Origin of the sequence: Lysinibacillus odysseyi 34hs-1 = NBRC 100172 (assembly GCF_001591965.1) — a bacterium.
Lineage (GTDB): Bacteria > Bacillota > Bacilli > Bacillales_A > Planococcaceae > Lysinibacillus_B > Lysinibacillus_B odysseyi.
Genome location: NZ_BCVX01000005.1, coordinates 1 through 57,671, shown reverse-complemented (window position 1 = coordinate 57,671; position 57,671 = coordinate 1). Strand labels below are relative to the sequence as shown.

Below are 57,671 nucleotides of genomic sequence, written 5' to 3'. Positions count from 1 at the left end.
GCAGAAATACGGCCGCATTATTAATCTGTCCTCTACATCAGCACTTGGCAACCGCGGCCAGGCAAACTATGCAACAGCAAAGGCGGGCCTGCAAGGATTTACGAAGACACTCGCTATCGAGCTTGGTAAATACGGCATTACGGTAAACGCCGTGGCACCGGGATTCATCGAAACAGATATGACAAAGGCGACAGCAGAGAGAATGGGCATAACATTCGAACAAATGAAAGATGCAATGGTCAGCACGATTCCAGTCGGACGCAGCGGAAAGCCTGAGGATATCGCCAACGCTGTTCTATTCTTCGCGGATGAGCAGTCATCATTTGTCAGCGGTCAAGTACTGTATGTGGCGGGCGGACCGAAAAACTAATCGTAAAGGAGTGCTGTTCATGTTTAAAGAGCTGATTGGCAAACGTTCTGCTCCGTCGAAAAATGTGATAGAAAGAGGTGCGGTGAAGAAGTTTGCAGAAGCAATCAATGACCCTGCCCCGATTTATATTGATGAAAAGGCAGGAAAAGCATCACGGTATGGGCGTAATATTGCCCCGCCGACGTTTCCGATTACCCTTGAGTACGGAGCGATTGAGGAGCTGGTGCTGCCCACAAAAGGGCTCATACACGGGGAGCAGAAGTTCCATTATAAGCGGCCTCTTTTTGTAGGAGAAGAAGTATACGGTGTGACGGAAATCAAAAATTACTATGAGCGGACAGGCTCTTTCGGGAAGATGGGCTTTCTTGTTATTGAACGCCAAGGAACAGATGCACAAGGAGAGCTGATCTTTACAGAAGAGCAAATCATTATCATTAATGAAGCTGCAAGAAAGGGGATGCCGGTATGACAGCAATGACAGAGATAAAAGTCGGAGAGTCATTAGAACAGATGCAGATGCCCCCGGTCACACGGCTGGATTTAATCAAATATGCTGGAGCATCGGGGGATTTCAATCCGATTCATACAATTGACGAGGAAGCGACAAATGCCGGACTGCCGGGCATTATCGCACATGGCATGTGGACGATGGGCAACCTGGCAAAGCTGTTCACCCCTTATGTGGAGGATGGGTTTATCGAGGATTATGCAATTCGTTTCCGAAACATGGTATTTATCGATGATGTCCTGACATTACAGGCAGTCCTTTACAAGGAAGAAGAAAACAAAAGGGAATTCAAGGTAGCAGTTGTTAACCAGAAGGGCCAGGAAGTGGTAAACGGGACTGTTGTATTCCGTATGTACGAGGTGGGAATGGCCGGGTAAGCAGCATACAAAAATGATCTGAAGGGGGCTGAAGGAATGAAGACTATTCCAGATGTAGACGTATATGTTCGCTTTTGTGAAACAGATGCAGGGGGACATGTCAGTAATACGAGCTATTTCTGCTATTTAGAAGAAGCGCGTACGAAATTCTTCACAGACATTCATTTCGGCTTTGAGCAGGCAAACGAGGAACGCAGCTTCATTTTAGCGAGAACGGAATGTGATTTCATCGCTCAGGCATATGCAGCGCAAACATTAACAGTTAAAAGCTGGATAGAACATATCGGAACGAAAAGCTTCACTCTTCTTCATGAAATCTATGAAAAGAAGACGGATACTTTACTTGCAAGAGGACGGGCGGTTGTTGTGTGCTTCAATTTCATCGAGCAGCGGTCGGTTGGCATTTTCCCGGAGCTGCGCCGCACACTGCGAGAATATATTGACACAGGCTCTGCGCAGGAAGTATAACATTTTTTTCAGCGGGCGAAAAAGCTTTATTGTAAGGGTTTGCTTACAGTAAAGCTTTTTTACGTGTAGTGCTATAATAATAAAAAAGGACGTTGTACATAGAAAGCGTAGTCTGTTGGAGGTGCATGATGGAAAATAAAGCGAGAGTCATCCTGCATATTGATATGAATAGTTTTTATGCTTCTGTGGAACAGGTGCATGACCCGTCGCTTAAAGGGAAACCGCTCGCCATCGCTGGTAACCCGAAGGAAAGACGCGGCATTATTGTCACGTGCAGCTATGAGGCGAGAGCATACGGCATCTATACGACAATGCTCATCCCGGAGGCAAAAAAGCTATGTCCCGAGCTTATCATTATTCCGCCGAACTTCGACCGCTACCGGGCAGCATCTCATGCATTTTTTTCCTTGCTGAAGGAATATAGTGAGATTCTTGAACCCGTGTCGATTGATGAGGGATATCTTGACATTACAGAGCTCTCGAAAACTCGCCATGCGATGGAAGTTGTGAAGGAAATCCAGGAACGGATCTACAACGAGCTGTCACTGCCATGCTCGATCGGTGTTGCCCCGAACAAGTTTCTTGCCAAAACAGCGAGCGATATGAAAAAGCCGATGGGTATTACCGTACTGAGAAAACGGGACGTACCGGAGCTGCTTTGGCCGCTTGATGTCATTACGATGCATGGTGTCGGAAAAAAGACGGCAGAAAAGCTGAACAGTATCGGGATTTTTACCATCGAACAGCTGGCAAAGGCGGAGAGCCATTTGTTGAAAACGACTTTCGGCATTAACGGGGAAAGGATGAAGCAGAAGGCAAATGGTAACGACCAGCGCTTGGTAGACCCGGAATCCATTTACGATACGAAAAGCGTCGGCAATTCAACGACACTGCCTTATGATGTGACCGAACCTAAGGAGATAGAGGATGTTCTCTATACCCTTTCAGAAAAAGTTAGTAACCGCCTGAAGGGAAAAGGGCTGGTCGGGACAACAATTAGCACGCAGATCAGATACAACGACTGGAAAAACCAAACGAACAGCCGGACAATCAATAACGGCACAGATGAAACAGGGAAAATTTTTGATATTGCCAGAGACCTCGTAATGGAACATTGGAAGGAAAAGCCCGTACGTCTGCTTGGGGTAACAGTCGGCAATGTTATCGACAAGACAGACCGCACCGAGCAGCTGTCCATCTTTAGTTTCGAACAGCATCTGAAGGACGAGCCGATCGTCAATGTCATGAGCCAGCTGGAACGTAAATTCGGTGAAGGCATTATCCAGCGCGGGGTAAAAGGAAAAAGACCGGGGAAATACCAGGCCAACACAAGCTTCAGCAAGGACTTTCTGGATGATTTTAAATAAGGGAAAAGCAGCCTTCCATCCGGTCAAACGATGGGAGGCTGCTGGTTATCTGCTGTTTTTAAGAAGGGAATAAACATACGTATCATACGCAATGTCATTTTGGACCATATAGTCCCGTAGTACACCTTCTCTTTCGAATCCCAGCTTTTTCAAAAGCAGATTGGAGGCATCATTTTCCGTAAAGACGACGGCACCGATGCGGGAAAGGCTAAGCTCATGAAAACCATATTGAAGAATGCCTTTTACAGCTTCTGATATATACCCTTTCCGCCAGTGGTCAGGATGGATTTCATAGCCGATTTCTGCCCGCTTATGTTTAGGGGAAAGAGCATGGAACCCGACAGTGCCGATGAGCCCTTCCGTTCCTTTCCTTTCGATTCCCCAGCGGATTCCCTTGTTTTCTTTGTAGTTTGAAGAGAAGAGTTGAATCAATGCTTCCGCCTCTGCCATATCTGTAAATGCTTCCTGGCCATAATGCTTTAGTAATTCCTCATTTGAAAAGCAGCTAAAGATGGCCTCTTTATCATGCTGTGTGATTTCCCGTAAAATCAGTCTTTCCGTTTCAAGTATAGGAAACATCCGCTTTCCTCCTCTTTATTTTCAATAATTCCAAAATACCATATTATAAGCGTTATTTGTTGGAAGATTTATAATATAGTAGAAAAATAAATAATATACACTGATTTATAACGTTATTTATTGTATTCTTTTTGTTGCTTCTCACGTAACGTGAGATTCTATAATGGACATATCAACGAAAAAGAAGGGGATCAACTATGTATGCAATCGGTGCATTTTTAAAAAAGACAGGTGTTACAATCAGGACGCTCCGCTACTATGACGAGAAGAACCTGCTGAAGGCTTCCTACGTATCGGAAAGCGGGCGCAGGTATTATAAGGATGAAGATATCATTACGCTGCAGAAAATTATGACATTAAAATTCCTTGGTTACTCGCTGGAGGACATCGAGACATTCATCGATGAGAATGATTGGAATCTTCACACATCGCTTTTGTACCAGAAAGAACAGCTGGAGAGAAAGAAAGAGCAGATTGAACAGACCATCCGTACACTCGATTATGCAGTTAAGCTATCAGAAGATGGGGAAGCGGTCGAGTCCGATGTCTTTCTCGCGCTCATTCAAAACCTGCGGATGGAAAATGAACAGAAGGACTGGCTGAAGAATGTGCTGCCCGAGGATATCGTCGAAGAGCTGTATGACTATAATCCGGAGGAAATAGCAGAGGTTAACCGCAAGTTTATAAAGATTACGAGGCAGCTGAAGCAGGCGTTTCAGAACAAGGCAACGGATAAAGAGCTGGAAGGCATCTTACTGCAGTTCATCGATATGGTCCCGCCAGGTTTGATGGAGAAGGTGGTGGAAGCAACACGAGGGACTGATATCCAGCTCGATGAAGTCCTTTTTCCATCGCCATTCACTCCGGAGGAAGATGCCTGGATTGACGAAGTCGTTAAACGGCTGAATCTGATGTCAACTGAAGTAGAAGGGAGCAGAGAAAATGGAGAAGCCTAAATTTCAGCCAGGGAAATTATTCCGCTTAATAAAGGAGGCGCATCCTCCGAAAGGAAGAATTGGTTTTGCCTTTTTCATCGGTATATTAGAAACTGTTGCGGGACTGCTTGTACCGCTCGTGACGATGCAGATGATTAACGGCTTTTCAGAGGGGGGCCTTTCCTACAAACTAATAGCAGTTGCCGCACTGGCGCTTTTTGGGCAGGCAGTGCTCTCTGGATTCGCCTTCTATCTCATGACATCTATTGGAGAGGGAATTGTTGCTTCAATCCGCACCCGTATTTGGGGGCATGTACTGAAACTGCGAATGCCGTATTTTGATGAACATGAATCCGGGGAGACGATGAGCCGGATCACACAGGATACAAATGTCGTGAAGGAATTGATCACCCAGCATCTAATTAGCTTTGTGACAGGTCTATTATCGATTATCGGCTCTGTCGTCATCCTATTCGTTATTGACTGGAAGATGACATTGCTTATGCTGATTGCTGTACCGCTGACAGTCTTAACAATGCTGCCGTTAGGAAGCAAAATGCATGCAGTGGCACTGGCAAACCAGGATGAGCTGGCACGTTTTACAGGCAGTATGGGTCGTGTGCTGGGGAATATCCGGATGGTAAAGGCATATCAGGCTGAGAACATGGAAATAGAAAAAGGCAAAGGCCAGATTCGGCAGCTGTATCGCTACGGGTTGAAGGAAGCAAAAATTATGGCGATTCTTTCACCGATTATGACCTTCGTCATGATGATTGTACTGATTTTACTATTCGGCTATGGCGGTGCACAGGTGGCAACAGGCGGAATTTCTGCCGGAGCACTTGTGGCGATCATGATTTACCTTATCCAGATTATCGTACCGTTTACACAGATGGCAACGTTTTTCACTGCCTTCCAAAAGGCACTTGGTGCGACTGAACGCCTGCATGAGCTGCTCGCTTTACCTATTGAAAAAAGCGGGAAACAACCGCTTGCATCTACAGAGCAGGATATCGTGTTTGAAGGCGTCCGCTTCCAATACGGTGAAAAGCCGGTGTTACAGGATTTATCCGTCCTGCTGCCGAAGGGAAGAACGACTGCCTTGGTTGGGGCAAGCGGCGGCGGGAAGACGACATTGTTTTCCGTACTGGAACGGTTTTATGATATAACAGAAGGCACAGTCCGTTTCGGCGGGCAGCCGATTGATGAAATAGAGCTTACCGAGTGGCGTTCTTTATTCGGCTACGTTTCCCAGGAAAGTCCGATTATGAACGGCACAGTCAGGGACAATATAGCGTATGGCAAAGAGCATTGTACAGATGAGGAAGTAATCGAGGCGCTGAAGCAGGCAAATGCGTGGTCATTCGTCGAGCGTTTCGAGCAAAAGCTTGATGAACAGGTTGGGGAAGGTGGCATGAAGCTGTCAGGCGGCCAAAGACAGCGTCTGGCGATAGCACGTGCCATTCTGCGAAATCCGAAAATCCTCCTTCTTGATGAAGCAACATCAAACCTCGACAATGAATCCGAACATGCGGTTCAGGAGGCACTGACACGGCTGATGAAAGATCGAACGACTATCCTGATCGCCCATCGTCTGTCGACAATCAAGCACGCCGACCAAATCCTCGTATTGGAAAACGGCCGGATCACAGGCAGCGGTACCCATGAAGAACTGATGGCTGACCACGCGTATTATCAAAAGCTGCAGCAGCTTTCAGAAGGGCATCATGGGGAGAATGACTCTATGATGCAAACATAATAAAAATAGATATTGGAGAAGGCAGCATTAATCGGGAATACGTGCTGCCTTCTTTTTTAATTTTACTAAAAAGCTCAGATGCCGGATAACGATGGCATTCTCTTTTTTTCATATTTTCCTGGTATCACTCTGCCTCCATTATGGCTGAGCTTCTCCATAGGTCTTATTGGACATTATAAGAAATAGGATATACAGCATTAGGGCAAGTCCTGTGACAGGCAGGTGGAAGTACCAGATTCCCCCAAATAGCAGCAATTTCGTTATTGGATAGCTTATTACTAAAGTGAGTATGCCCCCTACTATATAAATTAGGGATAGTGGTGATTGGAAGAACTTAAGAAACATTTTATAAAGCAAGAAGCCGCCAATCGCACTGATAAAAACCGCTAAAATAAACATATAGAAAATAGTTATATACATGGTGAAAACCCGCTCCTTTTATTTGGTATAATAGATCTTATAAGAGTATTTTTAACTATTTGGTACCCCTTCTTTGTTTGCGAGTTATGGTTCCAAAGGAAAAGGAGATTCTAGATGATTCAATTCAAAAATGATTTTCTTACAGTGTTCGAAAGCTCCTTATATAAAACTACCACAGCCGTTGTCGAAACGAGCGATGCGATTATTATGACGGATCCTAACTGGCTGCCTGTAGAAATCGAGACAATTAAACGATACATAGATCAACATTTAGGAAATAGACAGCTTTATATTATTTATACACATAGCGATTTTGACCATATTATCGGCGCGGGAGCCTTTCCGGACGCAGCTGTCATCGCTTCTGAGAAGCTTGCTGATCAACCACATAAAAAGGAAATCATGCAGAAGATTAAAAGCTTTGATGAACGATATTATATAACCCGGAATTATACACCCGAGTATCCTTCAGTGGATGTTGCTGTTTCACATGATGGACAGACATTGGAGCTGGAATCAATAACGTTAACATTTTATTTAGCACCCGGTCATACAGCTGACGGCATTTTCACTGTAATTGAGCCACACGGCATATTTCTTTCCGGAGACTATTTGTCAGATGTAGAGTTTCCATTCATTTTCAGCGGCTATGACGACTATGTAGAAACGGTAAAGAAAACAAAATATATTTGGCAGAACCATTCCATCAAAATTCATATTCCTGGGCACGGTACTGCTACAGATAATCAGCACGAAATAGAAAAGAGAATCAATGAATCAGACTATTATCTAACGGAGCTTCCTCGTGACGAAGGAGCTTTAGAAAAGTATTTAAGTGAGACTTACTGGCATTATGAAAGCATGAAAAGCATCCACGCAGACAATAAGAAGATGGCTCAGGCAGCAATGAAATAAAGGAGTTTCAAAAATGGACGGGGAGAAGGGGAGAAAGAAATGCTTGTGAAATCAAATGAAGAACTGCTGACTATGCTGGATAGTTTATTGCGGGAGCCGCAGGATTTTTGGAATGAGTTCTATCAAAATCAGTCAAAGCCAGTTCCTTTTTTCGTCAACAAGCCTGACGAAAATATAGTCAGCTACTTTAAAAATAAACAAATCCAGGCAGGTAACGTGCTGGAGCTGGGCTGCGGAGCGGGAAGAAATGCTATTTATCTTGCCAAACAGGGCTGTTCGGTTGTCGGCGTGGACCTGTCGGAAAAGGCATTGGAATGGGCAAAGCAGCGTACGCAAGGAACAAATCTATCTATTGAATGGATTTGTGCCAATATTTTTGAATTGGATTTACCGGAAAACAGCTTTGATTTTATATATGATTCAGGGTGTTTCCATCATATTGCCCCTCATCGCCGAAGTACCTATCTGAAATTGATCCAAAAATTAGTGAAGCCTAATGGCTATTTTGCCTTATGCTCATTTGAAAGAGGGGGTCCATATGGCGGCTCAGCGATATCGGATGAAGAAGTATATAAAAAACGAAGTTTAGACGGCGGCCTGGGCTATACAAAAGAAACCTTACAGGACATTTTTCAGGCGTGGAAGGCAATTGAGGTACGGAATATGAAGGCGATGTCCGCGGAAGATGACTATTTTGGCCTGGATGGTTTTTTAGTCGGATTGTTTCAAAAGACAGAAAATAATTTGGTATAATCAGTAAGATAGCATGAACTCACAAAAGGAGCGTAAGTATTGAAAAAACCTCTTATTCTTTCAATTGTTCGTTAGGGGACGAATGCCAAAGTCAGTGATCGTAAGTGAGCACCTACTCGTGGAAGGTGGAGCAGTCCGTCTTACAGTGGTTGATACAGTAGACAAAATCAATCGAGGTTCGGAACAGGGGATGAAAGAGGCCTCTGTGAAGCAGGAACGAGAAGTAATCGCCTTGTAGAGCGGGGCGGTGAATCGGTCAATCCTTAGGAAAGCCTGATACTGCGGATGCAGAAAAACAAAACGGAACCCTTTCTCCATAGATGAAACTACATCTTGGAGGAAGAACAATTGAGCAGAACAACAGAAAATACAGCATTTCAATGTGAAAACTGCGGCGCAGCCGTAACACCTTTAAATAATGGGAGCTTCCGCAACCACTGTCCGGAATGTCTCTATTCAAAGCATCTCGATATTTCCCCGGGTGACCGGGCAAACAGCTGCCATGGGTTGATGAAGCCGGTGGCAATCGATTATTCATCTAAAAAAGGATATCAACTGATTCACGAATGCACGATCTGTCATCAAATCAGCCGCAATAAGGTAGCTGTGGACTGTATGCAGGAAGACCAGTTTATCCGATTTATGCAAACGAATTAGTAAGTCTATCATGCTATTATGCAGGCCTGCCGTAAACACTTGGCAAGCCTGTATTTTGTTATTCAATGATTAACAGCAATCCTATCTGGAAAACTGTGTGATATTCCTGTTCAATCGCAAAAGTAGAACCCCTGCCTGAATTTCAGGCTTCATTCAAGCTCATAATAGAGCTCTTCCTGCTGGGTATCATCGAACCATTTCATCCCTTTAGCTGTCATCCCGATTTTAGAAAGAACCTTGCTTGAGGACGGATTATTAGGATCGACAGATGCCTTGATTTTCTTAATATCCGACTTGCGGTCTTTCAAATCCTTTACACATGCGGATGCTGCCTCTGTTGCATACCCCTTGCCCCAATAGTTTGGATGTAAATGATAGATTAGTTCAGCCTCATTTTCATTATCAGATGGATTAAACCCGCATACACCGATAATACGCGAGTTTTCTTTCAGTAAAACAGTATAGACCGAGTATCCTTTTTCCTCATATAACCGCTGGTAGGATTCAATTGAACGGCTGATTTTCTCCGTTGTACTCGGCCCTCCTGAATATTGCATCACCTGCGTATCACCCCAAATAAGAGTGATGTCCTCTAAATCCTCTGCTTGCATAGTACGAAGGGTAAGCTGCTTCGTTTCAAAGAAATATGGCATAAAAGAACCTCCCTTCCTACATAATTTTTATCTCAACGCTACATTTTAAGTACCGTAACTACCTCACGTAACCTTTATATACGAGAGAAGAGAAAGCCGGGTTTCAAAAAAGTGGAACTTTTAGAAACTTATAATATTAATTATGTAAAAATATTGAATATTTTATATAGTTTATACTAAATGATGTAAATTTACAGTATGCTAGAAAGAGAGAAGAAAGGAGAGAGAAAAATGAAGAAAAAATGGTTACCATTCGTTTTTTCTGCTGCACTTTTAGCAATGCCGATGTCTGCCTTTGCAAATGAATCGGCGCCAGCTGTAGTGGAAACGAAACAATCACGTGTGACAGTCGCCGCCTTTTTAGAGCAGGCTGTTACAGAGCTTACGTATCAGCATGGCTCGGATTATATGAGAGAGGAAGTTCTGGAAAAGTGGCTGGGCGGCTACAATTTTGAGGATGAAACTGCACCGGTTTCACAAGGAGAAGCCGCGCTGATTCTTATAAAAGCACTTGGTCTTGAGCAAGGGGAACAAACACCGGCTGATTATAAAAAATCAGCAGCTCAACTTGGATTCTTTGAGGGCGTGTCAAGCATAGCACCAATCACAGAAACGGAAATGCAGAAGCTTTTCGCGAATGTGGAAAAGTATCAAAATAAAGCTATTGATGATAAAGGGGTACCTGAAATCTCGGTTGAAGATTTCATGAAAAATCCAGGAGATGTTGGTTATCAGTTATCACCGGACGGCAACTATATTTCCTATGCTTCCGCATGGGAAAATCGATTGAATGTCTTTGTGAAAGCTATGGGGAATGAGAGTGCGCCAACACGTGTAACAAGCACGAAAGACAGAGATATTGCAGGATTCTTCTGGAAGGATGACAGCATCCTTTACTTGAAGGATAACGGAGGAGACGAGAACTACCATATCTATTCTTCTTCTTTTAATGGTGCGGAAGAAAAGGATCTGACACCGTATGAGGGAGTAGCGGTGCTTCCGCTCGATAACCTGAAAAATGTGAAGGATGAAATTCTTGTTACGATGAACAAGGAAGATGCCACGGTTTTCGATGTGTATAAGTTAAACATTAAAACAGGAGAAACACATCTTGTTGCGAAAAACCCAGGCTCTATCCAAAGCTGGATTTCCGACAGTAACGGTGAAATTCGAATGGCTGTTGAATCAGACGGCTATGAAGGAAATGTGCTATATCGCGAAACGGAAAAAGATGAGTTCAAGCCGTTTATTACAATCGAAGCGGGTGATACGGTATCACCGATTGCCTTCTCCCAGGACAATCAGTTTATTTATGCTTTGTCTGACAAGGGACGGGATAAAATTCAACTAGTAAAATACGATTTAGACGGTAAAGAAGAAGTTATTTTATCGAATCCAAACGTTGATATTTCCAACGCTTTGTACAGTTCTTCAAAAGATAAACTTTTGTACAGCGCGTATATTACGGATAAAGTACATTATGAGTTTTTTGACGATGAGTTTGAAGCAGTCTTTAACAAGATGAAGGACAAGCTCGGTGTGGATGAAAGCGAATTAGGCATTAATGATTATAATAAGGAAATGACAAAGTTCATCGTGAGTGTAGGAAGCGATACAGTGTTCGGTAAATACTACTATTATGATTCCGAAACAGATACGGTGACACAATTGGCAGAGTTAAGCCCATGGCTGGACGAGGCCAATATGGCGCAAATGCATTCTATTTCTTATAAGAGTAGAGATGGCTTGACGATTCATGGCTATTTGACACTTCCAAAAAATAAAAAAGCAGAAAACCTGCCGATGGTCGTCATCCCGCATGGCGGTCCATGGGCACGTGATGTGTGGGGCTTCAATCCAGAAGTACAGCTATTGGCAAACCGCGGCTATGCGGTTTTACAAATGAACTTCAGATCCTCCACGGGCTATGGAAAAGAGTTTGTGGATGCGGGGAACAAACAATGGGGTCTGAAAATTCAGGATGATATTACGGACGGCGTGCAATGGGCAATCGACCAGGGCATTGCAAATCCTGAAAAAATCGGGATTTACGGTGCATCGTTCGGCGGCTATGCAACACTTGCCGGTATTACATTTACACCTGATTTATATGCAGCAGCGGTGGATTATGTAGGTGTATCCAATATCTTTACGTTGCTGGACACAGTTCCGCCTTACTGGGAAACAATGCTGAATATGTTCCATGTAAGAGTTGGCCATCCGGAAAAGGACAAGGAGCTGCTGAAATCTGTATCGCCGGTATTCCATGCTGATAAAATCAAAACACCTTTATTTGTTGCTCAAGGTGCAAATGACCCGCGTGTTAATAAACAAGAATCAGACCAGATTGTTGAAGCACTGAAAAAACGTGGGGTTGACGTAGAATATATGGTAAAAGAAAATGAAGGACATGGCTTTATGAATGAGGAAAATAAAATTGAGTTTTATAATGCCATGACGGAGTTTCTTGATAAACACTTAAAATAATAAGCTACGGAAAAAGCGGTCGAGGAAACTTGACCGCTTTTTTGCGTGTAAGCTGCGCCTTATATGTTGGGTAAATGCGCCTAAGTAGGATACAGTTGTTTACTTTTCTACACTGCTCGAGATAAATTTTTATGAATTGACTGCCGTTTGTCCGATAGATAAATGACGAAAGAAGGAGCTTTCTCAAAACACTATAAGTATATAAAACTGAAAATTCAGTTTTGTGTTGTGTGCAATTATCGAATAAATTACAATGAAAGATAACGTTGATCAGGAGGGGTATTGTGAAAGTTTTTGATTTGCATTCCGACTTATTTACAGACATTGCTTGGAGAAAAAGACGCGGTGAAAAGAATATTTTTGATAGAATTCATTACCCGATGCTGAAAAAAGGAGGAGTCACAGCGGTACTATGTGTATTTTGGGTGGAGCCGGCATTCCGCAACCTGCCATATGAGAGGTTCAAAGAATTATATACCTATGTAATAGAAGATTTACATGAATCAAAACATGCTTATATTCATGATCCCTTATTTCCACAAGATAATCTACCCAGCCATGAGCAGATTCATATCTATTTAGGACTTGAAGGTCTTGCTTTCATGGAGGGATGGGAAGGGGAGACGACGCTGTCAAAAATAGAAAATGCCTTCCAATCACTCACTGAAAGTAAAATAACTCACGCGATATTTGCATGGAATGAACGGAACTTTTTGGCGACGGGAACAGGAATCAGCCGTCCGCAAAAGAATGAAGGGCTCACTGATTACGGCAGAGTGGCTGTTCAGCAAGCAAATCATCAAAACTGGCTGCTTGATGTTTCCCATCTTGATGAAGCAAGCTTCTGGGACATGTATAATGTCAGTGTTCATCCTGTCATGGCCTCTCATAGCAACGCCAAGTCGCTGTGTGACCATGAACGGAATTTAAATGATCAGCAAATAAAAGCCATTGCCCAAAGAGGGGGAATTATCGGTTTGAATGCGTATGGGGGATTTGTCAGCCGGGAGAAACCGGACATTGACCGATTCATTGACCATGCTGTCTACATAGCTGATCTCGTCGGGACAGAGCATCTGGCGTTTGGATTTGATTTTTTAGATTACCTGGAACCACATAAAATAGGAACAGGAACAACGGTATATACGGAAGGTTTAGAAGATGTATCAAAAGTACCTTCTCTCCTTGAGAAAATGAGTAAAAGGGGTTTTACCGCGGCAGAATTAGAGGCAATCAGCTTCCATAATGCCGAACGTTTTATAAAAATTCATGCAGGCAATAGGGGGAATAATAGTGAGCCAGACACTTATCCAGGCAGATGACACAATCACATTATGGGGGATACTGATTGTATGGGCATCGGTTAGTATCTATTTAGAGCAGCGATACAGCTGGGCCTCCAAAATATCGGGCGCCATTATCGCTCTTATTGGAGCTATCTTTCTATCAAACACAGGCATCATTCCGACAGAGTCGCCGGTTTACGATTCCGTATGGGGAGTCATTGTCCCTCTAGCCATTCCGCTCCTTCTTTTCCATGTGAATATCAAAAAAATATGGAAAGAGAGCGGCAAGCTGCTTCTCATCTTTTTGTTAAGCTCTGTCGGCACAGTAGCTGGGACCATCATCAGCTTCTTTTTACTAAAAGACCATATTCCGTATCTTGATAAAATCGGGGCGATGATGAGTGCGTCTTACATCGGTGGAGGCGTAAATTTTGCGGCAATGGCGGCTAAATTTGAAGCGCCAGGGGAATTGGTTTCTGCTACAGTGGTAGCCGATAATTTAATGATGGCCATTTATTTTATCATCCTGATGATCATCCCGACCCTTGCTTTTTTCAGGAAACGATACAGTATCCCGCATGTACTGGAAGTAGAAAGCGGCAGTAATAACGAGAGCGGAAAAACCTTGGCAGAAAGCTTTTGGAAGAGGAAGGACATTTCCCTGAAGGACATCGCCCTTTCTGTTGGTACCGCCTTTTTGCTCGTTATTATTTCATTTAAAATAGCGGGATTCTTCGATACCCTTGTTCCTTCTGGAGAAGATGCTTCTATTTTGTTTAATTTGCTGAATGGTCTTGTCGGAGATAAATATCTTGTGCTTACAACGATGACCTTTATAGTTCTCGGACTGTTCCCGCGATATTTTGATAATATTAACGGCAGCCAGGAAATAGGTACATACTTAATTTATATCTTCTTTGTAGTAATCGGGATTCCAGCATCTATTCCTCTTATCATTAAAAATGCGCCCTTGCTGCTGTTGTTTGTATTCATTATCGTACTTATCAATATGATTGTTTCGTTACTAGCCGGAAAGCTGCTGAAGGCAAATCTTGAAGACATCCTTCTAGCCAGCAATGCTAATATCGGTGGTCCGACAACAGCCGCTGCGCTCGCTATTGCGAAAGGCTGGAAAGATCTGATCGGTCCTATATTGGTGGTGGGAACAATCGGATATATCATTGGAAATTACGTCGGCACATTATTAGGATTCTGGTTTTCGACTATGGTATAAGTAAACCCTCATGGATATCCGCAGAGGAGGATATTCTTCTACTGCTGCACGATAACAGGAGAGATTTAAGCGGTTTTTTCTTACTCTATTATGGGATGTCTGTAGAAAAATGCTCTTGCGCGAGTTATAATAGGTCAAAGGGGAGTGGGAATATGAATCAACCAAAAATGAATCCAGCTGTTCTGCGGCTGCTTGTTATTTTTCCAAATGTATTAAGCTATATTTTGCTGTTTGGTGTCATTGTCTACGTTTTAACAAATTATAGTGCGCTGCAGGCGGCAGGGGCATTGACGTTTTGGATTGGGCTGCCGATTTTATTGGCGCCGATGGCAATGTATACTACCTATTCAATCGTAAAGCGTATTAAGGCAGGGGTACTTTAATAGCGGTATAAATAGGAATAGACCTATAAAAGCAGAGACGCCCGGGAAACTGAAGCTTTCCAGGCGGCTCTGCTTTTATTGATAAATATATTCGTAAAAGAGGTAAGCGAGATAATCTTCTGTTACCTCTTTATACGCTGCGTAGAAGTGATTTGTCTGATCGCTTTTCGATACTCCCGCTATTTCATCTGCATACTTCTCGCGTTCAATCTCCCATTTTGCATGATTTTCCCGGAGGACAGCAATTTCCTTTGCATCTAATGTGTCCTCAATTTCAGCGAGCATTCCCATCATAGAATGGTCCAGTAGCTCTTTTGTTTTTTGATTGCGCTCGTCATCTGTAAGAGAAGCATCAAAATCGATATCAATGACCTGCTCGATCGGCTTGATAATATACGTATTGTATATCTTTCGCTGATGATCTGATAGTTTCCCCTCATCAATTTCTGTGAGTCGATATGCAAATAGGTGGCCGTATTTTACCCGCACCTCTTCCGTAGCCGCTGCATCTGTCTCTGACTCCTCATCCATCGCGCCCCTTACGACTCCCATCAGGAAATAGCCTGTTTTTTTGCTGATGACGAATTGTATACGCGGATCCTCTTGATCGTGGAAGATATAGGCGTCCTCGATTCTTGTGGAAACAGCATCGAATGGACCTTCCTTGAGGAATACCGCTTCATATCCGTGTTCTGCTAAAAAGGTTTCCGCCTCCTCCTTTGAAAGGGAGAGAGCTTTGTCCTCCTTTTGATAGTCACTCATGATAAACCGGTCATGTTGTTTAATAAAACGTACTGTTTGCTTCACAGCAGGCCCTTCCTCCGTACTTGCAGGAATAATATGCTCGATTTCAAAGGAGTCAGGTTTATTTTCCGTTACATGCACGCCGAATGTATGAACTGGCAGTTGAGGAAATTCGGGTTCCTGTGTTTTTTGAAAAGCCTTGTTAAACATTTCATCTGTCATGAAAGTTACGAGGCGTTCACGTTTTTCCTCTATTGGCGCCTCGGCTCCGATATCTTCGTATGCCATCCAAACTTCCTTTATGACATCCATTGCAATTTCTTCTGCTTTGTCAATGGAAATTGTGCCTTCACCAGCAGATGTTTTCTTCTTCGTTTCCTCCGCTCCACAAGCCGAAAGGGCGAGCAGGCAGAAGAAGAGCAGCCACTTTTTCATTATCAAACCTCCAATCGTTTGTTAGCTTAACTTAAAACACGCTTGCTATAAAGAAATGAATCAATTGTTAAATTGATGAGGCGGCGGGATACTTCGTTTGGTCCCATACATGGGTGAAGCCCATTTCAAAATCGGTTTTCATGAAGAAACGCGTTGGCTCTCCGTCATCATTAAAAGTAGGGTCAACATGACGCCATATATCGTCGATTTTCACTAAATTCCATGCATGCAAGACATCGTCATCTCCTGTTCCAGCAATATCACCGACTACATATAGTGATTCAATGCCGACTGCTTCCAGCATCATATGGAGTGCCATTGCATAAGCTTGGCATACACCTTCTCCATTTATAAAAAAACCATAAGGTGAGTGGTCTGTGAGAACGGTTTCTCCCTCCTTATATATCATATGGTCAAGGATGTATTGATGAATCCTTTCCAGTTTATCGATGTCGTTTTTTTCCTCCAGCTGAAGGGATTGAAGAATTTCCTCTATCTTAGGCTGAATAGCCGCCATTTCAATAGCATTCACCGTAAATAAATTTTCAAAAGACAGGTAAGTGGCATCCTTTATATTTTCATAGGTGAAGTCTGTCAATAGCAGAGTACCGGCAATCATACTGTTCTCATGGATAATATCGTAAAGAATGGTATCAATTTGCTCGATGGGCGCTTCTACTTCCGGTATCTTGATAAGAAACCGTTTATCAAAATCATGGAGCTGCTTAGTAAGAAGCGCCTTTAATTCTTTGATTGTATAGACTTCAAACATTTCACCGTATACTTTTCGAATGTAGTTTTCATCTTTCATTCGTTCGGAAAACGTACCCTTGTCCATTGAATAGTCAGGGATTCCCTCCGCAAAAGAGACATATTCAATCACATAGGAAGCCTTTTTTTCAACAGCCGGAGTGTTTTCTATCTGATTGGAATTCACCTGCTGATCCATTGATTCTTTGCTGCAGGCTGCTAATGTGAATAGAATCATAACTGCGAATATCATATATTTCAAAAAGATTCCCCCTTGGTAGGGATTTTATCAAAAAAAGAGAGAATATCCAAATTATTGGATATTCTCCCTTGTAGAAGGAATATGCAATTTTACCAGCCGCGTTTATACGTAGGGTTCGGTAGATCAACTTCTGTGCCGAGCTCCTTGGCCGCATGGTAAGGGAAATACGGATCGCGAAGCAGCTCGCGTCCAAGGAAAATAAGATCTGCCTGCTCCTTCTGAAGTACCTCTTCTGCCTCAGATGCTGTTGTAATAAGACCGACAGCACCTGTAGGAATACCGGCAGTGCGGACTGTTTCAGAGAACGGTACTTGGTAGAGTGGTTTTACATCGATATGTGCTGGGACAACGCCGCCTGAGGAAACGTCAATAAGATCTACATCCTGTGACTTCATCCATGCTGCATATTGAATATAGTCTTCCGGTGTGTTGCCGCCTTCTGTATATTCATGTGCGGAAATACGGACGAATAGGGGGCCATCCCAAATAGCACGGATCCCGTCAATGATTTCACGAAGAATACGATATCTGTTTTCAGGACTGCCGCCATATTCATCTTCGCGGTTGTTTGTCAGCGGCGATAAAAATTCATTAATCAGGTAACCGTGTGCTGCATGAATTTCCAGTACATCAAAACCGACATTGATTGCACGCTGCGCACTAGCTACAAATGCTTCTACGATTTCTTTGATCTGTTCCTTTGTCAGTTCAAGCGGCATTTCATACTGCTCGTTGAACCGGATAGAAGAAGGAGCATAAATCGGCCCTTCCACTGTTGCTTTACGTCCTGCATGACCAAGCTGAATTCCTGCTTTACTGTCATAAGCGTGGATTTGGTCGACAATTTGCTTTAAGCCTTCCAGCTGTTCATCACGCCAAATGCCCAAATCATTTTCGGAAATACGTCCCTCCGGCAGCACGGCTGTCGCTTCCAGAATGACAAGGCCAACCTGCCCCATAGCGCGGGAAGCGTAGTGGACAACATGAAACGGCTGGGCAAATCCAAATTCATTTGCACTGTACATGCACATCGGTGACATGACAATACGGTTTTTCAGTTCAATATTGCGTAGTTTGTATGGTTCGAATAGTTTTACCATAAAGAACCCCTCCTTAAATCAATTCCGCTCCGGCGTAAGGGCTTCCGGATGTGGCTTTACGCTTGATCCTATCACATAGGTAAGCCATTGCTGGACATTACAGCGAGTCTAGACTGGGATTCCCTTTTCAAATTGCATGCCCTGGCGAAGGCTTATATTTCTTTTACCAGGCCATTTTTACACCCGTCAAAAAGTAACTTCACCCTCCAGTCACCCATTACAAATAGAACCAGTAAATTTTTGCTGAAGGAAATCAAACCCCTTTTGCCAGTTCGCGGGAGCGCTGTTCTGCACTTTTAATACAGGCACTGATCGTTTCATTAAAATGGTGAGCCTCCAAGGCACGTATGCCGGCTTCTGTTGTACCGCCTGGACTTGTTACTTTGCGGCGAAGAGCATTCGGCTCCTCATCAATGGACTGCAGCATTGAAGCAGAGCCTGCCAATGTCTGAATCATTAACTGCCGTACTACTTCTTTAGGCAGACCGATTTCTGTACCGACTTTTTCAAATGCTTCAATTAAATAATAAATATAAGCAGGTCCACTACCGGACAGGGCAGTGACGGCATGCAGTTTATCCTCTTCTACTTCCACAACAAGACCAATAGCAGACAGCATCTGTAAATATAATTTCTTTTGCTGCGCAGACACACGCGTATTGAAGGCAATCCCGCTTGCGCTCATGCCAATTGTAGCAGAAGTGTTCGGCATGACGCGCGCAATTGGCCTTGCATAGAGGCCCTTTTCAATTGTTTTAATAGAAATACCGGCAAGAACCGATAAAATGGCTGTATGGTCACCGATATACGGTGCAATACTTTGCATGGCAGCAACAGCATCCTTCGGTTTTACGGCCAAAATGAGCAGGTCTGCATCCTCTATGTCAGCCAGCTTCTCCAGCACCTGTACCCCATATGTGTCTTTTAAATACATTAGACGAGTATAGTCGGAACGGTTGGTTACATAAATCTTGTTTGCCTGTACGCATTCTTTTTTGACCCATCCGCCAATCATTGCCTCCGCCATCGATCCGGCTCCAATAAATACGATTTTCTTCATGAAAATGCCTCCTTTATCTATAGGCTCTGCTTATATAGATGGCTAACTGGAAGATCATTTATTCCCGGTAGCCTAAGAAATCTTGACAATAAAAAAGCGCTCCCGTCCTTATAATAAGGACGAAAACGCCTGTTTCCGCGGTACCACCTTTGTTCACATTCCGTGCAACTTTACCCCTTATAACGCCGGGTTCGCGGTCATGTTGTCATGACAGCTCGGAAGTAGGTTCAATTATTGAAGCGGGTGATGTCACTTTCAGCAAACGCGACACTCTCTTTTGCACCATTCGATAATTTACTTGGCTTCGTCAAAGCTTTTATTTTGAATTATGAGAAAATTATATAAATGTAATGACGAAGTGTCAACCTAAAGCGTGACGAATAACAGAAAAAGAGGTAAAATGTGTGAATAGCCATTCATTTTTTAACATAATAAAGGGGATGTTGTAATGCAGCTACATAAAATAATCTTGCCAACACCATATGCGGTAGGGGATGTGAATGCGTTTTTATTGAAAGGAGATGCATTGACATTGTTTGATGCCGGCCCGAAAACGCAGGAAGCCTATGAAGCACTACAGTGGGGAATCCGTTCGGCAGGATATGATATGAAGGACGTGGAGCAGGTTGTCCTGACGCACCACCATCCCGATCATGCAGGCTGGGTGGATGCATTTCCTGAGGCTGAAATATTGGGCCACCAGTATGTAGATCATTGGATGCGCCAGGAACCTGATTTTCTGGAATATAGAAATAACTTCTATGTAGGGGAGCTTATAAAGCAGGGCGTACCACAAGGGTATATTGATCGTACCGTAGAAGTACGCGGAGAGCTTGAGCTGTTCGGCACACGTCCATTGACAGGTTTTCTTGCCGAAGGAGATGAAGTACCGGGCCATCCGGGGCTGTTTGTTTATGAAACACCCGGCCATGCACAAAGCCATCTTATTTTCCTTGAGGATGCTACACGTGAATGTATCGGCGGGGATTTATTATTGGAACGTGTTTCTTCCAATCCGCTCGTTGAACCGCCTGTTTCCCTTAACGGAGAACGGCCTCGTTCACTTTTACAATATAATACTTCCTTGAAGAAACTGCGGGATCTACATGTTTCAAAGCTTTATACAGGTCATGGCGGTGAAGTATTGAATGCAAGTGTGCTCGTAGAAGAGCGATTAGCTAAACAGCATGCCCGTGCGCAGAAAGTACGGGAAATGATTACAGAGCCAAAGACTGTATTTGAAGTGACAAAGGAGCTATTTGCGAAAATTTATCAAGCGCAGCTTGGACTGACGCTTTCCGAGACATTAGGACAGCTTGATTATTTAGTAGATGAGGGACTTGCTGTTGTGTCGGAAGATAACGGAGTAAATATTTATGAGAAGGTATAGGAAAAGATTATGGAAATAGTAAGCGGGGAAGCCCTGCGCCATGATCTGAGGTTGGTAGAAAGCTTTTATACACTGGCAGAAGATACATTCGGCCTGCAGTTTAAGGAATGGGCGGATGCGGGATTTTGGACATCCTCTTACCGCTGTTTTGCAGCTGTAGATAAGGGAAAAGTTGCGGCGAATGTCTCGGGCAGCTCGGTTACGCTAGTCATTGACGGAAAAGATATACATGCGGTCCAAATTGGGACGGTGAGGACACATCCTGACTACCGAGGGCGCGGGTTGTCCAGGAAGCTGATGCTTTCTCTGCTGGATTATTATAATAATGTGGATTTATTTTATTTATTTGCAAATGAGACTGTACTCGATTTTTATCCGAAGTTTGGTTTTGAAGAACGGTCCCAGGCATCCTATACGCTTGATGCGAGTCATTTGCCGATCAATACAATAACTCTGCGAAAGCTATCTATGGATAACCTTTCTGATCAGGCACTTCTATATCGCCTGGCAAAAAACAGAGCACCGATCAGTGACAGGCTGGCTGTCACGAAAAGCGAGCATTTAGTGATGTTCCATGCGCTTTATCAATTTGCTGATTATATTTATTATCATGATATGCTTGATGCAGCATTCCTGTATAAAATTGATGCCGGTGTTTTGACAATGATAGATATTATCTCACCGCAAAAACTGAATTTACTGGAGGCCATCAGCTGCTGTATGGACCGCTCAATCAAAGAGGTACAGCTATGCTTTACTCCGGATGAGCTTGGGGTGCCATGTAAAAAAACTATTGTAAAAGATGACGGAGCGCTGTTCGTATGGAGCCAATCGGGCATCGATTATCCCGATAATGTGTTGTATCCTTTTACATCGATTGCGTAGTGATGCATCTCTTCTAAACGGTTTAGGGTGATGGGCTAACGCCTTGCATTTCGTGAAGCGTGAGGGGAGCAGAAGGGAAAGTCTAATAATTTAGGTCATAACAATGCACATTGCTAAGAGAAGATAGTAGCAATGTGCATTTTTTATTGAAAGTTAAGAAAGCAACTTACTATGTGACTAAAAAGTCGTGATTTCCTCGATCTTTTCATCTGCCGGGGACTCCAGCGTAAGTGTCCAGCCGAATGGATCTTCCAGTGTACCTGTTTGAATCCCTGTTAATGTATCATAAAGCTTTTGTGTAAGAGGCCCGACCTCACCGTTATTAACAATGATTTTTTGTTCTTCCCATAAAAATTCGCCGATCGGGGAAATGACGGCAGCTGTTCCAGTACCGAATGCTTCTTGTAGTTTGCCTGCTTTATGAGCCTCTACAAGCTCATCTATGGAGATACGCCGCTCTTCTGTTGGAATTCCTTCCATGCCTAGCACTTGCAAAATAGAATCACGCGTTATACCGGGTAAAATACTGCCGTTTAAGGCCGGCGTAACAACTGTATTATCTATGACGAAGAAGATGTTCATGCTTCCAACTTCTTCAATATACTTCTGTTCTTTCCCATCCAGCCATAACGTTTGGGAATAGCCTGAAGCTGCAGCCTCCTGCTGGGCCTTTAAAGAGCTTGCATAGTTCCCGCCTGTTTTTGCTTCCCCTGTACCGCCTTTAACAGCCCGTACATATTCTTTTTCTACTAAAATCTTTACCGGATTTATTCCTTCTTTGTAATAGGAACCTACCGGCGACATGATAATGATAAATTGGTAATTTTTCGATGGAGCAACGCCTAAATATTGCTCTGTCGCGATAATAAATGGACGGATATATAAAGAAGTTCCTGGTGCTTCGGGAACCCATTCACGATCTAGGGAGACAAGCTGTTTTAGCCCTTCTAGCGCAAGCTCTTCATCGATAGGTGGAATACTCATACGGGCACTAGATTTATTGAGCCGGCTTAGATTTTTCTCCGGTCTGAAAAGTACTACATCTTTTGCTGGTGTTTTATATGCTTTCAGCCCTTCAAAGACTGTCTGACCGTAGTGGAATACCATCGATGACGGCTCCAGCGTAATCGGTTGATACGGGATGATGCGAGGATCATGCCAGCCCTGGCCTTCTGTGTAGTCCAAAACAAACATATGGTCTGTAAAAACACGGCCAAATTCCAATGTATCCGGCTCCGGCTTTTCTTTGCGTACTAGTGTCAGCTGCTGGCGTATTTCAAATTTCGTCATAATTCTCCCCCTTAAAATTAATGTACTAGTATAGTATACAATAAACTCACTATTCGCAATTGTTTAACTTTTAATCTATTAGATAAAAAGTTATTTATAAGCTGTATTTTCAGTATTCTTTCATCATATTTTTTATTTTTGAAGAAAGGATTGTCAAAAAACAACATAGCACGATAACGCTTAAAATGCCATCAACGGATCTAACACGTTATGAAAGCATAATCTACTTTTTGAGGCATATTAATAAGCTATTTTTAAAAATATAACTGAATAATGTCATACTATAAAATCAAATATATCTTATTATGTATCATTTTTCTATTGACAGAGAGATAAATGATGCATTATATTGTGTGTAATCGGTTACACAACCATCTTATTTTTTTCTTCCGTGTGTAATCGGTTACACATGGATGGAGGATGGTCTATTGGCAACGATAAAGGATGTAGCGAAACACGCTGGCGTCTCTGTAGCAACCGTGTCACGCTATTTAAATAAAAAAGGCTATGTGAGTGAAGAAGCGAAAAATAAGATTGAAGTATCAATCAAGCAGCTTGACTACCGGCCAAATGATATCGCCAGGTCATTAAGTACAAAGCGGATGCAAACAATTGGTCTGATTGTACCGGATATTACAAACCCATTCTTTCCGGAAATCGCCCGGGCCATTGAAGATACAGCCCTTTTGGAAGGCTATACAGTCGTATTATGCAACTCTGATGAACAGGTGCATAAGGAGCGGCATTATATAGAAACTTTGAAACAAAAATACGTTGCAGGCTTTATTATCGCCACTAATCAATTGGAAAGAGAGTACTATACCGGGCTGAATGTGCCGCTTGTACTGTTAGACCGGATAACGGACAGTCAAATCCCTTCCGTTTCTTCCCGGAACAAAAACGGTGCAGCACTTGGCACGGAATACCTGCTTTCATGCGGTGTAAAGGAAATTGCCTGCATCAGTGGTCCCCAGGATGTTGTACCGGCTTTTGAACGGACACAGGGCTTTTTGAAAGCAGTAGAAGGATTAGATATAAAAACCCATATAGTTGAAAGCCAATTCCACTTTAAGGAAGCGGAGAAAGCAGCGTTTGAATTACTATCGGCCCATCCGGGAATTGATGGGATTTTTGCAGGCAGTGATATCATTGCGATCGGTGTTCAAAGGGCTGTTCACCGGCTTGGACTTTCTGTGCCGAATGATATACAGATCGTCGGGTATGACGGTATTTCGTTAGGTGAAATGGTTACGCCAAGCTTAACGACGGTCGATCAAAATATTTATCAGCTTGGTGAAACGGCGGTAAAGATGCTGCTGAACATTATTAAAGGAAAAAGTGTCGATAATGAACACGTAATAATAGACCCAAGCTTGATTGTACGTGATTCAACAAAGGAGAAATCAAAATGATTACAGTAATTGGCAGTATTAATATGGATATCGTCTGCCAGACGGATGTGTTCCCAAAACAGGGGGAAACAGTGCTCGGCAATCTTTTTGAAACAGTTCCCGGAGGCAAGGGAGCCAACCAGGCAGTAGCTGCTACACGTCTTGGCAGCAAGGTGAAAATGGTTGGGGCAGTCGGCCAGGATAGTTTCGGCCCGGCACTCATTGAAATATTAACAAACGAAAATATGGATGTTTCCTCTGTCCAGGTGGCGCCGACCAGCACGGGCATTGCCAATATTTTATTATTCGAACAGGATAACCGGATCATCGTTGTACCTGGAGCGAATACCTATGTAACACCTCAGCTTGTAGATAAGAATGAACAGGCGATAAAAACATCGAACCTGGTCGTCATGCAGCTGGAGATTCCGGTAGAAACAATAGAGCATACATTGAAGCTATGTAAAAAGCACGGTGTACCTGTTCTGTTGAACCCTGCACCTGCACGTAATTTTAAGCCGGAATGGATGGAAGATATCACCTATCTGACACCGAATGAAACAGAATGTGAGCTTATTTTTCATGAGCAGATCGAAACTTCCCTGCAAGCCTATCCAAATAAACTGATTGTGACGCTTGGAGATGAGGGAGCCATGTATCATGATGGTGAAAAAATTGTGAAAGTAGCAGGTTTCCGAACGACTGCTGTTGATACAACCGGTGCGGGAGATACATTTAATGGTGCATTCGCCCATAAAATCTGCGAGGGGGCAGAGGTAAAAGAAGCTGTTCAATTTGCTAACGCTGCTGCTTCCCTTTCAGTAGAAAAATTCGGAGCACAAGGCGGTATGCCGGCAAGTGAGCCGGCTGAAGAAAGAATGAGGGAGGCGCAATCGTGAAAAAGCAGGGCATATTGAACCGTGAGCTGGCAGGTATTTTTGCCAAACTCGGCCATACAGATCAAATCGTTATTGCGGATTGCGGACTGCCGATTCCAGATGGTGTGGCATGTATCGATCTTTCCTACAAACTGGGGGAACCGCCGTTTTTAACAATATTGGAAACAGTGCTGGAAGACTTAGTAGTGGAAAAGGGAATTGCCGCTGAGGAAATCGGACCGAACAATCCTGTAATTTATAAAAAACTAACAAGACATTTACCGGATATTGAAATGGTCAGCCATGAACAATTTAAGGAGCTGACGGCCAATGCAAAGGTCATTATCCGGACAGGTGAGACAACGCCATATGCCAATGTCATCCTGCAAAGCGGTGTCATTTTTTAAAAGAGGAGGTGGACAACTATGATCGAAATGTCTGGTATTTCAAAAGCATTCAGTGGAAATGTCGTATTGGATAATGTCGAGTTTGAACTGAGCGACGGGGAAATTCATGCCCTTATGGGAGAAAACGGCGCAGGGAAATCAACGCTGATGAAAATTTTGAGCGGCATCTATGAAAAGGATGCGGGTGTAGTGAAGGTAGACGGCAAACAGGTGGAGTTCAAGACAACGAAAGATTCAGAAGAAATGGGCATCGCCGTAATCCATCAGGAGCTGAATATTTTGCCTGACTTGACAGTAGCGGAAAATCTCTTTTTAGGAAAAGAAAAAACATATGGTCTTTTCGGTATTCTGCGTAAAAAGGAAATGCAGGAGGAGGCAAAGGCGCTCCTTGCCAAACTCGGACTGGATATTGACCCTCGTACGCGTGCAGGGGATTTATCAGTCGGCAAGCAGCAGATCATAGAAATTGCCAAGGCGATTGCCTGCAATGCGAAGTACATCATTATGGATGAACCGACTGCTGCTTTGACAGACCGGGAAATTGAAACGCTGTTTAAGACGGTACGAGAGCTGAAGGCAAAAGGGATTTCATTTGTGTATATTTCCCACCGGATGGAGGAAATCTTTGCAATTTGTGACCGCATCACAATTTTACGAGACGGAACATACGTAGGTGTCCGTGAAATACCGAAAACAACATTTGATGAAATTGTCGCCATGATGGTAGGACGCGAGCTCGGCGAACGCTTCCCCTCACGCAAGGCAGTAATCGGTGAGGTCAAGCTGCAGGTAAATAACCTTTCCTCTAAAAATGCGTTTGAAAATGTCTCGTTTATGGTGCGGAAAGGGGAAATCCTCGGAGTTGCGGGTCTTATGGGGGCAGGGCGTACGGAAGTAGCCCAGGCATTGTTTGGCTACCGTAAAACGACAGCTGGTGAAATTCACATTGATGGGAAGCCGGTAAAAATCAATTCGCCCATTGATGCAATGAAACATAAAATCGGCTTTGTAACCGAAGACCGAAAAACGGAAGGGCTCGTTTTAGACTTCTCGGTTAAGGAAAACATCATGCTCGCCAATTTGGAAAAGGGCGCAAAATCAGGGGTGATCATTCCGAAGCTGGAGAATGATTTAGTCGCCAGCTATATCGAGCAGCTGCGTATCCGCACATCCAGTGCAGAGCAATCCGCAAAATCTCTGAGCGGGGGGAACCAGCAGAAGGTTGTCATCGCCAAGTGGCTCGGAACACATCCAGAGATTCTTATTTTGGATGAGCCGACACGCGGAGTGGATATCGGTGCTAAAAAAGAAATATATCAGATTATGAATAATCTAGCTGAGTCGGGTGTTTCCATCCTGATGATTTCCTCTGAATTACCGGAGATTATCGGCATGGCAGATCGCGTGATGGTGATGCATGAAGGAAGAATGACAGGCATGCTGGCCAAAAACGATATGACCCAGGAGAAGATTATGCATTATGCAACAGGAGGCGACAAAGTTGTCCAAACAGGAAACTAAAGAACTTATAACGAAGCTTGGGCCACTCATTGGTTTATTTTTATTAGTAATTGTCATTACACTGCTGAATCCGAGCTTCTTATCAGTAAATAATTTATTAAATGTACTTCGTCAAGTATCCATCAGCGCCTTAATTGCATTTGGAATGACGTTTGTTATCCTCACAGGAGGTATTGATTTATCAGTTGGTTCCACACTAGCATTAACGGGGGCCGTTGCCGCAAGCTTATTGGCTGGTGGAACTGATCCTATTATCGCTATGGGCTTAGCGCTTCTTTTAGGGCTTGTGCTCGGCGCAGTAAACGGTGTCATTATTACAAAAGGAAAGGTCGCACCGTTTATCGCGACATTGGCGACAATGACGATTTACCGCGGTCTGACACTTGTGTATACAGAAGGCCGTCCGGTTTCAGGGTTAGGAGACAGCCTAGCGTTCCAAATGTTTGGGAAAGGCTATTTCTTTGGGATTCCAGTACCGGTCATCACGATGGTTGTCACATTCGCGATTCTTTATTTCATCTTGCAAAAGACAACATTTGGACGCCGGGTTTATGCGGTCGGTGGCAATGAAGAGGCTGCCAAGTTATCAGGGATCAGCCCGGACCGGGTGAAAATTGCTGTCTATGCCATTACGGGCTTCCTTGCGGCAATGTCAGCGCTTATTTTAACATCACGTTTAAATTCTGCCCAGCCGACAGCAGGTGAATCCTATGAGCTGGATGCCATTGCAGCAGTAGTGCTTGGCGGGACAAGCTTGACAGGCGGTAAAGGCTGGATTTTCGGCACATTAGTCGGTGCGCTTATTATTGGTGTGTTGAATAACGGGATGAACTTAATCGGGGTTTCTTCATTCTTCCAACAAGTTGTGAAGGGTGTCGTAATACTACTAGCGGTTTTAATTGACCGTAAAAAAACAGCATAGGAGTGTACAATATGAAAAAGTGGACGAATCTTTTAATTGCCGTAGTTGCCGCAATCGTATTAGCAGCATGTTCAATGGATTCAGGAACTTCTTCTGACGAAGATAAGAAAGATTCAGGCTCAGACAAAAAATCCGATGTGAAAATTGGATTTTCTGTATCTACATTAAACAACCCATTCTTTGTATCATTAAGTGATGCAGCAGAAGCAAAAGCAAAAGAAGCAGGCGCGTCTATTACAGTAGTAGATGCACAGGATGATGCATCCAAACAAGCGTCTGACGTAGAAGACTTAATCCAGCAAGGCGTAGATTTAATCATCATCAATCCGGTCGATTCAGCATCTGTTGTCACAGCTGTAGAATCAGCGAATAATGCCAATATCCCCGTTATTACAGTAGACCGTTCATCTGAAGGCGGTGAAGTAGTAACACATATCGCTTCTGATAATGTAGCAGGCGGACGTCTTGCAGGGGAACACCTGCTATCACTAGTAGATGAAGGTTCAAAAATTGCTATGCTGGAAGGTGTTGCCGGTTCATCAGCAGCACGTGATCGCGGCCAAGGCTTTAAAGAAGCAGTGAAAGGTAAATTAGATATTGTAGCAAGTCAAACAGCTAACTTCAACCGTTCTGAAGGTTTGACGGTTATGGAGAATATCATGCAGGCAAATCCTGATGTCGTAGCAGTATTTGCACAAAATGATGAAATGGCATTAGGTGCATTAGAGGCTATTTCTTCATTTGACAAAAACATTATCGTAATCGGCTTTGATGCGACAGAAGATGCTGTAGCGAAAGTAAAAGCCGGCAAAATGGCGGCAACAGTAGCACAGCAGCCAGAATTAATCGGTGAAAAAGCGATAGAAGCAGCAATTGATCACTTAAATGGTAAAACGTTAGAAGCAAACATTCCAGTAGAGCTTGAGTTAGTTACAAAATAATTGTATGAATACCCGACAGGAAAAGTCGGGTATTTTCTTTTTAGTTAAAGTGTAGTAAACTCATCGGTATTAAGGGTGAAGGAGGAAGGAGATGGGTTCGACTGGCGTTTCTGTCATTGTAATCATTTTATCATTTGCCGGGCTTGGTATATTGTTTCGTTCAGGGAAGGGGTTAGGGTTACTTGGAATAGAGAATGAGGAGAAGAAACATAAAGCAGCAGTAGGGAAGTTTGCCGGTAATCTAATGTTTGCGTTGAGCGGCGCCGCATGTATGTGGCTGCTGTATTTACTAACAGATCTGAAGTGGGCATTGTATGCTGGAAGCGGCTTGTTTCTTTGTTTGACAGTTTTGAGTATGGTTTATAAGCCGGTGAGAACAAATTCACCGGAGTGAGATTTTAAAAGGTTATCTATTATGGGGTGAAAAATGTCTTTGTGTAGAGGATTTCGTCTATTAGATGGGGATTGTCTATAATGAAAGGCATTTTGTCTATTATAGAGAGAGAATTGTCTATTAATGAAAAGATTTTGTCTATCAACTTCGGTAAATTGTCTATTATGAAGAGGAAATTGTCTATTAATTTCACCATCACAGAAATGAAACACACAAAAAAGCGGCATTTCTGCCGCTTTTTTTGATTTATATATGGAGCATACCGGATTCGAACCGGTGACCCCTTCGCTGCCAGCGAAGTATTCTCCCACTGAACTAATGCCCCTAATCAGACAAACAAATTATAGCATATTCTACTACCTCTTGGCAATATCACTTCAATATTAGTCTGAAGCCCTTTTTTGATAAGTAAGCCGATGAAACTGATGCCTATTCATGACAGCCCGGGTCAAATTTCTTTTTATAAAACTATAAAAAAATGAAGACAAAGTTACAAATGACTTTGTCTTCACTCTATACAGGATTTCCGAAAACAGGGGAACCGTGCTTCTTACATAGCTAATGCTGGTCCGAAGAATTCGTAGTGAATGCGGTCATCAGCAACGCCTAAATCTTTTAGTTGCCCGATGATTGCCTGCATGAATGGAGCAGGGCCGCAAATATAAACGTCAGAGCCTGTTGTCAGCATGCTTTCAATCTGTTCTTTTGTTACATAGCCGTCTGTATCTGAATAGATCGCCTTATAGTTATTAGCATTTGCCTGGATTTGTTCTGTGAAGGCTGCAACACGTTCATTACGTGCACATTGAATGAACGATGTGTTGCGTCCACCAGCCGCCTGCAGCATACGGTATAGCGGAGTTACACCGACACCGCCCGCGATAAACAGTACATCGTTTGAGCCTTCTTGCAATGTAAATAGGCCTGCTGGTGCTGATACTTCGATTTCTGTACCGATTTCAGCATCACTGTGAAGGTACGTAGATACACGTCCGTTTGGTGTGTTATCGTCTTCGCGTTTCACAGAAATTCGGTATTCGTTGTTTTCTGTTACATCCGTTACTGTGTACTGGCGGTTCATCAAGTATTCCTCGCCTGGGATAGAAAGGCGGATAGAAATATATTGCCCAGGTGCAACTTCGGGAAGTTTCTCGCCGTCTACTGGGGATAGGTAGAAGCTTGTAACGATATCGCTTTCTTGCTCTTTGCGCGCAATTTTGAACGGCTTGAACATGCGCCAGCCGCCAGCAGCTTCTGTTTGTTGGTATAAATCTTCTTCAACTGAAATGAAGATGTCCGCAATGACACCATAAGCCTGTGCCCATGCATCAATAATTTCAGGTGTTGCCGCGTCACCAAGTACTTCTTTAATAGCACCTAGTAAATGTTCACCGACAATTGGATAATGCTCAGGCAGAATGCCAAGGCTGCGGTGCTTGTGAGCGATCAGCATAACGGCTGGTACGATTGCCTCTAGATTGTCGATATGTACAGCCGCTGCGTATACAGTGTTTGCTAATGCATTTGCTTGACGACCTCTGCGTTGGTTTGTGTGGTTGAAGATATTTAGTAATTCTGGATGTGCTTCAAACATGTTTTTGTAAAATGTCTTAGTAATTTCCTGTCCATGTACCTCTAAAACCGGTACCGTTGATTTAATAATGTCAATTGTTTGTTGTTGTAACATAATGTCACGTCCTTTCACCACAAACTATACGCCCATGAAAAATGTAAAGCAATATGAAAAATACATCTTTAACAAAACAGACACAAAACATATATAAAAAATACATCTTTTAGTTTCAGGCAAATTTTCACCGCCCTTCAGAGCTTTGATGGTATACTCATGAAGAGAAAGTTGGTGGGAAATGTGCGCTTGACAGTATATACAGATTACTCATTGCGTGTGCTGATGTATTTGGGCGTACGAGGTCCAGGTCATTTGGCAACGATTCAGGAAATTGCAGACACGTATCAAATTTCAAAAAATCATTTAATGAAAGTCACATATGATTTAGGAAAGCATGGCTATATTGAAACAATCCGAGGCAGGGGCGGGGGAATCCGTCTGGCGATGGAGCCGGAGGACATTGTCATTGGACAGGTCGTCCGTAAAACGGAAGAGGATTTTCATCTTGTGGAATGCTTCAATCCAGAGAATAATTTATGCCGAATATCACCTGAATGCCGTCTGAAAAATGCTCTATATGAAGCGCTGCAGGCATATTTAAAAGTGCTCGATAGTTATACACTTGCAGATGTCCTTGTTTCAAAGGATACATTGTTTCAGCTGTTTGGGTTTGAGAAATGATTCAGGCGGCTGGAACCTTTTTACTGAACGATTATATGAAATAACAAGCGTCTTTCCCGATTCATGAGGAGGACGCTTGTTTTTTTGATAAGGTTCTCTTTCATCACATTCTTTCTAATTAACATTGTATACATACATTTCCTGTGGAAAGTCGCTTATACTCAATAAAAGAAACAAATGCACCAATGTTGTTGATAAAATTACATTATAGTAATTATATGGAATACTAATATGGTAATATATAATGTAGGAAAAGTAATTGAGCTAATTTAATAAAAGAAAATATTACAAAAAAGGTGATAGTAGAATTGAATAGGATTTTGTTAATATTAGGTTTGTTATTATTAGTTGCGTGTTCAAATACTGAAGTTAAATATGATGGAAATCCTTTAAAAATTGCTGTAATTGGTGATATTCCTGAATTAAATAATAAAAAAATTCATTTTGAACCTCTTTCATTAGATGAATTTGGTGTAAATACCGTACAGATTTCAACAAATTTTGATGCCGTTATGATAACGCCCGTGATATTTGAAGAAGCATCTAATGATAGATTTGTTGAGGTGTATAACAGTTCTAAAATACCCATTATCTTTTTTGATTCAGAAAAAAGGAATCTTCCTTTTACAAATGGTGGACTTACTTATGAAACAGCTCGTTGGGAGTCTTTAAATAACGGTTCTCATACGACAATGTATTTATCTGATATAGGTGCTAATAGAGAAGCTGTCTGGTATTTTTATTTAAAAGATGAAAAAGGGTTAGATACTCTTTACAAAGAGATTTTTCAAATGGTTGAAACGCTCTAAAGGCTTATTTATATATCCCAAATAAAAATTAGCGTATTCGAAATTTCTCGAACACGCTTTTAATTTTAAGATAAACAACTATCAAGTTAAACAGAGTCTTTTGTACAAAAGAGCGCTTATCCATTTCTCAGCATGCCGGCAAGTTCCTCTATTGCACTTTTATCGCTGATTTTGTAAGCGTGACCTTCCTTCTTTAAAAATCCTTTGTCGCAGAATTGCGCAAGTACATGCAGCAAATGCCGGTATGAAACCCCTAAGAAGTCACATACCGTAACATGTTTTTCCTTATAAAGGTCATTATCCGCTGTTTGCAGGATAAAGTCAGCAAGCCTGTTTTCAAGTGGAAAGGCAAGGCTCTGTGAATATTTCATAGACATATGGGTCGCCTTATCGCTTAATTGGATGGATAGGTGGCGGAGGAATTTGACGTCTGCTAATAGCTTTTCCCGCCAATTGCGAAACGGGATGGCAAAGCAAATCGTTTTTGTAGTTGTCTGGATTCCCTTTGAATAATAGCCTTCATGTAACAGCTCCATTTCCCCGATATAATCCGCCTCGTTGATAAAATTCAGCAAGGACACTTTGCCGTTCTGATGGGTAATATAAATCTTCGCTTTGCCTTCAATAAGATAGAATAAATAGTCAGGCGGCTGCCCCTCCTTAATAATCCATTCACCCCGGTCATATTCATGGACCTGAATAGATTCCTCGATATCAAAAGAGAAAAGGTGGGCAACCGGATAAGCCTGTAAATAGTGCGCTCGTTTTTTCTTTTGTAAAATTTTCATGCCTTTCCTCCGTAGAAATATGAGATTTCTCATATTATAACGTGGAGGAGCCAAATAATTAAGGGAATGTACCAAAAAAGAGACATGGACTTATTTTTAGGAAGTTCCGAACGTACATATTCCGGGGGGTTGCTATTTAATCCACAGGTAAGGCTGGAGACCGGTTTCCATCTTGTTTACTCCTCAGCAGGCAGCTTTGTATAAAATGAAAACTTATTATTTTAAGCGGAAAGTTAAGGAAATGAAAAACTTACTTGATTTTTATGAATCATCAAGAGAAAGTGGTCGTAACCCGATATATAAATATGTAGAGAAAAGGAGCTGTAAAAATGAAGATTTCCCTTAATCATAACAAGGCTATAAGCAGCCAATGGTTTGCTGTGAAGAACAAAGGACCGGAGATGGATAACTCTCATCTCAAAAAAGAAAAGGATAGCATTCAAATTAGCGGACAGGCCCGTCAATTGTTTAGCGGGATGAAGGCTGGCAACTCCATGATTGACAGTCTGATGAAACAGCGTGAGAATTTAATGGAAATGAAAAGCAATGTGAGAGAGCGGGCAATCGAGTCCGGAAAAGATATGTCCTCTATTGAGGAGGAATTAAAGACATTTGACCAGCAGATTGCAGAGTTAGACGCACAAATGGCAGAGATTCAGCAAAAAGAACGTGAAAAGGCTTTAGGCAAAAAATCAGAGGAAGAAAAACAGATGACACCTAAAACTGAAGAAGAAGCTCTGTTGACACAGGCTGTTTCTTTAGACCAAACAAAAACGATGGACCGCGTGTCAAACAGTCTGAATCGAGAAAAACGAACGCTTGAAAGCCAAATTGCCCAAGATGTAAAACGAGGCGTAAATACGGAGCACAAGAAGAATAAGGTGAGTACGATCGAAGAACGCCTTCAAAAGACGAGTGAGCAATTAAATGAAAAACTGCAGTCTCTTCAAGAACAAAAAGCAGAGGAAGCAAAAGAGTCATCTGTATTAGAAAAAAATACAAAAAAGGATAAAGAGTCAGATCATAATGAATACATAGCAGTGAAAGAGCAATAGATAAAAAAGTTTTTCAAGAGGCTGGGACATAAGTAGAATTTCCAAGAAATCAGCAGGAATTTACAATAAGAATCTGATGATTTGTGAATTGATTGAAGTGGAGGGTGAGTGCAGCTGTCGGCTACGCCTTTTGCTGCAGAGCGAAGCAATGACTCGTAAGCTATTTCAAAGCTTCCTGCGTGAACAGCACGATGCCTGAGACTACAGGCACAGGCTGTGCCCGCAAAAAAGCGTCTCCGAAACGGAAATCAATTTCTCTCCACCGAAAAAACACTATTTTTCTCAACGAGAAAAATAGTGTTTTTGAATTTTGTCAAAACCTACTTATTTTTATGCAAATAGGGGGAAGGGAAAATAGAAAATGACACAGGACTCATAAAGTACCTCCTGTAAAGGAAGAATGATAAGATTATTTAAAGATTCGACTCTTAAATATGAGATATCTCACATTATTCTAAAAAACTTCGTGCTATGATGCTATAGAACTGGAGGTAAGATAAATGAATATACACCGCTGGATGAGTCAGCATTTCTTTATATTTTTCCTGACATGGGGGATTTTCCTTCCTTATTGGTCAGGCTGGTTGATTGATGAAAAGGGGCTTACCGTATCGGATGTAAGCTTTATGATGAGTGCCGGACTGGCAGCACGGGGAATCACGACCCTGTTTATTTTCCCTTATTTGCTGCGGGTTTGGAGCAGTAAACGATTGATCAATGCATTTGGGATTGCCACATTTTTATCATTGCTATTGTACATTCCATCGCAGTCTTTTCCCGCATTGTTCATTGCTACGTTATTGATCCATATGTGCTATCCGGTATTGATGCCTGCCTTGGATAGTGCTGCATCCGTATTAGTGCAAAGCCGCCAGCTGAAGCATTATGGAAAAAGCCGCTCATGGGGATCTATCGGCTTTGTTGTCGGGGGACTGCTTCTGACGCTGTTTACAGGGGCGTTTGGTGACGGCTTTATTTTATGGGCTATGATGCTTGGGGTCCTTGTGTTTATGCTGCTTTCCTTGTTCCAGACACCAGAAGTACTGACAGTCAAGCCGGAAAGAACGAAAGAAACATCGTTTGCGATGCGTGATCTATTTAAAGTGAAACATTTCGGCCTTGTGCTGCTGATCGTCATCCTGCTGCAGGCTGCCCATGCTTCGTATTATAATTATGGCTATATTTACCTGCAGGAAATTGGCGCACCGAAATATTTGATTGGTGTCATTATTAATATTGCCGTTCTTAGCGAAATAATTTTCTTTGCGAAGGCAGATACGGCATTCAGTAAGTTTTCTGTCGGTTCGCTGCTGACGATGGCGGCACTTGGTTCAACACTGCGCTGGATTCTTGTTTTTGCATTCCCGAATGTCATCGTCTTTACGATTTCACAGGCGCTGCATGCAGCCTCGTTTGCAATGGGACATTATGCATTTATGCGTTATTTGACAAAGAACATACCGCCGCTCCAAGTACCGAACGCGCAGGGGATGTACTCGGCGCTCGCTCTCAGCTGGAGTACGGCTGTCTTTACGATACTAGGGGGCTACCTTTATGAGATCGAGCCGCGCTATGCCTTTATAGGAATGATTATTTGTACAATTCCTTCCATGCTATTAGCTATGACGTACAGGAAAGTAGAAAAAAGAGGATAAGCAAAAAGACCGGCATCATAATAAATGATGAAACCGGTCTTTTTACATATAGAAAAACTGTTTTTGTGTCAAAATCGGTTTTGAATCATGGGAACGGGATAATAAACCACCCTAGTAAGAACATGACGCCCATGAACAGAATGAGGAAAAAGGCGAGGAATATACCCCATAAGCCAAGTGTCCGGCTCATCCGCTGGAGGCAGGCGATAGCCCCGAAAAGAAGTGACAGGAAGATGAAAAGGGAAAGCCGGTCACTGAATGGTGTATCATAGCCCGACAGGAGAGTTATATTTAATATCGCTAAAGCGAATAACCCGATAATTACACTAATCCAGCCTGCCCAATGAAAAACTCTTATTTTTAGCGTGTCCAGTTCCATAATTTTACCTCCCCGAGTTTCATGTAGCGAACCATAGGATTGTTCTGCAGCTTTTCTACTTCGTTTTTTGGACCCGTCACGACGACCCCATATGACATAAATCCATTCTTCTCTAAATAATCTATCCGTTCTGCAAGCTCCAGATTTTTATGTGCCGACACATCGACCGCGATTTCTTCATATGGCTGTAAATATTTCAGCATATCAAGAAACACATCTTCATGGGACTTGGCATCCTTAAACGGAGACCAGTTTGTTGGATCTGCCTGAACCGGATAGCCAATCGGTGACACGACATCACCGTCAGCGCTTAGCATTTTGTCTTCTACACCTGTATAAACAGCAGCCCACGCTACATCAACACCCTCCATTGATTTCACTACATCCTTGACGGCATACAGGTCGTTAAAGGATAGATAGGCTTCCACAACGGTTTCTTCGGGGAGGCCGGCTAGTTTAAGTGACTCATCTGCTGTGCTGAATTCCGGGACCTGTTTCGGATGGACAAGCCACTGATTTGTCTCAGTAGGGTATTTAGGATATGCCTTTTCCAGGCGGGAGGATATTTCCTTGCCTACTAGCTCATCAAAGGCAAATGTCAGATCGTATGTTTTAACTGGATAAACTTCATCCCCGATTTGCTTGAACTGCTCAAAAGACAAATCCATCGAAAAAAGAGAAAAATCCATGTCAAACTCCAGCTCCTCCAGCGTTGAGTTCGGTTCAGTAATGTACATTGTATAGCTTGTGATATCCATCAGTGTCGTCGACTTTGTACCAAATGCATAGTAAATGAATGTCAGCATATAAATAGTTGGGACAATGAGCAAAGCAACTGTAATGGTTGACAAAATAAGCTTCCATTTTGATGTGGCAACTGCCTTTTTTATATTGCGGCCCGGATCACTTTTAGAAGCAGGGCCGTCTTGCTTAGCCTGCGCCAGCAATTTTTCATATGAGTTCATTTATTCTCCTCCTTTGTAAGTTTTTCACGCAGCTTTCTGCGTCCCCTGGCTAAATGGCTTTTTAATGTATTAAGTTTTAGCTGAAGGATTTCTGCAGCCTGTTCATTTGTGCAATCATGAACATCGCATAATAAAATGGCCTGTTTTTCAATTGGCTTAATCGTTTCCAAAAGATCGAGCAGCTTTTGAAAAGAGTCCTTCTCCAGCGTAATTTGCTCAGGGGTGTGAGTGTCGATTGTTTCAATGGTGTCAGAATGGATGAAGCGGCTTTCTTTTCTGACACTGTCGATATACGTATAGTAGGCTACTTTGAATAGCCATGGTTTTATTTCACGTATGCTGCCTCCCAGCATCATGACATGTGCCTTCGCAAATGTCTCCTGGAGCAGATCCTCCGCAAGCGTGTGCTGCTGTGTCAAGGAGTACAGGTAGCGGTAAAGGTCGTTCATGTGTTCTCTATATATTTGTTCAAGTTCAAGCGCCATCTCTTCCCACCTTTCACCATATCCTCGTCTATGTAAATACAAAAGTTGCAAAAATTACATAATTTTTATGAAAAACTGTTAAGTACTATATCGGAGTCCGGTCCTATATTCAAGGGGAAGGAATTATTTAAAAGAAATAGCTAAGTAAAACAGGACATACAATCTTTTAGAAGTTATCTGTAATAATAGGTGGAAAAAAGGATGGAGGGTGAACGATGTTTCGATTTCAAACGCATGATATAGGGGAAATTGCTGCTTCGGAAACATTGCAGCGTGCCCTTTATAAAAGGACGCTGCTAGTCGTCCTGCTTTCTCAAACGCTTGGCGGTGCGGGATTGGCCGCAGGGATTACAGTGGGGGCATTACTGGCAAAGGATATGCTGGGGCTGGAGAGTCTGACAGGTCTTCCTTCTGCTCTTTTTACGCTTGGATCCGCATTAGCGGCATATCTTGTAGGGCGTATAACGCATAAAAAAGGAAGAAGGCTGGGGCTTTCTTTAGGCTTCTTTACCGGGGCTGTCGGAGCACTTGGGGTAGTGGCGGCTGCTGCATTACATAATGTACCTCTCCTCTTTTTGGCATTATTTATTTACGGTGCCGGGACAGCGACAAATCTGCAGGCCCGCTATACAGGAGCTGACCTGGCAAGCAAGCATCAACGTGCGAAAGCAGTCAGTATCGCCATGGTTGCTACGACGCTTGGAGCGGTAGCAGGGCCGAATTTAGTAACGCCGATGGGAAAAGCGGCTGAAATTTTTAATCTGCCGGCACTGTCAGGTCCATTCATGCTGGCCGCCGCTGCCTATGGTGCAGCGGGACTCGTCTTTTATGTATTGCTAAAACCCGATCCGCTCCTGGTGGCCCGCATGATGGAGGAAAGAATACAGCGGCAGGAGGCAGAAATTGTTGAAATACCTGCGTCTGTAAGCGGCAACCGGATAGGTATTGTTGTTGGAGCTTCCGTCCTTGTGTTATCACATATTGTCATGGTGGCTATAATGACGATGACACCTGTTCATATGCAGCATCACGGCAGTACATTGTCTGCTGTCGGTATGGTGATTGGTCTTCATATAGCATCTATGTATTTGCCATCGCTCGTAACAGGCTCGCTTGTAGATAAAATAGGGAGAGTAAAAATGGTGGTTGCTTCAGCCTGCACATTGGCAACTGCAGGAGTATTGGCCGTTGCTGCGACTGACGGATCTGTTGCCATGCTGACGACTGCATTAATGCTGCTTGGTCTTGGCTGGAATTTCGGGCTCATCAGCGGTACCGCAATCATTGTTGATTCCACAACATTGCAAAATAGAGCAAAAATCCAAGGCTCCATCGATGTCGGGGTTGCCATTGGCGGCTCTGCGGGCAGTATTTTATCAAGCGTCGTCGTAGCCTACTCAAGCTATGCAATTTTAGGGCTTATCGGTATGTATCTTTCATTATTGCTTGTGCCCGTTCTTGTCTGGGCATCGGTAATGAAGCGAAAAAGAGCAGAACTCATGTAGCTGGAAAATAGAGCTTAGAAGGACCGCTGAAAACCTGTTATTTAGGATGGAACAACGGAGGGGAGGCTTCCTTTCCTTGGCTTAAAAAAGCTATAAGCGGCTGTATATCGTAAGTGAGGCGGCGTTGTATAGCATGCCGCCTCACTTACTAAAATATTTTTTATACTTGTTTCATTGGCCTGATTAATATAGTGACAGCAAGTCCGATCACACTGCCAAGGAATATGGAAATACCGATGAAGCCATAGCCCATTCCTTCCCAGCCGCCGATGAAGAGGCTAATGAGAATAATCAAAACGCTGACTAAAAACAGAAAGGCGTACATTTTACTTATGAGCCGCTCGTGCCTGCTTCTTCTCAAGAAAACGCTGATGGCAACAGAAAGCAACGCAATACCTAAGCAAATATAAAGAAAGATATGAAAACCTTCCATTACTACAACCTCCTTTGCTGGATAAATAAGCTGTCCCTATCCTATTCTAACATTCAGATACAAATTACATAAATAAGTGTATTTTATGTAAATACTGGTTCGACACCATAACATGGGGTTGATTTTCATTCTGGCGCGACGCTTTCCTGGGTGCACGGCTTGGGCTAAATGGTTTCGGGGAATAGACCCCCGAAACCATTTCCGCGCGTGCTCATCCCTAATTTATGGTGAGGATCCTAAATATTGTAGCTTCTCCTCTCAGTTCGGTTCCATTGGAAAAGGAATATTCATTTATCATGCGAAAAGTAAATGAAATGGTTATGGAATGGAGCAGGGGGAATGAACAAAAGAAGGAGCATTCCTGAAATCTACACATACGAAGAAGGAGAGATGGCAATGCTGTTACGATATTTTTATGATGAAAAATTAGCACATGCCTCCTATTTAGTAGGCTGTGAAAGGACAGGCCAGGCGGTCATTATTGATCCGATGCGCCATATTGCCCCATATGTGGAGGCAGCAAAAAAGAAAGGCATGAAAATTGTAGGGGCTGTAGAGAGCCATATCCATGCAGATTTTGTAACAGGTACGCGGGAATTGGCACATCTTGGTGCAGCCGTTTACCTCTCAGATGAAGGAGGCAAAAGGTGGGCCTACCGGCATCTTGAGGAGCTCGATCATATTCTTTTAAAAGACGGGGACCGGTTCACGATTGGCTCGTTGATATTTGAGGTGCTGCACACACCCGGTCATACACCGGAGTCGCTTTCCTTTTTGCTGACAGACAGCGGACAGGCAGATGAACCAATCGGTATTTTTACCGGAGACTTTGTATTATTCGGCGGAATCGGGCGCCCGGATATTCTAGAGAAGTCAGGGGGCGTCACAGCCGAGGAAGGGGCAAAAGCTCTCTATAGATCAATCAAACGTTTCAAGCAATTAGAGGATTACCTGCAGGTCTGGCCGGCACATGGAGCGGGAAGCTCCTGCGGAAAGTCCGGCGGTGATGTCCCTGCTTCTACAGTCGGCTACGAAAAACGATTCAATTGGGCATTGCAATATGACGAGGAAGCAGCCTTTATACAAGCATTACTAGCAGAGCAGCCAGAAGTACCGGCTTATTTTGCCTTGATGAAATCAATTAACCAAAATGGACCGAAGCTGATTGGAAATCTTCCCCATCCGGAGCTTATTACAAATACAGCGAATATTGAAAGCCTGGCAGAAACGGATCATCAAATCATTGATACGAGGGACGCCAAAAGCTTCTCAGAAGGTCATCTGCAAGGAACAGTCAACATTCCTTTTAATGAATCATTCCCTCATTGGATAGGCTGGATAATGGACTATGACATACCGCTTTATCTACTTGCTGACCCTTTTGAAATGGATGATATCATGATTACATTGCGTTCCATCGGCATTGATGAGTTAGCAGGTTATCTGGATGTGCAAAAAGTGTTGGAGGAAACGAGCGAACTGGATGCATATATGAACGTTACGCCTGAACAGGCAAAAGGCATAATGGACACCGAGGACGTGATCCTGCTTGATGTCCGGGGCCAGAATGAATATGGAGAGGGGCATATTGAAGGTGCAGTAAATATAATGGTCGGAATACTGAAGGAACAATTGCAGGAACTGCCGGACAAAAAGCTGATTGTCCATTGCCAGGCAGGGAAGCGGTCAGCCATTGCCGTAAGTATTTTAAAGGCAAATGGATTTCATAACCTTGTAAATCTGGAGGGGGGTTATGAAAAATGGCAGGAGGACATTGAATAAGGAAAGGAGTGGGGCGGCACATATACGGCTGCTCCCTTTTTTTATATAATGAGGAAGTGAAGAGCTAGAGGGAGGTATACACAAAAATGAATAAAAAAACAGTTTTTGTCACAGGTGCCACGAGCGGTGTTGGATTAAAAATAACAGAAATTTGTATAAAAAAGGGCTATACCGTTTATGCAACGGGGAGAAATGAATCTGCGTTAAAGACTTTGTCCAACATGGGCGCACATGTCATACAGGCGGATCTTCGTAGACTTGAGGACATGGAACGGGTTGTATCCGAACTGCCGGATATCGATGTAGCCATCTTAAATGCAGGTCTTGGCATCTTTGCAAATGTGCATGAATTGACGGATGAGGAAGTGGATACAATGATTGATGTTAATGTAAAAGCACCAATCTATCTTACGAAGCGGATTGCCCCGAAACTCATTGCACGCGGCGGCGGCCACCTTATTTATGTCAGCTCACAGGCAGGCAAAGTAGCGACACGCAAAGCGAGTGTGTATGCAGCGTCCAAGCATGCCATTACAGGCTTTTTGAATGGTGTGCGGCTGGAGCTGGCTGAGTATGGCATCAACGTAACGGGGATTTTTCCAGGGCCGATTGATACGCCATTTTTGCAAAAAGCGGATGCTACAAACGCCTACCGGGAATCGATCAAACGCTTTCTGATTGAACCGGAATATGTAGCAACGGAAGTTGTCAAAACGATTGAACGCCCCGTGCGTGAAGTAAACCTGCCGCGTGTCATGGGAATTACGGCGAAACTTTATGCACTGGCACCAGTGCTCGTCGAGAAGGTGGGGAAGGGCTTTTTCAATAAAAAATAAAACGTGCATATTATAGACTGAAAAGCGTGGCAATTAGACTTTTTTAAGGAGTTGAAAAAGTCTAATTTTTTATAGAAATACACTTGTGTTTATTTTTATTCCATGATACTATTCATGTATAAACTTTTAATTCGATGTATAAACATACATAAAACATATCGGAGGCAAATCAAAATGGCTAATAAAAAAGTAGTACTCGCTTATTCAGGCGGTCTAGATACATCAGTAGCAATTCCATGGTTAAAAGAACAAGGATGGGACGTCATCGCTGTTTGTCTAGACGTTGGTGAAGGAAAAGATCTTGAATTTATCAAAAACAAAGCACTTCAAGTAGGTGCAATCGAATCGTATATGGTCGATGCGAAAGACGAATTCGCAGAGGAATATGCATTAGTTTCCCTGCAAGGCCATACATGGTACGAACAAAAGTATCCATTAGTATCAGCTTTATCACGTCCGTTAATTTCTAAAAAATTAGTAGAAATCGCAAATGAGGTAAATGCTGACGCAGTAGCGCACGGCTGTACTGGTAAAGGAAATGACCAGGTACGTTTTGAAGTATCGATTAAAGCATTAAATCCGGATCTAGAAGTACTGGCACCTGTTCGTGACTGGGGCTGGAGCCGTGATGAGGAAATCGAATACGCTGCAAAACACGGTGTACCGATTCCTGCAACAATCGATTCTCCGTTTTCTATCGACCAAAACCTATGGGGCCGCGCAAACGAAGCGGGCGTCATGGAAGACCCTTGGGTAGCACCACCGGAAGAAGCGTACGGGTTGACAGTATCTGTTGAAAACGCGCCAGACACTGCTGAATACGTAGAAATCGAGTTTGTGGAAGGAAAGCCGGTTTCATTAAATGGTACAGAAATGAAATTAGCCGACCTCATCCAGGAGCTGAATAAAATTGCCGGTGCACACGGCGTTGGACGTATCGACCACGTAGAAAACCGTCTTGTCGGCATCAAATCGCGTGAAGTATACGAAATTCCAGGAGCAAAAGTGTTATTGACTGCCCATAAGGAGCTAGAAGATATCACACTTGTAAAAGAGCTTGCTCACTTTAAGCCGATCATCGAGCATAAACTATCTGAAATCATTTACAACGGATTGTGGTTCAACCCAATCCGCACAGCGTTGGAAGCATTCCTGAAAGAAACACAAAAATATGTAAACGGTACAGTACGTGTAAAATTATATAAAGGTCATGCCATTGTAGAAGGACGTAAATCCGACAACTCTCTTTACTCTGAAGAGCTGGCAACGTACTCAAAGGCAGACCAGTTCAACCACGCATCCGCAGTTGGATTCATTGAACTATGGGGCCTACCGACTGTAGTAGCATCAGAAGTATCGAAAAAGCAATCCGTAACAAAATAATCCTCGGTGAGCAAGGGGCGGATGCTTCTTGCTCACCCGTTTAAAGGCAGATATTCTCGTCTGTTCAAATGACTTACTAATATAGGAGTGGCAATTATGGCGAAATTATGGGGCGGCCGTTTTCAAAAATCGGCAGAAGCTTGGGTCGATGAATTCGGTGCATCAATCGGCTTTGACCAGCAACTAGTGCTGGAAGATATCGAGGGTTCTGTTGCACATGTGACAATGCTTGGCGCACAAGGAATCCTGCCGGCTGAGGACGTAGCAAAGATTCTGGAAGGTCTTGCACAGCTGAAGCAAAGGGCTGAAGCAGGCGAGCTGGAATTTTCCATAGCAAACGAAGACATCCATCTAAACTTGGAGAAAATGCTGATTGACCTGATTGGTCCTGTCGGCGGTAAATTACATACAGGGCGTTCCCGTAACGACCAGGTTGCAACAGACATGCACCTATTCCTGAAAAAACGTGTACCGGAAGTCATCGGTTTAATCGAAAACTTCCAAAAGACGATTGTGAAGCAGGCAGAGCAGCATGTGGAAACGATTGCGCCGGGCTATACACATCTTCAGCGTGCACAGCCGATTTCATTTGCCCACCACTTAATGGTCTATTTCTGGCAGCTGCAGCGCGATAAGGAGCGTTTCTCCGAGTCAATGAAACGCATCGATATTCTGCCGCTTGGTGCAGGGGCAATGGCGGGGACAACTTTCCCGATCGACCGTTTGAAATCTGCAGAACTATTAGGTTTTGCAGATGTGTACGCAAACTCAATGGATGCGGTAAGTGACCGAGATTTCATCGTAGAGTTCCTTTCGAATTCCGCTCTATTGATGACGCATCTGTCACGCTTTGCAGAGGAAATCATCATTTGGTCAACGGATGAGTTTAAATTTATCGAGCTGGACGATGCATTCTCGACAGGCTCTTCTATAATGCCGCAGAAAAAAAATCCGGATATGGCTGAATTGATCCGCGGAAAAGCAGGCCGTGCATTTGGTAACTTGATGGGGCTGTTAACAGTACTGAAAGGAACACCGCTGACATACAACAAGGATATGCAGGAAGATAAGGAAGGCATGTTCGATACGATGGAAACAGTCCTTGGCTCGCTGAAAATTTTCGAGGGCATGATCCGTACGATGTTAGTAAATACAGAGCGCCTGCATAGTGCTGTACATTCTGATTTTTCAAACGCAACAGAGCTGGCAGACTACTTGGCGACAAAAGGTATGCCGTTCCGTGAAGCACATGAAGTAACAGGGAAGCTCGTCTTTACTTGTATCCAAAAGGGAATCTACCTATTGGATCTGCCGCTTGAGGAAATGAAAAAAGAGTCAGATCTGATTGATGAGGATATCTACGAGGTTCTGGCACCGGAAGCAGCAGTACGACGCCGTAATTCGCTTGGCGGCACAGGCTTCGAGCAAGTAAAAATCCAATTAGCAAAAGCGAATGAGCTACTTTAATAAATCTTTGATTAATGCTGTCCTGTGAGGCAGCGATCAGCAAGGAAAAGGCAGATGTGTACGCACATCCGCCTTTTTTATTTCCGTCGGCCAGGTGTATTGCGCGAAAAAGGGGGTTTATTGCGCGAAAATCGGCCTTCATTGCGCGAATTTGAGGCTCAATTGCGCGAATTGAATAGTAAGTCCTGGTGTTTAGTAATTATCTGTTCAGGGATTTTATAAACAGCGCCGCGGGTATCGCCAATTCTTTCAAAGTTTCGCAGCAGCCGGTTTGCTGCGTCCCGAGATGCCACCTTGCAGAACCGGCGGAACGCCTGGTTTGTAATCATCTCCCCAATTAGCAGACGGTAATCAGCTAGGGCGTATTCGTAGGCATGCTTGTCCCTCAGCTTACAAGCAGGGCAAATAAATGTTCCGTGTTGAAAAAACATAGGAACTTTAAAAAAACAGGCAGGGCAGAGAACACCATTCAAGAAATCGCTCTCGGAAAATGGCAATTTCCTGAGGGCAGGTTTGTGAAGTTCTAAAAAATACTGATAGACCAACTCTACATCCAGATGATGTGAATGATAGTCAGCCATTAAGCTAGTAATGATGCTGGAAAGTCCGCTCATGTGGAGGATCGGTACATCACTTGGAGCTGTCCCGATAATTGTTTGAGGATTTGCTATCACGACGAGACCGATAACCGGTATTCCGCCAGCAAGTTTTTTTACAAGCCGGACATGGCGCTTTACCTGCTCTGCCGGATTATTAAAGCTGTCTTGTATGCCATCAATTCGTGTGCGGAGCAGCTGTGATTTACCCTGTTCGATATCCAGCCGGCCGGATATATTTTTCACTTCAATGCAAAAAAGGCAATGCTTCGTTACAAGCAAAATATCAATTTCATGCTGACTATAGGAAAAACCGGAGATCCACCGGCTTTCTTCTTCGCGTTCTCCCAGCAGTCGAATCACTTGATGCTCCCCCACATATCCGACTGCAGCCCGGTTATTTTTGTCCTCCCAATAGGAGGAGTGTGCATGGTCTTGCGGTAGTCTTCGGACAACCGCTGAAAGCTGAAGATGCTTCATTTTTCCACCTCCGCACCCCCATTCTACAAAAAGGCAAGCAGGCAAGGAATGGATTGGTTCAAAATTAAAATTTCGAACCATAAATAGAAGAAAACACCCCGCCTTATATAGTTTGAATATTCATTCTACTTATCTCATAATAACATCATATAAAGAGTTATATTTAGGGGGGAATGTATGAAAAAATTATCGTTCATCCTGTTCCTGCTCATACTGCTCATAGCCGGGTGTAAAGAACAAAAGCCAGTGGAGATGCCTGACGATTTACCTGAATTCGTAAAGAAAAGCGATTTTGACAAAATCAATTGGGAGCAAAAAGCGCAGGAATTCGGCCGGGGTATGCTCGGTAATGAAAATAAATCCGGCGTCATTGGAGCTAGTATGCCAAGTGTCAAAGGGCAGAAATGGATGTGGCATTTATGGGGAGTGGGGCCGACAGAGCTGACAGTTGTCGGCTATGAGCGTGATACAAAGACGGTTCATAAAGTATTGACCCAGGGCTGGAGTACTCAAACAAGCGGGCCAAATAACGGAGCAGATACACATGCCCCTTCCTCTGTTAGTTTTCCCAATGCGGGAGAGTGGGCTATTCTTCTTTATACGGACGGGAAGTTATTTGATATTCTTGTCTATGATATAAAGGAATAATATTAGTCGATACGTAATAAAAACCCAGCCAACCCTACGCAAAAAAGAAAACGGCTGTTCAACGAGATGCTGAACAGCCATTATTACACAAGTACGACACTTGTCATCAACGCCAAATATAGGCAAAGCACAAGCACGCCGCTTAGTAAAAGTACCATAAGACGCGGGGCCTGCTTGCTGAATGCTGTGGCCAGTAAAGCGCCGCATGCAATAGCCAGCAACAAGAGCAATATTCCCATACCGCTCCATTCAAGCTGTACAGCCGCATTCAGCGGAATTTCTTTACCGTATGTGAGCATAAACAGTTTGGATGGGTCATCCATCTCTCCCTCAGAGGGAGGGGACAGCTGGCTGAAGGCGGCAGTAATAGCAAAGATCATAAAAATAACGACGCTTTCAAGCCTAGCCCATCGTATCGGGCTGAAGCCCTGATCATTCTTTAATTTTCGTTTGACCCAAAACCCGTTGATGCCCGCATAGAACAATAACAGTATGACGAACAGATGCTTGAATAAAAGACCCTGCCCATAAGGAGATGTCCATGATGCTACATAACCATCGATTAATACGTTCATAAGCAGCAGTCCGCTGACTGTGACAACTATAAAACAGAGAGCGGCAACCGGTGTGAACCACGTAAGGAACGACCGCCAATTCGCCGTATTCGCAGCGCGCCAGCTAATGATCACTAAAATGCCTGTCCACACGCTCATAGCCAGTAGATGGATTGCATCACCGACAAAGCCACTAAACGGAGCGATAGAGCTTGCATGGCTTGACCAGGCAATCGTCACGATCAAAAGAAACGTAAGGATCGCGCCTGTTGTGTTGAATAGTGCGCTTTCATGCTCCTTGACCAGTAAAGCGGCGAGCAGCAATCCGATTGCCAGTACAAGCGTCCACCCCCATGCCTTTCCGATCGTAAAGCTTGTTAACACAGATAATGAGCTTTCTGCAGCACCTAATCTTGGCGCAAGATACAAAATGACCTCCAGCACCGGGATAAAAGCAAACAGCGGGATACCAGCTGTACAAATAATCAATAGGCGCCTTGAGCTATTGATTGCAGGTCGATATGTAGAAGGGACAAGCCCGATAAGAAAGCTGCCCATAAGAACAGAAAAACAAAGGTATAACAATGTTTGGCTAATAATGACGAGAGTTTGCATCTTTTATTTCTTTCTTTTTAGTAAAAAGAAGAAGCTTGCCACCATCAACAATACAAGTACTAACACGATGCTGAACATCGTAGACGTAAATGGAGACTTTTCAGCCTTCTCTTTATCATTCTCTGCTGCGATCGGTGCCGCCTCATCATCTGCTGTGTCTGTCTGGTCTGCTGTTTCTTCTGCTAGAGGTGTTTCTACCGTAAACGTGAACTCACCTTCCATTGGGTGCCCATCTGCACTGATACTGCTCCATCGCGCCTTATATGTTCCGTTTTCCAACGGGTTAACAAGTGTACCAGTCATCACCTGATCTTTAACAGAAATATTGTCAAATTCGACCGCTTCATTATTTGCGTCTGTCAGATCAATTGTACTCCCTTGCTCAATTTTCCCTTCGAATGTAAGTGTTACCTCCGTCAACGGCTCTGTGATCGTTTCGCCGTCTGCCGGATTTGTGCTCTCCAAATGTGTGTGTGCAAAAGCATTTCCCGCTGCGCTAAACATAAACAGACAGGAAAACAATGCTAGTATGATTTTTTTCAATGAACTACGCCTCCTATAAAAAGTGAATGGAAAAGAAGGAATCTGCTACTTCCTTCTCCATGTAACAGTGTAAACAAAAAATGTGAAGTTTAAATGAAATGAAATCATCATTTTTCGTAAAATAGTGATAGATGCATCCTTCTTTACTCTTTCCTTACTGATAAAAATAGTAGGTCTTTTTCGACATTTGCTTTATAGTAGTAGTATAGTGAATTTTCATACATAAGGAGGAAGTGTCGTGAAAATATACCGCATTGCTGTTATTGAAGGGGACGGAATCGGGAAGGAGGTTGTTCCGGCCGCTATCGAGGTGCTCGACGCTGCCGCCGAACTGGACGGAGGGTTCCAATTTGAATGGACCTATTTCCCATGGGGCTGCGACTATTATTTGGAGCACGGAAAAATGATGCCCGAAGATGGCATTGAAATTTTGAAGGGCTATGACCAAATTTTCCTCGGAGCAGTGGGTATGCCGGAGCTCGTACCAGACCACATTTCTTTATGGGGGCTGTTAATTAAAATCCGCCGTGAGCTCAAACAGGCTATCAATGTCCGACCTGCAAAGCTTCTTGCCGGACTTGAATCTCCATTAAAAAACCCGCAGAACTTCGATATTACGGTTGTTCGTGAAAACTCGGAAGGGGAATACTCGGACAGCGGCGGACGGATGCATCAAGGGGCAGATGAAATTGCTATTCAGAATGCGGTATTCACCCGCAAAGGCACGGAGCGGGCGATGCGCTATGCGTTTGAGCTTGCCAAAGGCTCACGTGGACATGTGACAAGCGCCACAAAATCGAACGGACTTACCTATTCCATGCCGTTTTGGGATGAGGTGTTCGAGGAAGTGAAGCAGGACTATCCGGATATTGATACGGCAGTAAATCACATTGATGCCCTGGCAGCCTTCTTCGTCATGAAGCCGCACCAGTTCGATGTCATTGTCGCATCGAACCTATTCGGGGACATTTTAACAGACCTCGGCGGTGCGATTATGGGCAGTATCGGTATCGCCCCTGCTGCCAACCTCAATATTGAACGGGAATACCCTTCCATGTTCGAGCCTGTGCACGGCTCGGCGCCGGACATCGCCGGAAAAGGCATCGCAAACCCAATCGGCCAGATCTGGACAGGCAAAATGATGCTTGATTTCCTTGGACATCAGGAGATAGGGAACAAAGTACTAAACGCTATTGAACAGACACTCGCAAACGGGGTGAAAACAGGCGATATCGGCGGTTCATCGACACTTGAGGAAGTGAAAAACAGCATCCTCCAGCATCTGGAATAACGAAACAAAAAGGGGCTGTCCAGAAAGTCGGGAATTTCTGGGCAGCTTTATTATTCTAACTAAATCTCCTGATACTCCTATCGGCAGAAGAAAGGCGGCCGTTTTATATTACCGCTAATTAGGGAATATTATAAACAGCGTGTTGAAATGTGCCAGGTAATAGAAGATATATCGGATCAGGGGAAGCTTAAAGAGTAAAGGGGACAGCGCAACCGGTTTTCAGTGCTTGAAAATGAGGCGGTGTAACTTGAAAGGGCTTACAAAGGAGTGTAGCTGCAGAAAAAGACCACTGCCCAGGCTGTATTCAGCACCTTATAAATCGCATTGTTCCTTTACAAAAGGAAAGATGGATACTACGTCCTTTCCTTAGAACAGTATGTTACAAAAACAATATATTAAAGCAAGAAAAAATATAGATGGGTGAGGGAGGATGTCATGAAAAAATTAGGTTTAATCTTACTGTTAGGTGTCATGTTGGCTGCTTGCTCAGATAAAGAAAACCTGGGTAGCCAGGAGGTAAAGGCCGACGAGGATGAGGTGGCGGTCATCAAGCAGATCGGCAAGCTGTATTTCCCGGATGGGCATGGAGATGTACAGTTCATTTTTGAACGGGATGCTGTTGATATCCAAGTGTTTGCCGAAAAGCTTTCTTCAGAGCAGACATATACAATTACGCTTGAGAAGGCAGATGGCGGTGTTACATTTGGTCCAAAGGAAAATGTGAAGATTACAGCCGGGCAAATCGTCGGCCAGACAGCTTTCCGGCCGAATCCGAATGGGGAGCTCTTTGTCTCGATGATGAATCCGAACAGGATATTTGAAGGAGAAGAAGAGATGCGCGTCATCGTCCAATCCGAAAAAGATGCCGAGAATTCCCTTCAATCCAAACCGTTCATCCTGCAGCCGAGAAAATAGCAGCAAGTAAGAGAGTGGGGCATAAATACATGTAACGAAGTTTATGAAGTCCCGATTTGGTCAATAGATAAAGAACCAATGAAAAAGGAAGTGTTCTTAATGAAACGAATTTTTGACCAATTAGAAAGCTTCTTACAGCAGATGAAAGATAAGCCTGACCATCCTCATGCACATTCACACCTTTATAAAATATGGATGGATCCACCCGTCAATACATTCAATATCACACTTCACTATTTAACAAAGGACGGCGACGAATTCGATGAGGAAGGTTACACGCCGATCCGCGTTATTACAAGCGGCTACGAGGAGAACTTGATCGAGCCCGAATTCAAACGTGCAATGCTCGACATTTTCCAAAAACTGAACCATGACGGGCATCATCATTTCCCTCGTCCAACATACGTATCATTCGAAGACGACCCGGCCATGTACCATGTACAGTCGCTGGGTAACGAAGAGAATGAGCAAGGCAGCCACTAGAGCTGTCTTTTTCTTTTGCCAAAAATGTAGAACGGTACTTTTCTCAGTGAAGATAGGCAATATGACGGGTATTTATATAAAATATACCGTTATGACAAACAGACAAAGCTGTACTACCTGATGTCACGCTCCTACAACCCGGATACAGGTGTGTTTCTATCTATCCCTGCTTTTTCTATTAGTAACTTTAATTATAAGATTACTGATGATAATACAGTTTGTAAGATTTATATTCTATATCCAGCGAAAGGATTATTATATGAAAAACCAATTTTTTAGAATGTGGATATATTGCAGTTTACTGTTAATTTTATTGTTTTTTAACCAATTGAACTTTTTAAAGCTAATTTTATTTTACAGTGCATTTGTATTGTTAGAAGTGTATTTGACTGCAAAAGGCTGGTATTTAAAAAACAAATATATTATCTATGCTTACAGAGTTTTATTTATTGTAACGGGGATAATAGTAATATTTTGCAGAGATAAAATTATGACGAATTAAGAGTTAGCGAACGAATAATTAACTATATAAAACCTTAACACCTTGCATCCGTCCACTTATGAATCCGAATAAGTGGACGGATTTTTGTTTTCTGTAGAAAAAGAGAATGAAGTTATGTAAAAAATCCTTGTGCAGATAAACAGACAAAATGAAGAAGGATAGTGGAAGGATAGTGTTGAAGTGAAAGGAGAGGGGGAGTTTTGGATGCTTAAAGTGGAGATACGAAGACCAGTAACCGGCGATAGAAAAGAGCTGCATTCCCTTTTTAGAATCGTGGTTACGGATACTTTTAATAAAGAAGGTATAGGCGGGAAGTTGAATGATATAGATGATGAAATCGCGGTGAAAGAGAAATACTTGGAAAGCGATTTTGAAAGCAATGGGGAGAAACGGTATTTTTTGATTGCTTTAGATGATAATAAAATTATTGGTTCTATCGAATATGGTCCGGCAAGTGATTTCATATGTAAGTGTACAAATAACACCTTCAAAGAACTAGTTGAGGTAGGGACAGTATTTGTTCATCCGGACTATCAGCGGATGGGGGTAGGGAATTTACTGCGGGATGCGATGTATTCAACGTTAAAAAGTAAAGGAATAGAAGAATTTTGTCTAGACAGCGGTTATACAAGTGCACAAAAAATCTGGAAAAAGAAATTTGGAAATCCGGATTATTTGTTAAAGGATTATTGGGACGAAGGAAACGATCATATGATCTGGAGGATCAGGACGAGTGATTTAGCATGAGGCAAAAAAAGGGGGAATTAAGTGTTCTCCTCCTCTTACAAGTAACGAAGCAGGGGTGATGATTAGTGAAACAGCTTTTTCTATTTATCCTACTGACAGTCACTTTACTAGCGGGGTGTTCTAAAGCTGAAAAGACAATGACTGTAGACCGGCAAAGTGATGCCGTTAAAGAACAGGGAAATCAGAAGCCTGAGGTAATCATGGAAAATCTTGAAGTGCCCTGGTCTATCGAAAAGCTTGGCGATACGTTCTACCTGACAGAAAGACCGGGACATATTGTAAAAATCGAGAATGGCAAAATGGAGCGTTACGATCTTGAACTGCAGAAGAAGCTTTCAACTGCTGCAGAGGCGGGATTATTAGGTTTTGTGCTTGCACCGGATTTTCAGGACTCCAATAGGGCATATGCCTACTATACGTATGAGGATAATGGTGGACAATTTAACAGAGTGGTCACACTTCGTCTGGAAGATGGAATCTGGACGGAGGAAAAGCTGCTCCTTGATCACATCCCGAGTGGCTCCTATCATCACGGCGGCAGGCTGAAGATCGGGCCTGATGGGAAACTGTATGCGACGACAGGTGATGCAACGAGGCGGGAGATAGCACAAGATATAAATTCATTGGGCGGGAAAATATTAAGAATGAATGTAGATGGTACGATTCCTCATGACAATCCATTCCCGAATTCCTACGTCTACAGTTACGGACACCGCAATCCGCAAGGCGTTACGTGGTCACCTGACGGGGAGCTGTTTGCCAGTGAGCATGGCAATAATGCCAACGATGAAATCAACCGGATTGAAGCCGGAAAAAATTACGGCTGGCCGCTCATTGAAGGCCATGAAGAACAGGAAGGAATGGTGTCCCCGTTATTTACGTCAGGAGCCGAAACGACATGGGCACCGTCAGGAATGGACTATTACGATGGAAAATTATACGTTGCCGCATTAAGAGGAACGGCCGTACTGGCATTTGATCCGGGCTCTGGGGAACAAAAGGAAATCATAACGGGACTTGGCCGAATCCGTGATGTATTAATAGATGAAGCTTACCTGTATTTCATCACGAATAATACAGACGGGCGGGGCAATCCACAGAAAAATGGAGACAAGCTTTACAGGCTGCCACTTTCGGAATTGGAATAATACAGCTTCTTAGTTTTAGGGTAAAGACTGAAAAAACGAAGGCGAACCGTCAAGCAATTGTTGGTTCGCCTTTAAAAATATCCTTCGTATCTCTAAAATCCGCTGCACCCAGTCATGAAAACATCAGCTATTTCCTTAGTTATCTAAACGGTCTTTTACAATATAAGCAGGAACTATCTTAATATAGATGAGCTCACCTGCCAATTCGATGATTGTTTGCGTCACGATGACAGCGGCAGCCAGCGTAGCGATAGAATCAGGCAGCGCAAAGGCTAATGGAAGAACGACTAAAGAATTTCGTGTGCCTGTGCTGAAGATCAATGCCCGTCCAGCGCCGGTATCTAATTTGAAAAGAGAAACGAGCAGTCTCGCCATGATCGGCATGACGATGAGGAATAGGATATAAATCGGTATAACCCCGACAATCACATCAAAATCGTGATACACTTTTGCGATTTGGGAAGCGACAACGAATATTAACACGAGCGCCATAAAAGGAACAGATAACCAGCCGGCTGCTTCAAACAATTGCTTCCCGATTGACTGTTTTTTAGCCGATAGCTGCGTGGCGATTGCTAAAAGAAGCGGCAGAAGAATCAAGAATAAAAACGCTTCTACAAACGGACCCATCTGAACAATTTCTGAAATTCCTTCTCCTGCAAACATCCATAAATACACAGGCAATAACAGTAGTTGAACGATTAAAAGAATCGGTGTTGCTGTAAGTATTAATTTTGCATCTCCTTTGCCAAGCTGCGTAAATACGATGACATAGTCAATACATGGTGTAAGCAGTACTAAACAAACGCCTATTAATACAGCCGGTGTTTGCGGGAACAATAGGAGAAGACCCCACACAACGATTGGAACGATCAAAAAGTTTCCTACAAGCAGGGCGATCATAAATCTACTATTATGTATTGTTTTCTTTAATGTTAAAAACGGTATTTGTGTGAACATGCTGTACATTAATATCGCGATAAAGGGCGAAATCAATATTTCGAGCCGACTGCCGAACGACTCGTTTCCCATTCCTATCAAACCTCCGACTAAAAGAGCGACTACATAAATCCAAATTTGCTGATTTTCTAATGCATCTCTTGAAACCCTCATTTTCTCACCGCCTTCTTTCATCTATTTCCGTTCATATATTATACGCTATTTTTCTTACTAACTATTTACTAAATACATATACGATAAGCGTTTCATAAAGCAAAAACCGCTGAAGGACAAGCTTCCTGGAAAACATTCGTATAGTTGAAGAGCTTGTTTACCATAATAGGTATGTATAAAACATGGAAGAGCGACTGGAGGACTTGAAAGTGTCAAAAGAGCCGATTATCGTACATGCCATAATAGATGGTAAAAAGGTAGAGACCGAAAACAAATTGCCTCGTGAAAATCCAACACATCCTGATGAAATCGTCGGCTATGCACCAATCAATACAAAAGAAGAAGCAATCCGCGCTATTGATGCTGCCTATAATGCATTTAAAAGCTGGGCTTGGAGCGATGTGGAGGACCGCATAGCAAGAATGAAACGCGCTATTCAAAAGATAAAGGATGCTACACCGGAGATTGCTGAGTTATTATCGCGGGAGCATGGGAAAGCGTTATATGATGCAGAAGGGGAAATTGCAGTTTCACTTATGTGGATGGAGTTTGCCTGTGACCATGTGAAAAATGTCGTGACACCGCAAGAAAAAAAGCATGAAAACGGCAGAACGATTATTACGTTTGATCCGATAGGCGTTGTTTCAGCGATTACACCATGGAACTACCCTATTTCCTTATCAACAATTAAAATAGCGCCTGCATTATTGACGGGTAATACAATGGTTTTAAAGCCAAGCCCCTTTGCACCGCTAGCGGTTAGCCGGGTTGCGGAAATAATAGCGGATGAGTTTCCGCCGGGTGTGCTTAATCTCGTTCACGGGGAAGCGGATGTAGGTATTGAGCTGACATCGAATGAAAAGGTCGCAAAAATTGCCTTTACAGGTGGAACGAAGACAGCGAAAAGCATTATGAAGGCTGCATCCGAAACGATTAAAAAGATGACACTTGAATTAGGCGGCAATGACGCAGCCATCGTCTTAGAGGATTTTGATGTGAATGACGAGCGTGCTTTACGCAGAATGGTTATCTCCAACTTCTTAACGGCAGGGCAAATCTGTATGATTGCAAAGCGTGTATATGTACACCGTTCTATTTATAAGGAGTTTGTAGAGAAATATATTGAAGCGGCGAACAAATGGATTCGAGTGGGGGACCCATTCAACCCGGATGTGACAGTCGGTCCTGTTAATAATAAAAATCAAGTAAAATATGTACAAAGCTTAATCGAAGATGCGAAAAGCAAAGGAGCGGAGGTTATCAAGCTGGGGAAAATAATAAGCCCCGATCTGATGGAAAATGGTTATTTCCTTCAGCCGACACTAGTGCTCGGTGCCGATTACCATGACCCGATTGTAGCCGAGGAGCAATTCGGCCCTACTGTTCCAATCCTGCCTTTTGATGATGAGGAACAGGTCATTGCATTGCATAATGAAAGTATCTACGGTTTAACAAGTTCTGTATGGGGAGAAGTAGAACATGCTATAAAAGTTGCCCGCCGCATCGAAGCAGGTACGACGATGATCAATACTGCGGCGATTCAAGGTTTGGATGTTCGTTTCCCATTTGGAGGAGTAAAGCAGTCAGGAGTGGGCCGTGAATATGGGGAAGAAGGATTAAAATCCTATACAGAAACGCATGTCATCAATATTCCGAAGAACTTGGACCTTCCTTATATTCCGGAATAAGTTGAAAATGCTATCCAGACAAAAGCCTGTTTAATAAAGAGGGGACTATTTTTGGTAGAAAATGATGAAATGACTTCGGTATGCAGCCGGGGTCATTTTTTATAAATTTATAATTGTTTACATGATGCTCGTTGATGATCTGCATACATACTGTAGAAAAACGTATGGTTATGACTAGCTTTCAATAGCGGTCTATTATCTGTAAAAGGTAAATCAATCCGCAATGGTTTATATGACTATTTACTATAGAATGACATTCCCTCAAGAGAGGATGTGCAGCACGTTGTCTGATGGGAAGTGATTCAACCTTATTGAAAGAAGCAGGTATCTATAAATACTGATAGTCTCTCGAAGGTTTAATATAGCGATGGACTGGACTATCGATTAAAGGGGAAATTAAAATTCTTTTTAAAAAGGGTTGCATTTGTATAAAAAACATGTTAAATTATTAAACACCGCTGAAATGCGGAGGAGATATTGAAAACTTTTAAAAAGTAATTGACTTGATGGTTAATCGGTGTTACTATTATAAAAGTCGCCGCTGAAAACGGCGGTTGAAAAAATTAAAAAGTTATTGACACAAAATTTGGTAAGTGTTAATATATAAGAGTTGCTGCTAACGAGCGGTAACAAAATGAACTTTGAAAACTGAACAAGCAAGACGTTAACAATAATTTTCTTTCTTAATTGAAAGAGACAATTTGACTTTAAACTAGTCAGCAACATTTTGAGCTTAACTCAAACTACTTTTATGGAGAGTTTGATCCTGGCTCAGGACGAACGCTGGCGGCGTGCCTAATACATGCAAGTCGAGCGAACGTTTTGTTGGTGCTTGCACCGGCTTAACGTTAGCGGCGGACGGGTGAGTAACACGTGGGCAACCTGCCCTGTAGTCTGGGATAACTCCGGGAAACCGGGGCTAATACCGGATGATACTTTTTGATTCATGTCAGAAAGTTGAAAGATGGTTTACA

At 43.1% G+C, this 57,671-nt stretch carries 57 protein-coding genes, 1 tRNA gene, 1 rRNA gene and 2 other annotated features (1 of these 61 running past the window's edge); of the genes, 40 read left to right on the top strand and 19 right to left on the bottom strand.

Features of this window, described 5'->3' with window-relative positions; all coding sequences use genetic code 11:
* From fabG to BOD01S_RS09480, 5 genes are all read left to right on the top strand, one after another.
* Positions 1-370, top strand: the 3' portion of a protein-coding gene (fabG, locus tag BOD01S_RS09500; protein WP_036154591.1) for a 3-oxoacyl-ACP reductase FabG. 401 nt of this gene lie to the left of the window's left edge; only the last 370 of its 771 coding nucleotides appear in the window; the start codon falls outside the window, past its left edge; it ends in the stop codon at positions 368-370.
* A gap of 19 nt (positions 371-389) precedes the next feature.
* On the top strand, positions 390-839 hold the full coding sequence (locus BOD01S_RS09495) for a MaoC family dehydratase N-terminal domain-containing protein (RefSeq protein WP_036154593.1): 450 nt from the start codon (positions 390-392) through the stop codon (positions 837-839).
* The gene (locus BOD01S_RS09490; RefSeq protein ID WP_036154595.1) at positions 836-1,255 is read left to right on the top strand and encodes a MaoC/PaaZ C-terminal domain-containing protein; all 420 of its coding nucleotides are present in this window, start codon (positions 836-838) and stop codon (positions 1,253-1,255) included. The genes BOD01S_RS09495 and BOD01S_RS09490 overlap by 4 nt, the downstream gene beginning before the upstream one ends.
* Positions 1,256-1,291: 36 nt before the next feature.
* A complete protein-coding gene (locus BOD01S_RS09485) occupies positions 1,292-1,723 on the top strand; it encodes an acyl-CoA thioesterase (RefSeq protein ID WP_052124837.1) in 432 nt (143 codons plus the stop codon).
* Positions 1,724-1,851: 128 nt separating this feature from the next.
* Complete coding sequence (locus BOD01S_RS09480; protein WP_036154597.1) at positions 1,852-3,090, top strand: DNA polymerase IV; 1,239 nt, start codon at positions 1,852-1,854, stop codon at positions 3,088-3,090.
* 45 nt (positions 3,091-3,135) lie between these two features.
* On the opposite strand, the gene BOD01S_RS09475 is transcribed toward BOD01S_RS09480, so the two are convergent.
* On the bottom strand, positions 3,136-3,669 hold the full coding sequence (locus BOD01S_RS09475; protein WP_036154599.1) for a GNAT family N-acetyltransferase: 534 nt from the start codon (positions 3,667-3,669) through the stop codon (positions 3,136-3,138).
* A gap of 197 nt (positions 3,670-3,866) precedes the next feature.
* Between BOD01S_RS09475 and BOD01S_RS09470 the strand changes: the two genes are divergently transcribed.
* A complete protein-coding gene (locus BOD01S_RS09470) occupies positions 3,867-4,625 on the top strand; it encodes a MerR family transcriptional regulator (protein WP_052124838.1) in 759 nt (252 codons plus the stop codon).
* A complete protein-coding gene (locus tag BOD01S_RS09465; protein WP_036154601.1) occupies positions 4,612-6,363 on the top strand; it encodes an ABC transporter ATP-binding protein in 1,752 nt (583 codons plus the stop codon). Before BOD01S_RS09470 ends, BOD01S_RS09465 begins: the two co-directional genes overlap by 14 nt.
* Before the next feature lie 138 nt (positions 6,364-6,501).
* On the opposite strand, the gene BOD01S_RS23260 is transcribed toward BOD01S_RS09465, so the two are convergent.
* Positions 6,502-6,762, bottom strand: coding sequence for a hypothetical protein (locus BOD01S_RS23260; RefSeq protein ID WP_169745611.1), 261 nt, complete (start codon positions 6,760-6,762; stop codon positions 6,502-6,504).
* A gap of 135 nt (positions 6,763-6,897) precedes the next feature.
* On the opposite strand from BOD01S_RS23260, the gene BOD01S_RS09455 reads away from it, so the two are divergent.
* From BOD01S_RS09455 to BOD01S_RS09445, 3 genes are all read left to right on the top strand, one after another.
* A complete protein-coding gene (locus tag BOD01S_RS09455; protein ID WP_036154604.1) occupies positions 6,898-7,698 on the top strand; it encodes an MBL fold metallo-hydrolase in 801 nt (266 codons plus the stop codon).
* Positions 7,699-7,737: 39 nt separating this feature from the next.
* Positions 7,738-8,451, top strand: a complete 714-nt coding sequence (locus BOD01S_RS09450; RefSeq protein WP_036154606.1) for a class I SAM-dependent methyltransferase — start codon at positions 7,738-7,740, stop codon at positions 8,449-8,451.
* 111 nt (positions 8,452-8,562) lie between these two features.
* Positions 8,563-8,709, top strand: a sequence feature (16S ribosomal RNA rRNA prediction is too short).
* Between the two features lie 90 nt (positions 8,710-8,799).
* Complete coding sequence (locus BOD01S_RS09445) at positions 8,800-9,108, top strand: RNHCP domain-containing protein (protein ID WP_036154608.1); 309 nt, start codon at positions 8,800-8,802, stop codon at positions 9,106-9,108.
* A gap of 149 nt (positions 9,109-9,257) precedes the next feature.
* Here BOD01S_RS09445 and BOD01S_RS09440 read toward each other — a convergent pair whose 3' ends face one another.
* Positions 9,258-9,761, bottom strand: coding sequence for a GNAT family N-acetyltransferase (locus BOD01S_RS09440; RefSeq protein WP_036154610.1), 504 nt, complete (start codon positions 9,759-9,761; stop codon positions 9,258-9,260).
* A 231-nt stretch (positions 9,762-9,992) separates the two neighbouring features.
* Between BOD01S_RS09440 and BOD01S_RS09435 the strand changes: the two genes are divergently transcribed.
* The 4 genes from BOD01S_RS09435 to BOD01S_RS09420 all read left to right on the top strand — a co-directional run bounded on the left by BOD01S_RS09435 (position 9,993) and on the right by BOD01S_RS09420 (position 15,151).
* Positions 9,993-12,248, top strand: coding sequence for a S9 family peptidase (locus BOD01S_RS09435; protein ID WP_036154612.1), 2,256 nt, complete (start codon positions 9,993-9,995; stop codon positions 12,246-12,248).
* A gap of 284 nt (positions 12,249-12,532) precedes the next feature.
* Positions 12,533-13,570 carry a dipeptidase gene (locus tag BOD01S_RS09430; RefSeq protein ID WP_036154614.1) on the top strand — a complete coding sequence of 346 codons (1,038 nt, stop codon included), beginning with the start codon at positions 12,533-12,535 and terminating at the stop codon, positions 13,568-13,570.
* Complete coding sequence (locus tag BOD01S_RS09425; protein WP_036154616.1) at positions 13,542-14,768, top strand: DUF819 family protein; 1,227 nt, start codon at positions 13,542-13,544, stop codon at positions 14,766-14,768. Before BOD01S_RS09430 ends, BOD01S_RS09425 begins: the two co-directional genes overlap by 29 nt.
* 152 nt (positions 14,769-14,920) lie before the next feature.
* The gene (locus tag BOD01S_RS09420; protein ID WP_036154619.1) at positions 14,921-15,151 is read left to right on the top strand and encodes a hypothetical protein; all 231 of its coding nucleotides are present in this window, start codon (positions 14,921-14,923) and stop codon (positions 15,149-15,151) included.
* 75 nt (positions 15,152-15,226) lie between these two features.
* On the opposite strand, the gene BOD01S_RS09415 is transcribed toward BOD01S_RS09420, so the two are convergent.
* The 4 genes from BOD01S_RS09415 to proC form a co-directional block, all read right to left on the bottom strand.
* A complete protein-coding gene (locus BOD01S_RS09415) occupies positions 15,227-16,330 on the bottom strand; it encodes a hypothetical protein (RefSeq protein ID WP_036154620.1) in 1,104 nt (367 codons plus the stop codon).
* 67 nt (positions 16,331-16,397) lie between these two features.
* A complete protein-coding gene (locus BOD01S_RS09410) occupies positions 16,398-17,333 on the bottom strand; it encodes a transglutaminase domain-containing protein (RefSeq protein ID WP_233153133.1) in 936 nt (311 codons plus the stop codon).
* A gap of 98 nt (positions 17,334-17,431) precedes the next feature.
* Positions 17,432-18,442, bottom strand: a complete 1,011-nt coding sequence (gene namA, locus BOD01S_RS09405) for an NADPH dehydrogenase NamA (RefSeq protein WP_036154623.1) — start codon at positions 18,440-18,442, stop codon at positions 17,432-17,434.
* A gap of 253 nt (positions 18,443-18,695) precedes the next feature.
* Entirely contained in the window at positions 18,696-19,502 is an 807-nt protein-coding gene (proC, locus tag BOD01S_RS09400; RefSeq protein ID WP_036154625.1) for a pyrroline-5-carboxylate reductase, read from the bottom strand.
* Between the two features lie 112 nt (positions 19,503-19,614).
* Positions 19,615-19,822 (bottom strand) — a binding site (T-box leader).
* 128 nt (positions 19,823-19,950) lie between these two features.
* Here proC and BOD01S_RS09395 point away from each other — a divergent pair.
* Both BOD01S_RS09395 and BOD01S_RS09390 read left to right on the top strand, forming a co-directional pair.
* Positions 19,951-20,892: an MBL fold metallo-hydrolase gene (locus tag BOD01S_RS09395; RefSeq protein ID WP_036154627.1), complete on the top strand. Its 942-nt coding sequence runs from the start codon at positions 19,951-19,953 to the stop codon at positions 20,890-20,892.
* A 9-nt stretch (positions 20,893-20,901) separates the two neighbouring features.
* Entirely contained in the window at positions 20,902-21,777 is an 876-nt protein-coding gene (locus tag BOD01S_RS09390; protein ID WP_036154629.1) for a GNAT family N-acetyltransferase, read from the top strand.
* Positions 21,778-21,954: 177 nt separating this feature from the next.
* On the opposite strand, the gene BOD01S_RS09385 is transcribed toward BOD01S_RS09390, so the two are convergent.
* Entirely contained in the window at positions 21,955-23,067 is a 1,113-nt protein-coding gene (locus BOD01S_RS09385; protein WP_052124839.1) for a branched-chain amino acid aminotransferase, read from the bottom strand.
* A 428-nt stretch (positions 23,068-23,495) separates the two neighbouring features.
* Between BOD01S_RS09385 and BOD01S_RS09380 the strand changes: the two genes are divergently transcribed.
* From BOD01S_RS09380 to BOD01S_RS09350, 7 genes are all read left to right on the top strand, one after another.
* Entirely contained in the window at positions 23,496-24,479 is a 984-nt protein-coding gene (locus BOD01S_RS09380; RefSeq protein WP_088321746.1) for a LacI family DNA-binding transcriptional regulator, read from the top strand.
* Positions 24,476-25,357: a ribokinase gene (rbsK, locus tag BOD01S_RS09375; protein ID WP_036154634.1), complete on the top strand. Its 882-nt coding sequence runs from the start codon at positions 24,476-24,478 to the stop codon at positions 25,355-25,357. The genes BOD01S_RS09380 and rbsK overlap by 4 nt, the downstream gene beginning before the upstream one ends.
* Complete coding sequence (gene rbsD / locus BOD01S_RS09370) at positions 25,354-25,743, top strand: D-ribose pyranase (protein ID WP_036154636.1); 390 nt, start codon at positions 25,354-25,356, stop codon at positions 25,741-25,743. The genes rbsK and rbsD overlap by 4 nt, the downstream gene beginning before the upstream one ends.
* 18 nt (positions 25,744-25,761) lie before the next feature.
* On the top strand, positions 25,762-27,264 hold the full coding sequence (locus BOD01S_RS09365) for a sugar ABC transporter ATP-binding protein (RefSeq protein ID WP_036154638.1): 1,503 nt from the start codon (positions 25,762-25,764) through the stop codon (positions 27,262-27,264).
* Entirely contained in the window at positions 27,245-28,186 is a 942-nt protein-coding gene (gene rbsC, locus BOD01S_RS09360) for a ribose ABC transporter permease (protein WP_036154640.1), read from the top strand. Before BOD01S_RS09365 ends, rbsC begins: the two co-directional genes overlap by 20 nt.
* An 11-nt stretch (positions 28,187-28,197) precedes the next feature.
* On the top strand, positions 28,198-29,127 hold the full coding sequence (locus BOD01S_RS09355; protein WP_036154641.1) for a D-ribose ABC transporter substrate-binding protein: 930 nt from the start codon (positions 28,198-28,200) through the stop codon (positions 29,125-29,127).
* A gap of 91 nt (positions 29,128-29,218) precedes the next feature.
* Positions 29,219-29,521 carry a DUF3784 domain-containing protein gene (locus tag BOD01S_RS09350; RefSeq protein ID WP_036154643.1) on the top strand — a complete coding sequence of 101 codons (303 nt, stop codon included), beginning with the start codon at positions 29,219-29,221 and terminating at the stop codon, positions 29,519-29,521.
* A 253-nt stretch (positions 29,522-29,774) separates the two neighbouring features.
* On the opposite strand, the gene BOD01S_RS09345 is transcribed toward BOD01S_RS09350, so the two are convergent.
* Together BOD01S_RS09345 and hmpA are read right to left on the bottom strand one after the other, a co-directional pair.
* Positions 29,775-29,846, bottom strand: a tRNA-Ala gene (locus BOD01S_RS09345).
* 225 nt (positions 29,847-30,071) lie between these two features.
* Positions 30,072-31,208, bottom strand: a complete 1,137-nt coding sequence (gene hmpA, locus BOD01S_RS09340) for an NO-inducible flavohemoprotein (RefSeq protein ID WP_036154648.1) — start codon at positions 31,206-31,208, stop codon at positions 30,072-30,074.
* 183 nt (positions 31,209-31,391) lie between these two features.
* On the opposite strand from hmpA, the gene BOD01S_RS09335 reads away from it, so the two are divergent.
* Both BOD01S_RS09335 and BOD01S_RS09330 read left to right on the top strand, forming a co-directional pair.
* Positions 31,392-31,832 carry an RrF2 family transcriptional regulator gene (locus BOD01S_RS09335; protein ID WP_036154751.1) on the top strand — a complete coding sequence of 147 codons (441 nt, stop codon included), beginning with the start codon at positions 31,392-31,394 and terminating at the stop codon, positions 31,830-31,832.
* 320 nt (positions 31,833-32,152) lie between these two features.
* On the top strand, positions 32,153-32,641 hold the full coding sequence (locus BOD01S_RS09330) for an amino acid oxidase (protein ID WP_244887299.1): 489 nt from the start codon (positions 32,153-32,155) through the stop codon (positions 32,639-32,641).
* A gap of 116 nt (positions 32,642-32,757) precedes the next feature.
* On the opposite strand, the gene yeiL is transcribed toward BOD01S_RS09330, so the two are convergent.
* Positions 32,758-33,429, bottom strand: a complete 672-nt coding sequence (gene yeiL / locus BOD01S_RS09325) for a transcriptional regulator YeiL (RefSeq protein WP_036154649.1) — start codon at positions 33,427-33,429, stop codon at positions 32,758-32,760.
* Positions 33,430-33,758: 329 nt separating this feature from the next.
* Here yeiL and BOD01S_RS09320 point away from each other — a divergent pair, with 329 nt between their 5' ends.
* Together BOD01S_RS09320 and BOD01S_RS09315 are read left to right on the top strand one after the other, a co-directional pair.
* Positions 33,759-34,484 (top strand): hypothetical protein, encoded by a 726-nt coding sequence (locus tag BOD01S_RS09320; RefSeq protein ID WP_036154651.1) that lies wholly within the window; start codon positions 33,759-33,761, stop codon positions 34,482-34,484.
* Between the two features lie 500 nt (positions 34,485-34,984).
* On the top strand, positions 34,985-36,139 hold the full coding sequence (locus tag BOD01S_RS09315) for an MFS transporter (RefSeq protein ID WP_036154654.1): 1,155 nt from the start codon (positions 34,985-34,987) through the stop codon (positions 36,137-36,139).
* Between the two features lie 85 nt (positions 36,140-36,224).
* Here the strand turns inward: BOD01S_RS09315 and BOD01S_RS09310 are convergent, their stop codons facing one another.
* The 3 genes from BOD01S_RS09310 to BOD01S_RS09300 are packed head-to-tail and all read right to left on the bottom strand — an operon-like array spanning position 36,225 to position 37,968.
* Positions 36,225-36,518 carry a hypothetical protein gene (locus BOD01S_RS09310; protein WP_036154656.1) on the bottom strand — a complete coding sequence of 98 codons (294 nt, stop codon included), beginning with the start codon at positions 36,516-36,518 and terminating at the stop codon, positions 36,225-36,227.
* Complete coding sequence (locus tag BOD01S_RS09305; RefSeq protein WP_036154658.1) at positions 36,500-37,483, bottom strand: anti-sigma factor; 984 nt, start codon at positions 37,481-37,483, stop codon at positions 36,500-36,502. Before BOD01S_RS09305 ends, BOD01S_RS09310 begins: the two co-directional genes overlap by 19 nt.
* A complete protein-coding gene (locus tag BOD01S_RS09300; protein ID WP_036154660.1) occupies positions 37,480-37,968 on the bottom strand; it encodes a sigma-70 family RNA polymerase sigma factor in 489 nt (162 codons plus the stop codon). Before BOD01S_RS09300 ends, BOD01S_RS09305 begins: the two co-directional genes overlap by 4 nt.
* Positions 37,969-38,183: 215 nt before the next feature.
* Between BOD01S_RS09300 and BOD01S_RS09295 the strand changes: the two genes are divergently transcribed.
* Positions 38,184-39,473 (top strand): MFS transporter, encoded by a 1,290-nt coding sequence (locus tag BOD01S_RS09295; RefSeq protein ID WP_052124840.1) that lies wholly within the window; start codon positions 38,184-38,186, stop codon positions 39,471-39,473.
* Between the two features lie 160 nt (positions 39,474-39,633).
* On the opposite strand, the gene BOD01S_RS09290 is transcribed toward BOD01S_RS09295, so the two are convergent.
* A complete protein-coding gene (locus BOD01S_RS09290; protein WP_036154662.1) occupies positions 39,634-39,906 on the bottom strand; it encodes a YesK family protein in 273 nt (90 codons plus the stop codon).
* Positions 39,907-40,302: 396 nt separating this feature from the next.
* On the opposite strand from BOD01S_RS09290, the gene BOD01S_RS09285 reads away from it, so the two are divergent.
* From BOD01S_RS09285 to argH, 4 genes are all read left to right on the top strand, one after another.
* On the top strand, positions 40,303-41,688 hold the full coding sequence (locus BOD01S_RS09285; RefSeq protein ID WP_036154756.1) for an MBL fold metallo-hydrolase: 1,386 nt from the start codon (positions 40,303-40,305) through the stop codon (positions 41,686-41,688).
* A gap of 86 nt (positions 41,689-41,774) precedes the next feature.
* A complete protein-coding gene (locus BOD01S_RS09280) occupies positions 41,775-42,524 on the top strand; it encodes an SDR family NAD(P)-dependent oxidoreductase (RefSeq protein WP_036154664.1) in 750 nt (249 codons plus the stop codon).
* Positions 42,525-42,698: 174 nt separating this feature from the next.
* Complete coding sequence (locus BOD01S_RS09275) at positions 42,699-43,907, top strand: argininosuccinate synthase (RefSeq protein WP_036154666.1); 1,209 nt, start codon at positions 42,699-42,701, stop codon at positions 43,905-43,907.
* Positions 43,908-44,003: 96 nt separating this feature from the next.
* The gene (gene argH, locus BOD01S_RS09270) at positions 44,004-45,374 is read left to right on the top strand and encodes an argininosuccinate lyase (RefSeq protein WP_036154669.1); all 1,371 of its coding nucleotides are present in this window, start codon (positions 44,004-44,006) and stop codon (positions 45,372-45,374) included.
* 158 nt (positions 45,375-45,532) lie between these two features.
* On the opposite strand, the gene BOD01S_RS09265 is transcribed toward argH, so the two are convergent.
* Complete coding sequence (locus BOD01S_RS09265) at positions 45,533-46,450, bottom strand: nuclease-related domain-containing protein (protein WP_036154670.1); 918 nt, start codon at positions 46,448-46,450, stop codon at positions 45,533-45,535.
* 177 nt (positions 46,451-46,627) lie between these two features.
* On the opposite strand from BOD01S_RS09265, the gene BOD01S_RS09260 reads away from it, so the two are divergent.
* Positions 46,628-47,098, top strand: a complete 471-nt coding sequence (locus BOD01S_RS09260) for a hypothetical protein (RefSeq protein WP_036154672.1) — start codon at positions 46,628-46,630, stop codon at positions 47,096-47,098.
* Between the two features lie 83 nt (positions 47,099-47,181).
* On the opposite strand, the gene BOD01S_RS09255 is transcribed toward BOD01S_RS09260, so the two are convergent.
* A complete protein-coding gene (locus BOD01S_RS09255; protein ID WP_036154674.1) occupies positions 47,182-48,267 on the bottom strand; it encodes a copper resistance D family protein in 1,086 nt (361 codons plus the stop codon).
* Between the two features lie 3 nt (positions 48,268-48,270).
* Positions 48,271-48,810, bottom strand: a complete 540-nt coding sequence (locus BOD01S_RS09250; protein WP_052124841.1) for a copper resistance CopC family protein — start codon at positions 48,808-48,810, stop codon at positions 48,271-48,273.
* A gap of 238 nt (positions 48,811-49,048) precedes the next feature.
* Here BOD01S_RS09250 and BOD01S_RS09245 point away from each other — a divergent pair, with 238 nt between their 5' ends.
* The 5 genes from BOD01S_RS09245 to BOD01S_RS09225 all read left to right on the top strand — a co-directional run bounded on the left by BOD01S_RS09245 (position 49,049) and on the right by BOD01S_RS09225 (position 53,896).
* Entirely contained in the window at positions 49,049-50,101 is a 1,053-nt protein-coding gene (locus tag BOD01S_RS09245; protein WP_036154676.1) for a tartrate dehydrogenase, read from the top strand.
* Positions 50,102-50,536: 435 nt separating this feature from the next.
* Positions 50,537-51,016 carry a hypothetical protein gene (locus BOD01S_RS09240; protein ID WP_036154678.1) on the top strand — a complete coding sequence of 160 codons (480 nt, stop codon included), beginning with the start codon at positions 50,537-50,539 and terminating at the stop codon, positions 51,014-51,016.
* Positions 51,017-51,115: 99 nt separating this feature from the next.
* Positions 51,116-51,499 carry a hypothetical protein gene (locus tag BOD01S_RS09235; protein WP_036154680.1) on the top strand — a complete coding sequence of 128 codons (384 nt, stop codon included), beginning with the start codon at positions 51,116-51,118 and terminating at the stop codon, positions 51,497-51,499.
* Between the two features lie 706 nt (positions 51,500-52,205).
* Positions 52,206-52,748 (top strand): GNAT family N-acetyltransferase, encoded by a 543-nt coding sequence (locus BOD01S_RS09230; protein ID WP_036154682.1) that lies wholly within the window; start codon positions 52,206-52,208, stop codon positions 52,746-52,748.
* A 65-nt stretch (positions 52,749-52,813) separates the two neighbouring features.
* Positions 52,814-53,896, top strand: coding sequence for a PQQ-dependent sugar dehydrogenase (locus BOD01S_RS09225; RefSeq protein ID WP_036154684.1), 1,083 nt, complete (start codon positions 52,814-52,816; stop codon positions 53,894-53,896).
* A 135-nt stretch (positions 53,897-54,031) separates the two neighbouring features.
* On the opposite strand, the gene BOD01S_RS09220 is transcribed toward BOD01S_RS09225, so the two are convergent.
* Entirely contained in the window at positions 54,032-55,009 is a 978-nt protein-coding gene (locus BOD01S_RS09220; protein WP_036154686.1) for an arsenic resistance protein, read from the bottom strand.
* Positions 55,010-55,191: 182 nt separating this feature from the next.
* On the opposite strand from BOD01S_RS09220, the gene BOD01S_RS09215 reads away from it, so the two are divergent.
* Positions 55,192-56,697 carry an aldehyde dehydrogenase family protein gene (locus BOD01S_RS09215; protein WP_036154688.1) on the top strand — a complete coding sequence of 502 codons (1,506 nt, stop codon included), beginning with the start codon at positions 55,192-55,194 and terminating at the stop codon, positions 56,695-56,697.
* Between the two features lie 748 nt (positions 56,698-57,445).
* Positions 57,446-57,671 (top strand): 16S ribosomal RNA (locus BOD01S_RS23530); the annotation flags it as partial.

Bases quoted from the DNA above. Each gene is read 5' to 3' on its own strand.
- BOD01S_RS09365 (WP_036154638.1), top strand. From the start codon at position 25,762: ATGATCGAAATGTCTGGTATTTCAAAAGCATTCAGTGGAAATGTCGTA.
- BOD01S_RS09285 (WP_036154756.1), top strand. From the start codon at position 40,303: ATGCTGTTACGATATTTTTATGATGAAAAATTAGCACATGCCTCCTAT.
- BOD01S_RS09260 (WP_036154672.1), top strand. From the start codon at position 46,628: ATGAAAAAATTATCGTTCATCCTGTTCCTGCTCATACTGCTCATAGCC.
- proC (WP_036154625.1), bottom strand. From the start codon at position 19,502: ATGAAGAAAATCGTATTTATTGGAGCCGGATCGATGGCGGAGGCAATG.
- BOD01S_RS09385 (WP_052124839.1), bottom strand. From the start codon at position 23,067: ATGACGAAATTTGAAATACGCCAGCAGCTGACACTAGTACGCAAAGAA.
- hmpA (WP_036154648.1), bottom strand. From the start codon at position 31,208: ATGTTACAACAACAAACAATTGACATTATTAAATCAACGGTACCGGTT.
- BOD01S_RS09220 (WP_036154686.1), bottom strand. From the start codon at position 55,009: ATGAGGGTTTCAAGAGATGCATTAGAAAATCAGCAAATTTGGATTTAT.
- yeiL (WP_036154649.1), bottom strand. From the start codon at position 33,429: ATGAAAATTTTACAAAAGAAAAAACGAGCGCACTATTTACAGGCTTAT.
- BOD01S_RS09315 (WP_036154654.1), top strand. From the start codon at position 34,985: ATGAATATACACCGCTGGATGAGTCAGCATTTCTTTATATTTTTCCTG.
- BOD01S_RS09215 (WP_036154688.1), top strand. From the start codon at position 55,192: ATGGAAGAGCGACTGGAGGACTTGAAAGTGTCAAAAGAGCCGATTATC.
- BOD01S_RS09275 (WP_036154666.1), top strand. From the start codon at position 42,699: ATGGCTAATAAAAAAGTAGTACTCGCTTATTCAGGCGGTCTAGATACA.
- rbsK (WP_036154634.1), top strand. From the start codon at position 24,476: ATGATTACAGTAATTGGCAGTATTAATATGGATATCGTCTGCCAGACG.
- BOD01S_RS09310 (WP_036154656.1), bottom strand. From the start codon at position 36,518: ATGGAACTGGACACGCTAAAAATAAGAGTTTTTCATTGGGCAGGCTGG.
- argH (WP_036154669.1), top strand. From the start codon at position 44,004: ATGGCGAAATTATGGGGCGGCCGTTTTCAAAAATCGGCAGAAGCTTGG.
- BOD01S_RS09305 (WP_036154658.1), bottom strand. From the start codon at position 37,483: ATGAACTCATATGAAAAATTGCTGGCGCAGGCTAAGCAAGACGGCCCT.
- BOD01S_RS09495 (WP_036154593.1), top strand. From the start codon at position 390: ATGTTTAAAGAGCTGATTGGCAAACGTTCTGCTCCGTCGAAAAATGTG.
- BOD01S_RS09255 (WP_036154674.1), bottom strand. From the start codon at position 48,267: ATGCAAACTCTCGTCATTATTAGCCAAACATTGTTATACCTTTGTTTT.
- BOD01S_RS23260 (WP_169745611.1), bottom strand. From the start codon at position 6,762: ATGTTTATTTTAGCGGTTTTTATCAGTGCGATTGGCGGCTTCTTGCTT.
- BOD01S_RS09235 (WP_036154680.1), top strand. From the start codon at position 51,116: ATGAAACGAATTTTTGACCAATTAGAAAGCTTCTTACAGCAGATGAAA.
- BOD01S_RS09350 (WP_036154643.1), top strand. From the start codon at position 29,219: ATGGGTTCGACTGGCGTTTCTGTCATTGTAATCATTTTATCATTTGCC.
- BOD01S_RS09490 (WP_036154595.1), top strand. From the start codon at position 836: ATGACAGCAATGACAGAGATAAAAGTCGGAGAGTCATTAGAACAGATG.
- BOD01S_RS09230 (WP_036154682.1), top strand. From the start codon at position 52,206: ATGCTTAAAGTGGAGATACGAAGACCAGTAACCGGCGATAGAAAAGAG.
- namA (WP_036154623.1), bottom strand. From the start codon at position 18,442: ATGGTAAAACTATTCGAACCATACAAACTACGCAATATTGAACTGAAA.
- BOD01S_RS09475 (WP_036154599.1), bottom strand. From the start codon at position 3,669: ATGTTTCCTATACTTGAAACGGAAAGACTGATTTTACGGGAAATCACA.
- BOD01S_RS09295 (WP_052124840.1), top strand. From the start codon at position 38,184: ATGTTTCGATTTCAAACGCATGATATAGGGGAAATTGCTGCTTCGGAA.
- BOD01S_RS09390 (WP_036154629.1), top strand. From the start codon at position 20,902: ATGGAAATAGTAAGCGGGGAAGCCCTGCGCCATGATCTGAGGTTGGTA.
- BOD01S_RS09395 (WP_036154627.1), top strand. From the start codon at position 19,951: ATGCAGCTACATAAAATAATCTTGCCAACACCATATGCGGTAGGGGAT.
- BOD01S_RS09280 (WP_036154664.1), top strand. From the start codon at position 41,775: ATGAATAAAAAAACAGTTTTTGTCACAGGTGCCACGAGCGGTGTTGGA.
- BOD01S_RS09410 (WP_233153133.1), bottom strand. From the start codon at position 17,333: ATGATATTCGCAGTTATGATTCTATTCACATTAGCAGCCTGCAGCAAA.
- BOD01S_RS09465 (WP_036154601.1), top strand. From the start codon at position 4,612: ATGGAGAAGCCTAAATTTCAGCCAGGGAAATTATTCCGCTTAATAAAG.
- BOD01S_RS09450 (WP_036154606.1), top strand. From the start codon at position 7,738: ATGCTTGTGAAATCAAATGAAGAACTGCTGACTATGCTGGATAGTTTA.
- BOD01S_RS09440 (WP_036154610.1), bottom strand. From the start codon at position 9,761: ATGCCATATTTCTTTGAAACGAAGCAGCTTACCCTTCGTACTATGCAA.
- BOD01S_RS09265 (WP_036154670.1), bottom strand. From the start codon at position 46,450: ATGAAGCATCTTCAGCTTTCAGCGGTTGTCCGAAGACTACCGCAAGAC.
- BOD01S_RS09470 (WP_052124838.1), top strand. From the start codon at position 3,867: ATGTATGCAATCGGTGCATTTTTAAAAAAGACAGGTGTTACAATCAGG.
- BOD01S_RS09415 (WP_036154620.1), bottom strand. From the start codon at position 16,330: ATGAAAAAGTGGCTGCTCTTCTTCTGCCTGCTCGCCCTTTCGGCTTGT.
- BOD01S_RS09420 (WP_036154619.1), top strand. From the start codon at position 14,921: ATGAATCAACCAAAAATGAATCCAGCTGTTCTGCGGCTGCTTGTTATT.
- BOD01S_RS09355 (WP_036154641.1), top strand. From the start codon at position 28,198: ATGAAAAAGTGGACGAATCTTTTAATTGCCGTAGTTGCCGCAATCGTA.
- BOD01S_RS09320 (WP_036154651.1), top strand. From the start codon at position 33,759: ATGAAGATTTCCCTTAATCATAACAAGGCTATAAGCAGCCAATGGTTT.
- BOD01S_RS09435 (WP_036154612.1), top strand. From the start codon at position 9,993: ATGAAGAAAAAATGGTTACCATTCGTTTTTTCTGCTGCACTTTTAGCA.
- BOD01S_RS09480 (WP_036154597.1), top strand. From the start codon at position 1,852: ATGGAAAATAAAGCGAGAGTCATCCTGCATATTGATATGAATAGTTTT.
- BOD01S_RS09455 (WP_036154604.1), top strand. From the start codon at position 6,898: ATGATTCAATTCAAAAATGATTTTCTTACAGTGTTCGAAAGCTCCTTA.
- BOD01S_RS09290 (WP_036154662.1), bottom strand. From the start codon at position 39,906: ATGGAAGGTTTTCATATCTTTCTTTATATTTGCTTAGGTATTGCGTTG.
- BOD01S_RS09300 (WP_036154660.1), bottom strand. From the start codon at position 37,968: ATGGCGCTTGAACTTGAACAAATATATAGAGAACACATGAACGACCTT.
- BOD01S_RS09240 (WP_036154678.1), top strand. From the start codon at position 50,537: ATGAAAAAATTAGGTTTAATCTTACTGTTAGGTGTCATGTTGGCTGCT.
- BOD01S_RS09485 (WP_052124837.1), top strand. From the start codon at position 1,292: ATGAAGACTATTCCAGATGTAGACGTATATGTTCGCTTTTGTGAAACA.